Below are 54107 nucleotides of genomic sequence, written 5' to 3'. Positions count from 1 at the left end.
CGGCACCCGGACGACCCGCTGACGCGGCTCGTCCCGGTCGTCAGTCATTCCGGTGGTCGCCGAGGTCGAGGGGCTGCGTGTCGTTCTCCGCGCGCGGGGCCGTCTCCGAGATGCCGAGCACCGTCGCGATCCGGGACGCCACGGTGCGCGGGTCGCTGTAGAGGTCGAACGCGTGCACGCGGACGTAGTGCCAACCGAGGCGGCGGAGCACCTGCGGGCGCAGTCGGAGCGTCTCGCGCAGAGACTCTCCGCGGGACTCCGGATCGGACTCGATCACGACGGCCTTGCCCTTGTGCTGCGCCACGAGCGGGAGGAGACCGCGGTAGTCGACGTCGACGGAAGCGCCGAGACGCCGCAGCTCCCTCGCCAGCGCGAGCGTCAGCGGGTCGGCCAGATCCTCCAGGCGTGCGTCGCGGGCGCGGGCGGCGAGACCGCCGAGGATCGACATGAGCGTGGCCGCGCCGTGCTCGAGACGCCCGTCGTCGAAAGCCGAGGGACGGATGGACGAGACGATCACCATGGAACGCCGGGCCCGGGTCATCCCGACGGTCAGCAGCCGCTCGCCGTCCGGCGTCGACAGGTCGCCGAAGTCGCTGAGGACGCGGCCGTGCTTGGTGAGTCCGAAGCCGAGCGAGAAGATGACGCGGTCGCGGCTCTCGGCGACGGACTCCTCGAGCGTGAGCACGGCGAACGGCTCCGCGGTGTCGCGGGCGACGAAGTCGGCGACGTCGGAGCGGCCGGCGAAGGCGGCCGTCACGGCGGCGCGCACGCGCTCCGCGTGACGGGTGCTGGCGGTGACCACCATGAGCGACTCTGTGGGGCGATGCACGGCGTGCTCGACGACGAGCGTGACGACGCGGGCGACCTCGGCGTCCGGGCTCTCGACGGCGCCCGAGACGGGATCGGGCGTCCCGGTGCCCCCTTCGACGTAATCGACGGTGAGACTGCCGCGACCCAGGTACGATCCCGCCCACGGAAGGGAGACGATCTCGCCACCGTAGAACGCGTCGTTGATGAGCTCCGCGAGATCCTCACCGCCGGCCCGGTAGCTCCGGGTCAGGGTCATCACGGGGAACAGCTCGGACAGCCGCTCGAAGACGGAGACCTCATCGAACGGGACCTCCTCCTCCCAGTCCTCCGCGGGGTCGACCGCGATGCGGAAGGGAGAGGGCCGCTGCGTGACCGGGTCTCCGAAGGCGACGACCTGCCGGGCACGGCGGATCGCCGGGGCCGCCTCAGCGAGGTTGATGGCCGCGGCGTCGACGAGGAGCACGGTGTCGAACTCCACCGCGTCCGGGATCTCCGGGACGAGGTAGGGCGACGAGATCCAGACCGGAGCCAGGACGTCGACGAGGGTCGGCGCGGCGCTGACGACCTCGGCGGCCGTCGTCGCGGACTGCGTCAGAGCCCGGCGCAGGTTCTGCGACTGCTCGGGCTCGTCGACGATGGCGATGCGCCACTGGTTCGCGAGCTGCCAGGCGAGCAGCGGTCCAGCCATCGCCGCGTGGGCCTCGTCGACCAGCCGGAAGTCGCGCTCGAGGCGGTCGACCACGGCAGTGTTCGCTCCGAGCAGCGCCCGGTTGTCCTGCAAGGCGCGCTCGAGGAGGGACTGCCACCAGGCGAACTCGAGCTCGTCCGCGACCCGCGCTTCGGAGACGTGGCGCACCGAGAGCTCGGTCAGCAGCGGCTCCAGGCCGAGGAGAGCGAGCTTGTCACGCAACTGCGCGCGCTCGACGAGGTTCTCGAACACATCGGACTTCGCCGCGAGGCCCGCGAGCATGCGCACGAGTCGGGCGACCGGCAGCGACGACAAGGGCTCGCGGCGGCCGAGAGCGGCGTCCAGCTCGGCCAGTTCCGCTTCGACCCGCTGCCAGGAGGCGAACACGTCGGCGAGACCGAGCGGGATCTCCGGCGCGACGCCCGCGTCGACGTAGCGCTGCCACTGCGTGCGCTGGGTCTGGATGCGCAGCAGCGCCTCGTGCATCTCCGTCACGTGCACGCCGGGGCGGACGTACTCCTTGGCGAGCCGGCGGAGACGGCGACGGTTCGCTCCGGACATGCCGGGCGCATCGCGGCGGGAGCCGTGTGCCTGGATGAGCTCCCCGAGCGGACGCTCGAACACCGTGGGGCTGAACCGGTCCAGGGTGTCGCGGATCCCCTGCAGCAGCTCGAGGTAGTCGCCGAGCTCGTCGATCGTCGAGAACGGCCGCATATGCGTCTGCGCGATGAGCTCATAGCCGCGCTCGAGCAGAGCGGGCACGCTGACGGCATGCAGGCGCCCGGCGAGTTCGTGGGCGGCGCGGGCGGCCTCGGTGCTGCCGAAGGTGACGCCGTACCAGGGCGAATCGTTCGGTCCGACGCGGAACTCGCCGAGCCGTGCGGCCTGCGCCAGTGCGGCGGCCGCCTCGCTGCGATCCTTCGCGAGCCTGCGCAGGGCGTCCACGCTCAGTCGGGCCGTGGTCGACGGCGGGACCGGCAGGGACGCGAGGCGCGTGAGGTGCCTCGTCGCGTCCAGGACGGAGGCGTCGAGGCCGGGGACCGGAACGGTCAGAGCGTCGCGATAGTCGCGGAGCACCGTGCGCAGCCGCACCAGCGCGTCGTCGACCTCGCTCACCTTGGGCGCGGTCGCCTTCTCGTTCCTGCCGATCGCGCGGACGAGGTCGCGGCGCAGGCTCGCCGGGGACACTGCGAGGCTGTCGAGGCCGATGCCGGCGAGCCGATGGCGTACGCCGTCGAGCGTCGACCGGCGGGCCGAGACGACGAGCACCTTCTTGCCGGCGCGGACGAGCTCGCCGAGCGCGTTGATGACGGTCTGCGTGCCTCCGGTGCCGGGCAGCGTCGCCACGGTGAGGGAGTGACCGGCGGTGATGCGTCCCAGCACCGCCTCCTGCTCGGCATCCGCGTCGAGGAGGAGCGTGTCCGAGGCGGGAGCGCGGTCGTCGGGGCCGACGTGGTGCGGAACGGCGCGCGGTGCCGTGACCTGCTCGCGATCGCCGACATGGCCGCCGAGGGCGTTGAGGACCGGGTGGTCGAGGGTGCCGCCGTCCTGGGCCATGGCTCCCGCGACGTCAGCGAACGTGGAGACGACGAGTCGGGGCTCGACGGAGAACGTCTCGATCGATCGGGTCAGACCGCGCAGGCTGTCGATGACCGGCTGCGGCTTGAAGATGCCGCCGTCGTAGGCGAGCGCCGCGAGGGCCGTGGCATCGAGCGACAGCCCGAAGTGCTCGCGGGCGACCCGGACGAGCTCCGGATTCACCTCGAACGCCCCCTGCAGCTTCAACTCGAAGTCGGTGTGATGGCGGCGGATCGCGAGGGGTCGCAGCAGGACGGGGGCGGCGAAGGTGGCCCCGCCGATGCGCCACCGGGCGACACCGACGGCGAGGTGCACGGCTTCGATGCCGCGGACCGTGCGCAGCTCGGTGTTCTTGGCCGTGATCCGCTCGGCGGCCAGCCGCGCGGTACGCAGGCCCACCTCGTCGCGGAAGAGGTTGGACAGGAGCGTCGACTTGCCGGTGATGAACTGCGGCAGGCTCCCCGGGTGCGCCTTGGAGATGTCGATGCCGGATTCCGGCCCGTCGCGGAAGCTGCTCAGCGGCGAAGGACCGCCCAGATCGGCAGCCTCGGCCCGCAGGCGCGTGCGCTCGGCCTCGGCAGCATGGGCGATGCCGACTCCGGTGGACGAGTCGTGCAGGTCACCGAGGGACACAGCGTTGTCCACCGCTGTGTTGTTCGCAGACCTGCTTTCCCGTCGCCACACACTCACACCCTAGGCGCGACGCCGCCGGAGATCGGTATCCCCGGCGGGTTTCCGGTGAAAAACAGCCGGTACGACGCCCGCTCGGACAACTCCTCCCCCGCACGGTCGTGCGCTCACGTTGTCCACGGAACGCGTGACCGGGCCTGTGGCCGGTTCTCTCGTGTGGAACGCGCCGGTCAGGATAAGGGACATGACTTTCCGCTATGACTTCGCTCCGACGCCCTTCGGCGACGCCCTCGCGGTCTTCTCCGACGCGGGCATCGTGCGTTTCGACCTCCTCGAGTCCGCAGACCCGCAGGTCCCCTGGCTGCTCGAGAGCGTCTCGCGGCAGCTCGGTGCCGTCCCGGAGCCCGACCCGGGCGCGGCCGACGAGCTCGTGCCGCTCCTGGACGCGTACTTCGACGGCGAGCCCGTGCGCTTCGACGAGCACGTGAGACTCGACTGGCGTCTCGTGGAGGGTTTTCACCGGGCGGCGCTGCACACCGTGTGCGACATCCCCTGGGGCCAGACCCTGAGCTACGGGGAGGTCGCGGTGCTGGCCGGCCACCCGGGGGCGGCGCGCGCCGTCGGGACGGCATGCCGTCTCACGCCGTTCTCGATCATCGTGCCCGTGCACCGGGTCGTGCGATCCGACGGCTCCGCGGGGCACTACGGCGGCCATCCGGAGCGGAAGCGCTTCCTGCTGGACCTCGAGTCCCGCTGAAGCCCGGTCCTGGGGTGCGGGCCCGGCGAGTAGGCCGCCGGGCCCGCACCCGAGGAGGTCGCGTCAGTGGTCGACGGCCTTCTCCGCGCCGAAGCCGGTGAGTGAGCGCACCTCCATCTCGGCCGCCAGCTCGGGAGACTCGCGCCGCGTGCTGGTGACGGTCCCGAGCCAGCCGAGCGCGAACCCGAGCGGTATGGACACGATGCCCGGGTTGTTCAACGGCCAGACGGCGATGTCGATCCCGGGGATCATCGACGTCGGCGTGCCGGAGAACACGGGCGACAGGATGATGAGGATGATCGCCGAGCCGAGGCCGCCGTACATGCTCCACACCGCGCCCCGCGTCGTGAACCGGCGCCAGAACAGCGAGAAGAGGATCGTCGGCAGGTTGGCCGAGGCCGCCACCGCGAAGGCGAGCGCCACGAGGAAGGCGATGTTCTGCCCCTGTGCCCCGATGCCACCGACGATCGCGAGGATGCCGATGACGATGACCGTCCGGCGAGCGACCCGCACCTCGCCGTTGGGATCAGCTTCGACCGGCTTCCCCGAGGCGTCCTTGCGCCCCTTCTGGATGACGTTCGCGTAGATGTCGTGGGCGAACGACGCCGCCGCCGTGATGGTGAGTCCGGCGACGACCGCGAGGATCGTGGCGAACGCCACCGCGGAGATGAACCCCAGGAGCACCGGACCACCGAGCTTCAACGCCAGCAGCGGGGCGGCCGAGTTCACTCCCCCGGGAGCCGCGGCGATCACATCGGCGCCGACGAGCGCACCGGCTCCGTACCCGAGCACGAGGGTCAGCAGGTAGAACCCGCCGATCAGCCAGATCGCCCAGACCACCGAACGCCGTGCCTCCTTGGCCGTCGGCACGGTGTAGAAGCGCATGAGCACGTGCGGCAGACCCGCGGTGCCGAGCACGAGGGCCATGCCCAGCGACAGGAAGTCCCACGGGTTGGCGCCGTACTGCAGACCTGGTGCCAGCACCGCCTCACCCTTGTCGGAGTTGGCCACCGCGGCTTCCAGGAGGGTGTTCAGGCTGAAGCCGTTGATCGCGAGGACCCAGATCGTCATCGCCAGGGCACCGCCGATAAGGAGCACCGCCTTGACGATCTGCACCCAGGTGGTGCCCTTCATGCCGCCGATGAGCACGTAGACGATCATGAGGATGCCGACGACGGCGATGACGACCGACTGTCCGACGCGCCCGTCGATCCCCAGCAGCAGGGACACGAGACCACCCGCACCCGCCATCTGCGCGAGGAGGTAGAAGAAGCAGACCGCGAGCGTGGTGATCGCCGCCGCCATCCGCACCGGACGCTGCTTCAAGCGGAACGAGAGCACGTCCGCCATCGTGAACTTGCCGGTGTTGCGCATGAGCTCGGCCACGAGCAGCAGCGCGACCAGCCAGGCGACGAGGAATCCGATCGAGTAGAGGAATCCGTCGTACCCGTTGATCGCGATGGCACCGCAGATGCCGAGGAACGACGCGGCGGAGAGGTAGTCGCCGGCGATCGCGAATCCGTTCTGGGGCCCGGTGAAAGAACGACCGGCCGCGTAGTAGTCGGCGGCCGTCTTGTTGTTCCGACTGGCGCGGATCACGATGAACAACGTCACCGCGACGAAGGCGAGGAAGATCGAGATGTTGAACACCGGGTTGATGTCGAGGGCCACATCCTCGGTGGCCGTGCGGATGATGGTCATGCGTCCGCCTGCGCCTTCTCGAGTTCTTCACGGATCTCGGACGCCAGCGGGTCGAGCTTCCTATTCGCGAATGCGACATACGCCATCGTGATGGCGAATGTCGTCACGAACTGACCGAGCCCGAAGAGCAGCCCGACGGTGATATCCCCCCAGACGCGCTGCGCCATGAAATCGCGGGCGAATGCCGCCAGCAGCACGTAGACGAAATACCACACGAGGAAGAACGCGGCGAGGGGGAAGATGAAGGACCGCTGCGTCCGTTTCAACCGCAGGAATCGAGGGGATTGCTCGACGGCGACGTAATCGATCGCACCGTTCTGAGGGGTCGGAACCTGTTCGCTCATGGGGCCTCCTTGCCACATGTCCGCTGCACGCGCGGCTGTCGCCGCCCGAGTGGTAGGGTCGACGCTACGAAACGGGGAACGGTGCCGTCACCCCCGAAAGTAGGTATTCGTGAGCTCTCCGATCACCGTCGAATCCGAGGCGGAGCTCGTCGCCAACGCGGTGCGCGAGCTCGCGCGGCGCACGCGCTTCCCCGTCGCGTTCGGCGGGCTGATCGAAGAGGGCGTCGTGAGCGTCACGAGCATCGTCGGAGCCCGCACGCGTGCTCTCGACGGGCTCCGCGTGCGCCCCGAGCGCGGCCTCGGCGGCCGCGCCATGATGGAGCTGCGCCCGCGGATGACGAGCGACTACGGCTCCTCCCGCCAGATCACCCACGACTACGACGTCTTCGTGCTCGGCGAGGGCCTGCGAACGCTGCTCGCCCTGCCGATCGTCGTCCAGGGCCGCCCCCGCGGCGTGCTCTATGCCGGCGCCTGGGCCGAGGAGAGGATCGGCGGCGTGACGACGGCACCGGCGATGCAGGTCGCCCAATCCGTCGCCGATGAGCTGCGCATCCGAGACGAGGTGCAGCGCCGTCTGCGGGCCGCGTCCCCGTCGCCCGCTGCCGTCGCGCCGGCCCAGCGCGAGGAGCTGCGGGAGAGCTTCGCGGAGCTGCGCAGCATCGCCGCCACCGTCGACGACGCCGGCATCCGCGCGCGGCTGGCGCAGGTCGAGCGGCGACTGCTGGCCCTCGCCGGCGACGACCTCCCGACGACGACCGGTCCCGTTCCCGTCATCCACCTCTCCCCGCGCGAGACCGACGTCCTCGCGTGCGCCGCCCTCGGGTCGACCAATGCGGAGATCGCCGCGCACCTCGGTCTGCGGGAAGGCACCGTCAAGGCTTATCTCGGCACCGCGATGTCGAAATTGGACGCGTCGACGCGGCATGCCGCCGTGACCAAAGCACGTCGCGCGGGTCTGCTTCCCTGAATCGGCATTCTTCCCAGCCCCGTCATACGGCGCCATGAAGGAGCGGCCTTTGTTGTGCGCATTCCCGCCGCCGCGATAAAGTCGCCGTCATGCCGAGACGAATTGTGCACCAGCTGGTCGACGATATCGACGGCACCGTCCTGGAGGTCGGAGAAGGCGAGACCGTGCATTTCTCGCTGAACGGCACCTCCTACGAGATCGATCTGAATTCCGCGCACGCCGAGGAATTGCGCCAGGCCCTCGAGCCGTACATCACGGCAGGGCGTCGGGCGGGATCCGGTGCGTCCACCGGAGGAGGGCGCTCCTCGTCCTCCTCATCGCGGAAGCGGCCCTCACGCAACCCCGAGGTCGCGGCGATCCGCGCCTGGGCGAAGGAGAACGGGTACACCCTCTCGGAGCGGGGACGAGTTCCGGCCCCCATCCTGGACGCGTACCGCGCCGCTCATTGATCCGGTCCCGCCCCACCTCACGGTCGGGCGGGATCTTCGTGTGCGCCCTGCGTGGCCCACGGCTCGTCACGCAGGGTGATCTCCTCCGTCATGTCCTGGAGGAACCGGATCACCACATCGCGCTCCGCCGCCGACAACCGCGCGGCCGCGTAGAAGCGCTTGGCCTGCTGCCGCCCGACCGTCTCCATCGCGGCGTGTCTGGTCTCCGGAGTGATGGTGATCGCGAGAGCTCGTCGGTCGGTGGGATGCGGCGACCGCCGGATGTGCCCGCCCTTCTCCAGCCGATCGAGCAGCTTCGTCGTCGCCGCGGTCGAGACCCCGAGGTGATGGGCGATCCCGCTGGGTGTCGCCACCAGCGACCGATTCGCGCACACGATCAGATAGTGCAGCGCCCGCATGTCGGTTTCGTTCAGCTGCATGTACCGGCGCGACGCCTGCGACAGCCGCTGCTCGGCGTCGCGCAATCCGCCGAGCGCCTCCATGACGCGAGCGATCTGCCGCAGATCCTCCGGCGCGACGCCGGAGCGGTCGATGAGCGTGCTGCGCGGATCGCTGGCCTCGACGTCGTAGATCGCGCCATGAGTCAGGTCGTCCGGCCCCGCGATCGCCGGCGCCTCGGCGACCGGGGTGGTGCGGGGCTCGGAGTGCATGCGATCATGTTACACACCAACAGCTTCATGCTAAGTTGATATTTCGCCAGGTTAGCTAAACGACGAGAGGGCGCCATGGACAACGTCACACTCCTCGCCGAAGACGGGACTGCCGTCGGCATCCTGCCCAAGAGCGAAGTCCACACGACCGACACGCCCCTCCACCTCGCCTTCTCCTGCTACGTGCAGGATCGCGAGGGACGCCTGCTCGTCACCCGTCGCGCCCTCGGCAAGAGCACGTGGCCCGGCGTCTGGACCAACAGCTTCTGCGGGCACCCGCAGCCCGGCGAGGACATGACCGACGCGGTGCGCCGGCGCGGCTCCGACGAACTGGGCATCCAGGTGACCGAGATCCGCCTCGCCCTCCCCGACTACCGCTACCGCGCCGTGGACGCGAGCGGCATCGTGGAGAACGAGATCTGCCCGGTGCACGTCGCCGTGATCGACGGGCAGCCCGCCGCGAATCCCGACGAGGTGGCGGAGTGGGAATGGGTCGACGTGGACGACCTGCTCGCCGCGGTCATCCGCACCCCCTTCGCCTTCAGCCCCTGGCTCGCGGAGCAGCTCCCGCTCCTCCGACGACACGGAGAGGTCTGAGCCATGGCCGTCACCGTGACAGAGGAAGACCTCGGCACCCGCATCGAGGTGGTGCTGCGACGGCGGTTCGCCGAGCGCACGGTCGCCGCCGAGCACTACGGCGCGGAGTTCGCCGCGCTGTGGCACACGGCGGCCGAGCACGCCCTCGGGGGGAAGCTCCTGCGTCCGCGCATGCTCATGGACCTGCTGTCCGCACTCACCACGGCCCCCCTCACGGCGGAGGACACCGCGCGGGCGATCGACGTGGCCGCTCATGTCGAGCTCCTGCACTTCGCGTTCCTCCTGCACGACGACGTGATCGACGGCGACCTCACGCGCCGCCGTCGCCCCAATCTCATCGGCTCTCTCGTCTCCCGTCGCCCCGATGCCGGTGGCGAGGCGGCGCTGCACTGGGGCCGGTCGAGCGCCATCCTCCTCGGAGACCTCCTCCTGTCCAGTGCCGTGCTCGGGTTCGCCCGCGCCGACATCCCCGCCACGCGACGGGAGCGGCTCCTCGCCCTCCTCGAGACCACGGTGTTCGAGACCGTCGCCGGCGAGCACTCGGACGTGGCCCTCAGCGACGGCATCATCGCGGCTGACCTCCGCACCATCCTCGCCACGAGCGCGTCGAAGACGGCCGCCTATTCGTTCGTCCTCCCCCTCCGCGCGGCGGCCATCCTGTCGGGAGCGTCGACGGCAGCCGAGGAGCAGCTGACCGAGATCGGCGGCCACCTCGGCCTCGCCTACCAGCTGCAGGACGACCTGCTGTCCGTGTTCGGGGATCCGGAGACGCACGGCAAGGACCCCTATTCCGACCTCCGCGAGGGCAAGGAGACCGCGATCATCGCCTACGCGCGGATGACAAGCCACTGGCCCAGCATCGAGCTGCGGTTCGGGGCCACCGACCTGAGCGTCGAGGACGCGGCGGAGATGCGCGACCGCCTCCGCGAATGCGGTGCAGAGGGCTTCGTCCGCGGACTCGTGGAGGAGCAGCTCGCCGCCGTCTCGACGGTGCTCGCGGAAGCGGAGGAGGCGGGCACGCTCTCCGCCGACGCGGGACGCGTCGTCCTCGCGCTCGCCGACCGGATCGAGGGCCGCAGCCGATGACCGCGACCCCCGCCGAGCATCGCGACGACGCGGCGCTGCGCCGCTTCAGCCGCACCGCCGAGATCGCGACCTCCGACGTGATCCGCACCTATTCGACATCGTTCGGCCTGGCCACCCGCCTCCTCGGTCGACGCCACCGTCAGCACGTCCGGAACATCTACGCCATGGTGCGCATCGCGGACGAGATCGTCGACGGCGTCGCCGCCGAGGCCGGGCTCGACGCGGGCGCCCAGGCGGCCGCCCTGGACTCGTACATCGCGGAGACCCATCGGTCGATGCGGACCGGCTACAGCAGCGACCTCATCCTGCACGCGTTCGCGCGGACGGCGCGCGAGTGCGGGATCGGCGAGGAGCTGACCCGGCCGTTCTTCGACTCGATGCGCGCCGACATCGCCGGCGACTCCGGCTTCACCGCCTACGACGCCGACGCGCACGCCGCGTACGTCTACGGGTCGGCGGAGGTCGTGGGCCTCATGTGCCTGCGGGTCTTCCTCCGCGACGCCACGCGGACGCCGGCCGAGCTCGAGATCCTCGAGCGCGGGGCTCGGCGGCTGGGAGCCGCATTCCAGAACGTGAACTTCCTCCGCGATCTGGCCGACGACACCGACCGCCTGCAGCGCGGCTACCTCGGCGGCTCAGCTCGTCTCACCGACGCCGACCGCGATGCCTGGGTCGACACCGTCCACCGTCAGCTCGCCGACGCGAGAGCTGCGATCCCGCTGCTTCCGAAGGACGCCCGTGCCGCGGTGCGCAGCGCCCTCGCCCTCTTCGCGGCCCTGACCCGGAAGGTCGCACGGACGCCGGCCGCGGAGCTGTACCGCCGGCGGGTCCGCGTGCCGGATCCGATCAAGGCGCTGCTCGCCGCGCGGGCCGTCGTCGTCACGAGCATGGAGCGGGACCGATGAGCCGCATCGTCATCATCGGCGCGGGCGTGGCCGGCCTGGCCACGGCCGGACTGCTCGCACGCGACGGCCACGACGTCGTGGTGCTGGAGAAGAACGACCGCGTCGGCGGACGGGCGGGCACCATCGAGCGCGACGGCTTCCGATTCGACTCCGGCCCCTCGTGGTACCTGATGCCCGAGGTGTTCGACCACTACTTCGCGATGATGGGCACGAGCACCGAGGAGCAGCTCGACCTGACCCTGCTCGACCCGGGGTACCGCGTCTTCCGCTCCCCCGAGTCCGGCGACGCCCCGGTAACGGTGCCCGCAGGCCGGGACGCCGTCTCGGCGCTGTTCGAGTCGATGGAACCCGGCTCCACCGCCGCGCTCGACACCTACCTCGCCTCCGCCCACGACGCCGGGACGATGGCGAGGAGGTACTTCCTCTACAACCCGTTCACCCGGACCAGGACGCTGGCCGCGCCCGAGGTGGTGCGCGCGCTCCCTCGGCTCTTCTCGCTGCTCGGCACGCGCCTCCAGGCCTTCGCCGCCCGCCGCTTCCGGAACCCGGTGCTGCGCCAGATCCTGGGCTACCCCGCGGTCTTCCTCGGCACCGATCCCCGGACGGCCCCGGCGATGTACCACCTGATGAGCGCGCTCGACCTCGACCAGGGCGTGCTGTATCCGCAGGGCGGCTTCTGGCGCGTCGTCGAGCGGTTGGCGGCGCTGGCCCAGGATGCCGGTGCCCGCATCGTCACCGGCGCGGAGGTCACCGGGATCCGCACCCAGGATGCCGACGGCGCGACCCATGCGACCGGGGTCGGCTGGACGGACCGCGACAGCCACCAGCACGTGGAGGACGCGGACATCGTGGTCTCCGGCGCCGACCTACACCACACGGAGACGGCGCTGCTGCCCCCGACGCTGCAGTCCTATCCGGAGTCCTGGTGGGCGCGGCGCACGAGCGGGCCCGGCGGCGTGCTCGTGATGCTCGGCGTCCGCGGCGCCCTGCCCGAGCTCCCTCATCACTCGCTCTTCTTCACCGACGACTGGGACGCGAACTTCGACGCGATCTTCGGTCGCACCCCTGCCGTCCCCAGCCCGGCGTCCACCTACGTCTGCCGCCCGAGCGCCACCGACGCCGAGGTCGCGCCGGACGGGTACGAGAACCTCTTCGTGCTGGTGCCGGTGCCGGCCGACGTCGATCTCGGGCACGGGGGAAGCGACGGCGCCGGCTCCGCGGCTGTCGAGAAGGCTGCGGACGCCGCGATCGACATGATCGAGACGTGGGCGGGGATCCCCGACTTGCGGGAGCGGATCGTCGTCCGGGAGACCGTGGGGCCGGCCGACTTCCGGGACGACTACCACTCCTGGCGGGGCGGGATGCTCGGGCCCGCGCACATCCTGTCGCAGAGCGCCATGTTCCGCGCGCAGAACGCCTCCCGTCGCGTGCAGGGGCTGTACTACGCCGGAGCGACCACCGCCCCCGGCGTCGGGGTGCCGATGTGCCTCATCAGCGCCGAGATCGTGCTCAAGCGCATCCGGGGCGACCACTCCCCCGGTCCGCTGCCGGAGCCTGCAGCACGCCCGACGAGCGCGGAGCGGGCATGATGGGCGCGATCTATCTGGCCGCCCTGCTCGTCTCCCTCGGCTGCATGCTGCTGCTGGACTGGCGGTTCCGCCTGTTCTTCTGGCGCGACGCCGTGGCGGCGGCCGTCGTCACCGCCGTCGGCCTCGCCTTCTTCCTCGTCTGGGATGTGGCCGGTATCGCGGCGGGGATCTTCTTCCGCGGCGAGGCGGCGATCGCCACGGGCATCGTCCTGGCTCCCGAACTCCCTCTCGAAGAGCCGATCTTCCTCGTCTTCCTCGTCGTGTGCACGATGGTGCTCTACGGCGGCGCCGTGCGCGTCCTGGAGCGCCGCCGCGGCACTTCCGAGGCGGAAGGAGCGGCGCGATGACCTACCTGCAGCTGTCCGCCGTGTTCCTCGCCGTCGCTGCCCTCGCCGCGGTCGCGCTCTGCGTCACCGCGCGGCACACCCCGCGCCTCGGTGCCCTCGCGCTGACGGCCCTCGCCCTCCTCCTGCTGACCGCCGTGTTCGACACCGTGATGATCGCCACCGGACTCTTCCACTACGCGCCCGGCCCGCTCGCCGGCCTGCACATCGGGCTCGCCCCGATCGAGGACTTCGCCTACCCGCTGGCCGGGGTGCTGCTGCTCCCCGCGCTGTGGACCGCCCTCCGCGGGCGCCGCTCGCGAACGCGCGCGGAGGCCCGGACGGAGGAGCAGGCATGACCGATCAGACGTCCCGCACCGGGGGCCTCGGCCGCGACATCGCCCAGATCGTCCTCTCCTCCCGACCGATCAGCTGGATCAACACCGCCTTCCCCTTCGCCGCCGCCTACCTGTTGAGTACCAGGGAGATCGACGCGACGTTCGTGATCGGCACGCTGTACTTCCTCATCCCGTACAACCTCGCCATGTACGGCATCAACGACGTCTTCGACTACGCCTCCGATCTGGCCAACCCCCGCAAGGGCGGGATCGAGGGCGCGCTGCTGTCCCCGCGGATCCACCGCGCGACGCTGTGGGCGGCGGCGGTCACGAACGTGCCGTTCCTCGTCTATCTGTTCGCGGTCGGCACCCCGGCATCCTGGCTGTGGCTCGCCGTCAGCGTCTTTGCGGTCCTCGCCTACTCGGCACCGGTGCTGCGCTTCAAGGAGCGTCCCTTCCTGGACTCCGTGACCTCGAGCACCCACTTCGTCAGTCCCGCCCTCGTCGGCCTCTCCCTCGCCGGAGCCCCGGTCACGACGACCACCGTCCTCGTCCTCGTCGCCTTCTTCCTCTGGGGCATGGCCGCCCATGCCTTCGGCGCCGTGCAGGACATCGGGCCCGATCGCGAGGGCGGCATCTCGTCCATCGCGACCGTGATCGGCGCCAGGGCCACCGTCCGGCTCTCCCTCGTGCTCTGGACGATCGCCGGCGCCGCGATGCTGCTGACCCCCTGGCCCGGACCTCTCGCCGCCGTGCTGGCGCTGCCCTACATCGTCAACGCCGCGCCGTGGTGGAACGTCACCGACGAGACCTCGGCCGGCACGAACCGCGCCTGGCGCCGGTTCATCGCGCTGAACTACATCGCCGGCTTCCTCGCCACGATGATCCTCATCCTCGCCTGGGTCTCCTGACTCGGCGCCTCCCCGCCCGCCCGCCCGAAAGGACCCCCGATGTCCCGCCCCGCCCCCGCACCGACGCCGCCGACCCGCGCGCGCACCCGACGCCACTCCTGGCTGCGGGTGTTCCTGCCCGTCGCCCTCATCCTGGTGTGGCTGGCGGGCGCGTCCTTCGGCGGTCCGCTGTTCGGGAAGGTCGACGAGGTGTCGTCGAACGACCAGACCACCTACCTCCCGGAGTCCGCGGACGCCACGACCGTGCAGCAGCTCCTCGGCGAGTTCACCGACAGCGACGCCATCCCGGCCATCGCGATCTTCACCTCCGACGAGGAGCTGACGCCGTCAGAGCTCGAGGCGATCTCGGACGCGGTGGCCGACGCGCCCGACGTGGAGGGCGTCGCGGACGACGTCTCCCCGGCGCTTCCGTCCGAGGACGGCCGAGCCGTGCAGGCCTTCATCCCGATCGACGGCGACGCCGAGCTCAGCGATGCCACCACCGCTCTCGGCGACGAGCTGCGCGCCGCGGTGCCGGACGGCATCACGGTCTCCATCACCGGTCCTGCGGGCTTCACGGCCGACCTCGCCGCCGGCTTCGCCGGCATCGACGGCCTCCTCCTCGGCGTCGCCCTGCTCGCCGTGCTCGTGATCCTCGTCCTCGTCTACCGCTCGTTCCTGCTGCCGCTCGTCGTGCTCTCCACGAGCCTGTTCGGCCTGTGCGTCGCGCTGCTCGTCGTGTGGTGGCTGGCGAAGTGGGAGATCCTGCTGCTCAGCGGGCAGACCCAGGGCATCCTCTTCATCCTCGTGATCGGCGCCGCCACCGACTACGCACTGCTGTTCGTCGCGCGGTTCCGGGAGGAACTGCGGGTCGCACAGGACAAGGGCGTCGCCCTCCTCGCCGCGTGGAAGGGGTCGGTCGAGCCGATCGTCGCGTCCGGGGGCACCGTGATCGCGGGACTCCTGTGCCTCCTGCTCAGCGACCTGAAGTCGAACAGCACCCTCGGCCCGGTCGCGGCGATCGGCATCGTGTTCGCGATGCTGTCCGCGCTCACGCTCCTGCCCTCGCTGCTGCTGCTGTTCGGGCGCGCGGTCTTCTGGCCGCGGCGTCCTCGCTTCGAGCCCGAGGTCGTGGCAGAGGAGCACGGCATGCGCACCACCGGGCTGTGGGCGCGACTGTCCGGCCTCATCAAGAAGCGTCCGCGTGTGATCTGGATCGCGACCACCCTCGTCCTCCTCGCGGGCGCGGCAGGGGTCACCCAGCTGGACGCGCAGGGTGTCCCGCAGTCCGATCTCGTCCTCGGGGCCTCGGAGGCGCGCGACGGCCAGGTCGCGCTCGGCGAGCACTTCCCCGGCGGCTCGGGGAGCCCGGTCTCCGTGATCGTGGACGAGGACCGCCTGCAGGACGCCGCCGACGTGCTCCTCGCGAACGACGGGATCGACGGGGTGACCGTCACCGCGTCCGATTCCCCGAGCGGGTCCGCTCCGGTGACGGCGGACGGGATCACGGCCGTCGGCCCTCCGGGGACCCCCGCTCCGGAGCCCACGACGGTCGACGGTCAGGTGCTCCTACAGGGGACCCTGACGGACGCCGCCGACTCCGCTGCGGCCGCCTCCACCGTGCGCGAGCTGCGCGGAGAGCTCGACGACCTCGGAGCCGTGGTGGGCGGGGTGACGGCCACGTCGATCGACACGAACGACGCGTCCATCCACGACCGCAACCTCATCATCCCGGTGATCCTCGTCGTGATCATGATCATCCTCATGCTGCTGCTGCGCTCGATCCTCGCGCCGGTGCTGCTGATCCTCACGACGGTGCTGTCCTTCGGCACGGCCATGGGCGTCTCGGCGCTCGTGTTCAACGGCGTCTTCGACTTCCCCGGCGCCGACCCCGCCGTCCCGCTCTACGGCTTCGTCTTCCTCGTCGCCCTGGGCATCGACTACAACATCTTCCTCATGACGCGGGTGCGGGAGGAGTCGAAGCAGCACGGGACGAGGGAGGGCATCCTCCGCGGACTCTCCATCACCGGCGGCGTCATCACCTCCGCGGGCCTGGTCCTGGCGGCGACCTTCGCGGCGCTGTCGGTGATCCCGATCCTCTTCCTCGTGCAGCTCGCGTTCATCGTCGCGTTCGGAGTGCTGCTGGACACCTTCGTGGTGCGCTCGCTGCTCGTCCCCGCGCTGGCCTACGACATCGGCAAGGCCATCTGGTGGCCGTCGAAGCTGTGGCGGCGCGGCCGGCCCTGACGCGTGCGGAAGCGGGAGTGCCCTCGACAGGATTCGAACCTGCGACCTGCCCTTTAGGAGAGGGCTGCTCTATCCTGCTGAGCTACGAGGGCGCGCAGCCCAGTCTACGGGACCACGGCTGCGCGCCCTCGCGCCGTCCGTCAGGCGGCGAGGGCGAGGTAGGGCTCCCAGCGAGGATCGCTGCGCTCCACCCCTCGTACCGTCCACGCCGTGCCGTGCGGGGGGCGCGGCGTGAACCGCAGCTGCCACCGCATCTCCTGCGGGGTGCGGTTGCTCTTGAGGTTGTTGCAGCGCAGGCAGCACGCGACGAGGTTCTCCCAGGAGTCCGCGCCGCCGCGCGAGCGCGGGAGGACGTGGTCGATCGTCGCGGCCGCCTTGCCGCAGTACCCGCAGCGATGACCATCGCGTCGCAGCACGCCGCGGCGGGTCACCGGGACGCGCCGGCTCGTGGGGACGCGCACGTAGCGGGAGAGGATGATCACCGCCGGGCGGTCGTAGACGCCGTGGGTGCCCCAGACGGGGTCGTCCTCGACGCGCTCGATGACCGTCGCCTTGTCGTTCATGACCAGGACGAGGGCTCTCTTGAAGGACACGATCGCCAGCGGCTCGTATCCGGCATTCAGGACCAGTGTGCGCATTCGTCATCCTCTCGATCCGCCGGGACGGCTTCCCGGCACTCTCGACTCACACGACGTCGTGCAGGAGGAAGAGCGTTCGCAGGGACGAGAAAAGGCGCCGTCTAGAGACGGCGCCTTTCGCGCGCGGCAGCACCGCGGCATTCCTGCGGGCAATGCCGAAGGACGTGACGACCGAGAGCGTCCATGGTTCGGATGCTCGGTGTACGCTCCATCAGCCTCTCCCGCCTGTATGACGACGGGTTCAGGCTAACCCATCCCACGCAGCCTGCGGCGAAACGGGAGATGAATGACTGAGAACGTGTCCGGCTCAGCCGGCGTTGACGGAGAGCCAGGACATCGGCTCGACGAGGCCGCCGTTGATCCAGACCTCGAAGTGGAGGTGGTTCGCGGTCGAGCGTCCGGTGCTGCCGACGTAGCCGATCAGCTGACCGGCCGCGACCGTCTGGCCGGCCTGCACCTGGCGCGAGCCGTAGAGCATGTGCCCGTATGTGGTCTGCACGCGCTGGCCGCCCACGACGCTGTCGAGCATGACCGCGACGCCGTAGCCGCCGATGCTCTCGGCGGAGGCGCGCACGACGCCCGAGGCGGCCGCGTAGATCGGCGTGCCGGCCGGAGCGAGCATGTCGGCGCCGTTGTGCCCGCCGCCCACGGTGCGACTGACATTCCAGGAGCCGAGGGGCAGCGGGTAGCGGACCTCGCCCGAACCGGGGGCCACGAGAGCGTAGCCGGCCGTGTTGAAGTTCCCGGAGGAGCGCGTGGAGGCGGCCGCGGCGGCGGCAGCGGCACGGGCGGCTGCGGCAGCGGCCTCTTCCGCCTTCTTCTTCTCGATCTCCTCGGGCGTGGTGGCGCTGAAGGCGCCGCGCACGAGCGGAGCGGCCGTGGCCTCCGAGGCGACGACCAGCGACTGCGCGTCGACGGCGGCGAGCTGCTGAACGGTCTGCGCGGTGGCATCCGTCGGCTTCGACGCCGCGTAGGCGGGGAGCGCGACGGCGGCGACGAGGGCGCCGACGGCACCGAAGATCGCCACCGACCGGAGAGGGGCTGCGATCTTCCGAACGCCGACCCGGGCGCCGGAGCGTCGGGCGGGTACTCGGTCTTCAGATGTCTTCGCGGTCGGTTCGATGTCTGCGGCCAAAACGTGGTCCTCCTGAGCCCTCGCACCTCGGGTGGCGCTGGCTCGTCGACACTCTCTGCCCCAGGGCAGGGATGCACTGCTCGGGTTCGAGCGCATCCCTCTCGGGAAGACGACGAGCCGGAAGGCGGATCTTCGCGGTTCGCCCCCAGCGGGCTTCTTCGCTGAGGACCTGACCGAGGTTACCGGAAGATAACGATCATGTCACCCTGGGAAACTGACAATCCTCGGTGAGCCGATCAGGCGGGCTCGCCGACGAGGAAGATGTGCGAGGCGAGCTCGACGGGGAGCTCCAGGCCCTCCTCCTTGCCGTCCATCTGGATGAGCACATAGCCCTCGTTGAAGCGGAAGTCTCCGCGCGCACCCGGGACGACGCCCGCGTCGCGCAGCTGCTCCAGGAGTTCGGGGTCGACCTGGGCCGGCTCGGCGAGACGGCGGACCGTCCCCTCGACCGGCTCTCCCGCGGCGTTCAGCCGCTGCACGAGGCCGATGACGCCCTCGTCGAAAGTGCGGGCGGGGAGGTCGCCGAGCTGGTCGAGGCCCGGGATCGGGTTGCCGTACGGCGACTCGGTCGGGTGACCGAGGAGCTCGACGAGACGGCGCTCGACCTGCTCGCTCATCACGTGCTCCCAGCGACAGGCCTCCTCGTGCACGAACGCCCAGTCCAGCCCGATCACGTCGGACAGCAGCCGCTCGGCGAGGCGGTGCTTGCGCATGACGTCGACGGCCTTGCGGCGGCCGGTGTCGGTGAGCTCGAGCGTGCGGTCTTCGGACACCACGACGAGGCCGTCGCGCTCCATGCGTCCGACGGTCTGCGAGACGGTGGGACCGGAGTGGCCGAGGCGCTCCGAGATGCGCGCCCGCAGCGGCACGATGTTCTCCTCCTCGAGCTCGAGGATGGTGCGGAGATACATCTCCGTGGTGTCGATCAGATCCGTCATGTGGCCCTCCGAAAGTTCTTAGGCAAGCCTACATTCCTCCGGCGACATCGGACGGGGCGCAGGCGGGAGGAACGGCGGCGCGATCCCCCTAGAATCTAGCCATGGCGATCGAGATTCCCCGTGACCTCCTGCCCACTGACGGCCGCTTCGGCTGCGGCCCCTCGAAGGTGCGCGGTGCGCAGCTCGAGTCGCTCGTCACGACGGGTGCCTCGATCCTGGGTACCTCGCATCGCCAGGCGCCCGTGAAGAACCTCGTCGGCAGCGTCCGCGAGCAGCTCGCCGCGCTCTTCCGCCTGCCCGAGGGCTACGAGATCATCCTGGGCAACGGCGGGTCGACCGCGTTCTGGGACGCCGCCGCCTTCGGCCTCATCGAGCGTCGCAGCCAGAACCTCGTGTTCGGCGAGTTCGGAGGCAAGTTCGCCAAGGCCGCCGCCGCTCCCTGGCTGGAGGCTCCCGACGTCCGCTCCGCCGAGCCCGGGTCGCGCAGCGCCGCCGAGCTCGTCGAGGGTGTGGACGTGTACGCCTGGCCGCACAACGAGACCTCCACCGGCGTGGCCGCGCCGATCGAGCGCGTCCACGCGGACGGGGCGCTCACGGTGATCGACGCGACGAGCGCCGCAGGCGGCATCGACCTCGACATGGCGCAGGCCGACGTCTACTACTTCGCCCCGCAGAAGAACCTCGGCTCCGACGGCGGGCTCTGGTTCGCCGCGGTCTCCCCCGCCGCGATCGACCGCATCGAGCGGATCGCCGCCTCGGGGCGGTACATCCCGGAGTTCCTGAGCCTGAAGCAGGCGGTGGACAACTCCCGGCTCAACCAGACCCTAAACACCCCCGCCCTCACGACGCTGCTGCTCCTGGACGACCAGCTGCGGTGGATCCTCGACAACGGTGGACTCGGCTGGGCCGCGGCACGCACGGCCGAATCCTCCTCGGTGCTGTACGACTGGGCCGAGGCCTCCGCCGTGGCGACGCCCTTCGTCAGCGATTCGGCGCACCGCTCGCCCGTCGTCGCGACCATCGACTTCGACGACAGCGTCGACGCCGCGGCGATCGCGAAGGGGCTGCGCGCGAACGGCATCGTCGACACCGAGCCGTACCGCAAGCTCGGCCGCAACCAGCTGCGGGTGGCGACCTTCGTCTCGATCGAGCCGGACGACGTGCGTCAGCTCATCCGTGCCATCGACTTCGTGCAGGAGAACCTCGGCGGCTGACCGCCTGGTTCACTCCTCTTCGTCGCCGACGTCCGCATCGCGGGCGTCGGCGTCGTCGTCCTCGGGGTCCTCTGCCTCGTCGTCCTCGGCGTCGTTATCCTCGGCTTCGTCGTCCTCGTCGGACGCGTCGTCCTCCGAGTCGTCGAGCTCATCGATGTCCACCCCGTCGAGGTCGCCGGCGTGGAGGATGTCGGAGCCGTCCTCGTCGAGCTCGTCATCGTCGATGCCGTCGTCGTCGAGCTCGCCGTCGGCATCCTCGTCGTCCGTGTCGGCCTCGTCGTCTCCGCCGGCTGCGGCCGCCTCGGCCAGCTCGGCCTGGTGCGCGCGGTACTCGGCGAGGCGCTCGGCCCACGGCACCCATTCCGGAGCGAGCAGCGCACCGTCGCCGGGGAGCAGCTCGACCTCGAGGACGGTGGGCTCCTCGCCGTCGACGCGGGCGACCGTCACGGTCCAATACCAGCCCGGGTAGCCGGGGAGCCGGTTCTCGAAGCGGAGGGAGACGGACCCGTCCTCCTCCGGGATGTAGCCGGCGGCCGGCCCGATCGTGGCGGCAGGAGTGATCTCGCGCAGGGCGGAGAGCGCGAGGTCGTGCGCCTCGACGAGACGCGCGTCGGCGTCAGGCTTCGAGGTCATCGGCGACCTTGCGCAGGACGGCCGCGATCTTGCGACCGTGGCTGGAGGAGGGATAGCGGCCGCGGCGCAGATCGCCGCCGATGCCGTCGAGGAGCTTCACGAGATCCTCGATGATGATGGCCATGTCGTCGGCGGGCTTGCGCTTCGCCTTCGCCAGGCTGGGCGGCGCCTCGAGCACGCGCACGGACAGCGCCTGGAGGCCGCGCTTGCCGTCGGCCACGCCGAACTCCACGCGCGCACCCGCCTTCACCGCGGTGCCGGCGGGCATCGCGGAGGCGTGCAGGAAGACGTCCTGGCCGTCATCGCTGGCGATGAAGCCGAAACCCTTGTCTTCGTCGTAGAACCTGACCTTGCCGGTGGGCATGGGAGAACCTCGCTGGGGTCGAATGCAGAACGGGACGCGCTCGTGCGCGTGCCCCCAGCCTACCGGTCACGGACGGAACGGAGCCGCTTCCCGGCGTGCGAGTAGGCTGGGGCGGATGAGTACGCAGAGCCGGGGACCGGAGGTCCCCATCCGTCGGATCGACCGCATCCTGGCGTTCACCGCGCTCGGCATCGCTGCGGCGGCGGTGATCTGCTTCTTCGTCATCATCATCGGCACGGCGCTGGGCATGGACCGGGCGGCCTTCGGCGAGGGACTGTGGCCCGTGATCGCCGCGATCCCCTACTGGGGTCTGCCGCTCGCGTTCGTCATGATCATCGTGCTGCTGGTGATGAGCTTCGTGCGGAAGGGCCGCGCAGAGTCGCGTCGGTGAGGCCGCCCCGATGAGCACGCACGCACGCCCGCTGGCCGATCACCTGGCTGCGGCGAGCGATGACGAGCTGACGGTGCTCCTGAGCGCACGGGGCGTCCGCCCGGATGCCGGATGGCAGGACTTCTTCGACGCCGCGGAGGCGCTGCTGGAGCCGTCCTCGATCGCCCGCGTGCTGCCAGCTCTGACCGCCGCCGAGGCCACGACGCTTCTCGATGCCGCCTCCGGGAGCGTCGTCGGCGCCGAGCGGGAGCGCCTGGTCGCCCTCGCCCTCCTCCGCCCCGACGGCACTCCTCACCCGCCGGTGGCCGAGGCGGTCGCCGGGAAGACCCGCCCCGCCGTGCCGGACGACACGCCGGCGCCGGCCTCCTCGGAGTCCGTGGCCGCACACGCCGCCGAACGCGCCTTCACCACCGTCGGCGCGGTGGCCGACATCCTCCTCCTCGCCAGGGATCAGCCCGTCGCGCTGCTCATGGGCGGCGCCGTGAGCGCGGGGCAGAAGCGCCAGCTCGCCGACGCCGGCCTCCCCGTCGAGAGCGTCGATCCCCTGGTGTCCCTCGCCGTCCGCGCCGGGCTCGCGACGCCGAGCGACCGACTGCTGCGCACGACGCCCGCCGCAGAGGAGTGGTTGCGCTCTCCTGCGATCGCACGCTGGAGCGTGCTGGCCACGGCCTTCCGCGACGCACTGCCCCGCGGTGTGCGCGCGGAGTCGGGGGGGTGGCTCCCGCTCACGCAGTGGCACCGTGCCCACCCCTGGGACCCGGCCTGGCCGGAAGACGCGGCGCGGCAGCTCGAAGGCGCCCGGCTCCTCGGTCTCGTCGCGGAGGACGGCTCCGAGCCCGCCTGGTCCGAGGCCCTGCGACGCGGCGCGGCGGCCGACCCCTCCGCCCTCGCGGCGCTCCTGCCCGCGGAGGTGGACCGGATCTTCCTCCAGAACGACCTCACCGCGATCGCCCCGGGTCCTCTGCAGCCCGCGCTGGACGTGCGCCTGCGGACCATGGCCCGCCGCGAGTCGGCCTCCCAGGCCTCGTCGTACCGGTTCACCGCGGAGTCGGTGGCGCACGCCTTCGCCGCGGGAGAGGATGAGTCCTCGATCCTGGAGTTCCTCGGCGGCCTCTCGCTCACGGGCATCCCTCAGCCCCTCGGCTACCTCGTCGCGCAGACCGGCCAGCGCCACGGACTGGTGCGGGTCTCCGTGGACGACGAGACGGGGCGCACGCGGGTGGAGAGCACGGACGCGCACCTCCTCGAGGCCATGGCGGTCGACCAGTCGCTCCGCCCTCTCGGACTCACCGCGCACGTCGGCTCGCTGACCACCAAGGTCGGGCAGGACACGGTGTACTGGGCGCTGACGGATGCGCGGTATCCGGCGACCCTCGTCGATCGCGACGGGACCGTCGCGGTGCGCACGCGCCATCCGGCCGCCGTTCCCGACTACGCTCCCGCCCCCGACTACGGACCGCTGATCGCCCGGCTGCGCGAGCACCAGGGCCCCGACGCGGACGCCGCGTGGCTGGACAGGGAGCTGGAGGCGGCGGTGCGCGTGAAGGCCGTGCTGCGGGTGACGGTCGGCATGCCGGACGGATCCACCAGGGACCTCCTCCTCGAAGCCACCGGGATCGGCGGCGGTCGGCTGCGCGGCAGGGACAGGGCGGCCGATGTCGAGCGCACCCTGCCGGTGTCGAGCATCCGCGCCGCGACCGTCGTCCCGACATAGGCCCTGTGCGGCCAGGGGCCGGTAGACTGGTCAGCTATGTCTGATGGCCCCCTGATCGTCCAGAGCGACCGCACCGTGCTCCTCGAGGTCGCCCACGCCGACGCCGAGAGCGCCCGTCACGAGCTCGCGATCTTCGCCGAGCTGGAGCGCGCGCCCGAGCACATTCACACCTACCGCATCACGCGGCTCGGTCTGTGGAACGCCCGCGCGGCCGGGCACACCGCCGACGACATGCTGGAGACGCTCGACCGCTGGTCGCGCTTCCCGGTTCCGCCCTCCGTCGCGGTCGACCTGCGCGAGACGGTCAACCGGTACGGGCGCCTGGTCATCGAGCGCGACGACGAGGGCGTGCTCATCCTGCGTTCGACCGACCCCGCTGTGCTGGCCCAGGTCGCGAACAACAAGCGCATCCAGCCGCTGCTCATCGGGCACCCCACGCCGGAGACCTTCGTCGTCGACGCGTGGGCCCGCGGCCAGATCAAGCAGGAGCTGCTGAAGATCGGCTGGCCGGCCGAAGACCTGGCCGGCTACACCCCCGGCACGCCCCACGAGATCGAGCTGGCCGAGGACGGCTGGGCCATCCGCCCGTACCAGCAGGACGCGGTCGACGCCTTCTCCAGGGACGGCTCCGGCGTGGTGGTCCTCCCCTGCGGGGCGGGAAAGACCATCGTCGGCGCGGGGGCCATGGCCGCCACGAAGACCACGACGCTCATCCTCGTGACGAACACCGTGTCCGCACGGCAGTGGCGGGACGAGCTGCTCAAGCGCACCAGCCTCACGCCCGAGGAGATCGGCGAATACTCCGGGCAGGCCAAGGAGGTCAAGCCGGTCACGATCGCGACGTACCAGATCCTCACGGCGAAGCGGAAGGGCGAGTACGCGCACCTCGCGCTCCTCGACGCCCTGGACTGGGGCCTCATCGTGTACGACGAGGTGCACCTGCTGCCCGCCCCGGTGTTCAAGCTCACCGCCGACCTGCAGGCGCGGCGCCGGATCGGCCTCACCGCGACCCTGGTCCGCGAGGACGGCCGTGAGGGCGACGTGTTCAGCCTCATCGGCCCCAAGCGCTTCGACGCCCCCTGGAAGCAGATCGAGGCGCAGGGGTTCATCTCCCCCGCCGCCTGCTTCGAGGTGCGGGTCGACCTCCCCCCGGCGGACCGCCTGGAGTACGCGGCGGCGACCGACGACGAGCGCTACCGGCTCGCGGCCTCCGCACCGGCGAAGATCGATGCGGTGCGCGAGCTGATCGCGGCCCACCAGGGCGAGCAGATCCTCGTCATCGGCCAGTACCTCGACCAGCTCGACGCGCTCTCGCAGGCGCTCGACGCCCCGCAGATCACCGGGTCCACCCCGGTCGAGGAACGCGAGGAGCTGTACCGGGCGTTCCGCGAGGGCGACATCTCGCTGCTCGTGGTGTCGAAGGTCGCGAACTTCTCCATCGACCTCCCCGAGGCGTCGGTGGCCATCCAGGTGTCCGGCTCGTTCGGCTCCCGGCAGGAGGAGGCCCAGCGGCTCGGGCGGCTGCTCCGTCCCAAGCAGTCCGGCCACACCGCGAGCTTCTACACGCTCGTGGCCCGCGACACGGTCGACCAGGACTACGCGCAGAACCGGCAGCGGTTCCTCGCGGAGCAGGGGTACAGCTACACGATCATGGACGCCGAAGCGATCGCCGCCTGAACAGGGGCGCGGCGCTCAGCCGTGCATCCTCGCCGGGAGGAGATGCGTCCCGCGGGCGACGGCCGACGCGGTCCGGGTGATCCCTCTCCGGCGCGCCCAGCGGTCCGCGACGACGGCGAAGACGAGCATCGCCGCGGCCGAGCCCAGGAGATCCACCGGCGACCCCGAGGTGGCGTTCGCGTCGACCACGGCGACGGAGCCGAGCAGGAAGATCATCAGGTTGTTCACGATGTGCAGCGCGATCGCCGCCTCCAGCCCGCCCGTCCGCCACGTGAGCCAGGCGGCGACGACGGCGAAGAGGCCGACGCTCGCCGCACCCCACACGTCGTAGCCGTGCCCCAGCACGAACAGCGGCACCGGCAGCAGGATCGCGAAGGCGGGGTGCCGGAGCCAGGTCCCGACGAGCTGCATGAGATAGCCGCGGAAGACGTACTCCTCCGCGGCGGCCTGGAATGGGATCAGCACGAGCAGGAGCACCACCATGAGCAGGAGCCCGGGGTGGGAGAAGTCCGGTGTCACCGCATCGCCGAGGGCCGCCGACCAGCCGAGCACCACGGCGAAGTAGACGACGAACACCGCGAACGCCAGCCCGAGGGTCCGGCCGAGCCAGTCCATCCGCAGCCGCCCGGTGACCGACGACAGGAGCCCGACGCCTCGCCCTTGAACGACCCGCGAGGCCAGGAGCAGGGCGGGGATCATGAGGATGAGCGGGAGCACGAGCGCCACGAGGAGCCACGGACGGTCGAGCTGGAAGTACGCGGTGGTCCGGAACAGCATCTGCAGCTCGGCGCCCCACCCGGGCACCAGGGCCGACACGATCACGAGCGGCACGATGACGAGCACGAGGATCGCGAGGTAGAACGCGATGCCGAGGAGTCCGGTGAGCAGCGGCTTCCACCACCGGGGGCGCGGGCGGAGGAGCGCTAGACGGTGGTACTCGAGCCCGCGCTCAGCGACCTCGGGGGACGGCGCGGACGGGATGACGGGGGCGGCGGTGGCGTCCTCGATCGAACTCATACCTTGATCCTCCCCCGGGCCGCCTGTGCGGCACATCCACCCGCCGACGGATCGACCGCATCCACGCCGTTCCGCAGGATAATCAGCCCGCGCATTGCCGAAGTCACCATAATGGGGTCATGACTGCTGCGCGCATCCTGGTCGTCGACGACGAGCCCAACATCCGCGACCTGCTCTCCACGGGTCTCAGCTTCGCCGGGTTCCAGGTGAAGACGGTGGCCAACGGCGCCGCCACGATCTCCGCCGTCCTCGAGGAGGAGCCGGACCTCATCATCCTCGACGTCATGCTCCCCGACATGAACGGGTTCAGCGTGACCAAGCGCCTCCGCGGCGCCGGATTCACCGCCCCCATCCTCTTCCTCACGGCCAAGGACGGCACGGAGGACAAGATCGAGGGCCTGAACGCCGGCGGCGACGACTACGTCACCAAGCCGTTCAGCCTGGACGAGATCGTCGCCAGGGCCCAGGCCATCCTCCGCCGCACGATGCAGGCCGACGAGGAGTCGATCATCCGCGCCGGCGAGCTCTCCATGGACCAGGACACGCACGACGTGCACGTCGGCAAGGAGCCAATCGACCTGAGCCCGACCGAGTTCAAGCTCCTCCGTTACCTCATGCTGAACCCGAACCGGGTGCTGTCGAAGGCGCAGATCCTCGACCACGTCTGGGAGTATGACTTCAACGGCGACGCCGGCATCGTCGAGAGCTACATCTCGTACCTGCGTCGCAAGATCGATCCGCACACGGAGGAGTCGCTGATCCAGACGAAGCGCGGCTTCGGGTACATGCTCAAGGTGGGCAAGACGGTCTGAGACCGTCGAGCCCGCACCCGCCGTCCCCGGACGGCATCGCCGCCGCACGAGGGAGGACCGCATGGCGCACAAGCCGGATGCGGTCACCGCCTGGTGGCGGCGCATCAGCCTCCGTGCCAAGGTCACCGGCGTCACGGTCGCCGTGCTCGCCCTCGGTCTCCTCGTCGCCGGGATCGGGACGGTGCCGCTGCTGCGGAACGCCCTGGTGGAGAACATCAACGCGCAGCTTCCGGCACTGGTGACCAGCGACCTCGTCGACCGGTACTTCGACACCACGACCATCGACGGCGTCACCACGTACACCCCGCGGGACGAGAAGCCCCGGGACTTCTCCTTCGCGATCTACGATGCGGAGGGCGCCCTGCGTGCGACGGCCCCCAGCGCCTCCGGTCGTGCCCCGGTCTTCCCCGCGGAGTACACCCTGTCGGACGCCCAGGCGAACGAGGATCAGGTGCTCGCCCTCGAGGACACGGACGGCCGGGTCTACCACGCCGCCGCGGCCGTCGTGCAGCAGGAGGGCGACCCGCTGAGCATCCAGATGGTGGCGCTCCCCCTCGCCGAGGCCGACCGCATCATCAGCCAGTACTTCGGGATCTACATCACCATCGCCCTCATCACGATCCTCGTCGCGGCACTGCTCACCCGCGGCCTCGTGACGCTGACGTTCCGTCGGCTCGGGCAGGTCGAGCAGACCGCCATGTCGATCGCCGCCGGCGACTTCCGACAGCGGCTCACCGACCTGGAGCCGACCACCGAGGTCGGGCGCCTGAACGCGGCCATCAACACGATGCTCGACCGGGTGGATCGCTCCCTGGCTCAGCGCGATCGCACCGTGCAGCACATGCGGCGCTTCATCGGCGACGCCAGCCACGAGCTGCGCACTCCGCTCGTCAGCGTCCGCGGCTATGCCGAGCTGTATCGCATGGGCGCGATCAAGGGCGAGGAGGATACCGCCAGGGCGATGGAGCGCATCGAGAAGGAGGCGATCCGCATGGGCGTCCTCGTGGAGGACCTGCTCGCGCTCGCCCGACTCGACGAGGAGCGCGAGCCGCAGATCGTCCCGCTCGACCTCCGCCCCATCGCACGCGATGCCGCCCTCGACGTGCGGGCCGCAGCTCCGGGCCGCACGATCTCCGTGATCGACCGCACGCTCGAGAACGTCCCGACCACACCCATCCGCACCCCGGTGGTGCCGATCGCCCCGGAGCCCGCGCCGAAGCCGCGCCCCCGCGCCACCCTGTCGCGCCTTCGTCGCCGCGCGCGGCCGCAGGACCAGCCGCCGGCCATCGACTTCACCGAGGTGGCCGACATCCCGGTGCGGACACCGCCGATCGTGCTCGGCGAGGAGAACAAGGTCCGTCAGGTCGTCACGAACCTCCTCGGCAACGCCCGCCGCTTCTCCCCCGAGGACAGCCCGATCGAGATCGTCGTGGACTCCGACCGCGCGGCGGGCACCGCGAGCATCTCGATCGTTGACCACGGCGAGGGGGTCCCGCCGCAGATCCGGGAGCAGATCTTCGAGCGGTTCTGGCGAGCCGACACCTCCCGCGCGCGGGAGACCGGCGGCTCCGGCCTGGGATTGGCGATCGTCGCCTCCATCCTCAAGGCGCTCAACGGCGACATCGCGGTGTCGGAGAGCCCGGGAGGCGGCGCCACCTTCACCGTCACGCTCCCGCTCGCGCCCGCGCGCTCAACCCCGGAGCATCTCCTCGAGGACACGCAGCCCCTGGACCGGCTCGACGACCTCCCGTAGGCATCCGCTCCTGCACAGATCTCTCGCGGACCGCCCCTTCTCGCGGCTTCCGGACCGGACGCGGTCTTGCCTCTCCGGCGGCGCTGCAGCCCCCGTACCGTCGGAGCTTCCTCGAAGGGAGATCCCATGACCGTCTTCACCGTCGACACCGACGCCGTCCACGCGGCGGAGGCCGCAACCCGCGCGACCATCGAGCGCCTGCGCGCCGAGTCCGCCACCCTCATGTCCCAGCTCCGACAGCTGCAGAGCGTGTGGGTCGGCACGGCCTCGGCCGCCTTCCAGAGCTGCGCCGAGGAGTGGCAGGGCGCCCAGCAGCACGTCGAGCTCGTCCTGGACGGGATCGGCACCTCGCTCGGCGCCGTGGCCACCCAGTACGCCGAAGCGGATCAGTACTCGGCGAGCCTCTTCCGCTGAGGGACGCAGAAAGCCCCCGGCCGGAGCCGGGGGCTTTCCGTGTGAGACCTGGGTCCCTGAACCTCTCAGCGGATCAGAAGTCCATGCCGCCCGTGGGGTCACCCGCGGGAGCCGCAGCCTTCTCGGGCTTGTCGGCGACGACGGCCTCGGTCGTGAGGAACAGGCCGGCGATCGACGCGGCGTTCTGCAGCGCGGAACGCGTGACCTTCGCCGGGTCGATGATGCCCTGTGCGAACATGTCGCCGTACTCGCCGCTGGCGGCGTTCAGGCCCTGGCCCGCGGGGAGCTCGGACACCTTGTTGGCGACGACGCCCGGCTCGAGACCGGCGTTCAGCGCGATCTGCTTCAGCGGAGCCTCGATCGCGACGCGCACGATGTTCGCGCCGGTCGCCTCGTCGCCCTCGAGCGAGAGAGCGTCGAGCGCCTTCGTGCCCGACTGGATGAGCGCGACGCCACCACCGGGGACGATACCCTCCTCGACGGCGGCCTTCGCGTTGCGGACGGCGTCCTCGATGCGGTGCTTGCGCTCCTTGAGCTCGACCTCGGTCGCAGCGCCAGCCTTGATGACGGCCACGCCACCGGCGAGCTTCGCCAGGCGCTCCTGCAGCTTCTCGCGGTCGTAATCGCTGTCGGTGTTCTCGATCTCGCGACGGATCTGCGTGACGCGACCCTCGATCTGGTCGGCCTCGCCGGCACCCTCGACGATCGTGGTCTCGTCCTTGGTGACGATGACCTTGCGCGCACGGCCGAGCAGGTCGAGCGTGGCGTTCTCGAGCTTCAGGCCCACCTCTTCGGTGATGACCTGGCCGCCCGTGAGGATCGCGATGTCCTGCAGCTGCGCCTTGCGACGGTCACCGAAGCCGGGGGCCTTGACGGCGACCGACTTGAAGATGCCCTTGAGCTTGTTCAGCACGAGCGTCGCGAGAGCCTCGCCCTCGACGTCCTCGGCGATGATGACGAGCTCCTTGCCGTCCTGGATCACCTTGTCGACGATCGGCAGGAGGTCCTTGATGTTGGAGATCTTCTGGTTCGCGATGAGGATGTACGGGTCCTCGAAGACGGCTTCCTGGCGCTCCGGGTCCGTGACGAAGTACGGGTTCAGGTAGCCCTTGTCGAAGCGCATGCCCTCGGTGAGCTCGAGCTCGGTGCCGAAGGTCTGCGACTCCTCGACGGTGACGACACCCTCCTTGCCGACCTTGTCGATGGCCTCGGCGATGAGCTCGCCGATCGCGGGGTCGGCGGCGGAGATGGAGGCGGTCGCGGCGATCTGCTCCTTGGAGTCGATCTCCTTCGCGGTGCTCAGCAGCTCCTCGGTGATCGCGGCGACGGCCTTCTCGATGCCGCGCTTGAGGGAGATGGGGTCGGCTCCAGCCGCGACGTTGCGCAGACCCTCGCGGACCAGGGCCTGAGCGAGGACCGTGGCGGTCGTCGTGCCGTCACCGGCGACGTCGTCGGTCTTCTTGGCGACCTCCTTGACGAGCTCCGCGCCGATCTTCTCGTACGGGTCGTCCAGCTCGATCTCCTTGGCGATGGAGACACCGTCGTTCGTGATCGTGGGGGCGCCCCACTTCTTCTCGAGCACGACGTTGCGACCACGCGGGCCGAGGGTCACCTTGACCGCGTCGGCGAGGATGTTGAGGCCACGCTCGAGGCCGCGGCGGGCCTCCTCATCGAAGGCGATGATCTTTGCCATGAGTTTTGTCGTCCCTCCTGGACGTAGACGGTGGGTTTAGCACTCAGAGTGAGAGAGTGCTAACGCCATTCTGGCACTCGACACCATCGAGTGCAAGCCGTGCGATCTGCGTGGGGAGACGTCCGTCAGGGGGCCGGAGTCTCGGGGACCGACGCGGAACGGTCGAGACCGATCACGACCGTGAGCTGCTTCTGGCCGTCCTCGGTCTGGCCGGCGTAGTAATCGCTCTGCTGCACCTCCGCACCGCCGATGACGCCGGCGAGGCCCTGCGCGGCCTCCTCGTCCTCGGCGGTGACGTAGTACACGGTCGTCGTCTCGAAATCATCGCTCGCGCTGTCGCTCGCGAGCACGGTCTCCGCCGCCCACCCCGCGTTGATGAGGGTGTCGCGCATCTGGTCGTCGAGCCCGTTGTCCGGGGTCGCGTTGAGGATCAGCACCGAGTACGTCGGGTCGATCACCCCTGTCTGCTCCGGCGTGGGGGCCGCGGACGGGGCGGCCTCCGGGAAGAGGTCGATGCGTCCCATGACGGTCAGGGCGCCGAAGATGCCGGCGATGATGAGCACGAGGGCAGCGACGAACGACCACAGGAGCACGACCCAGCCGTTCATTCCCGGGGCTTCGGCGCGGTGCGCTCCTACGCGTCCGGTGGAACGGGGGACCTCGTCGAAACGGTCACGGGGGGGCTTGGACACCCCTCGATGCTAGCGGCACGTCCCTGGCAAACCGTTCCGCGACCGGCCCGATCCCCGCGGTCGCGTCCGCTCAGCCGGTGAAGCCGGGGATTCGCGCGGCCCGTCTGGCGCCGCGGGCGTCCCGAAGCCGGCGCAGCCTGCGCACGAGCATCGGGTCGAACTCGAGCGCGGCCTCGGAGTCGATCAGCCGCCCGAGCAGCTGGTAGTAGCGCGCCGCACTCATGCCGAGCCTGCTGCGGATGACCTCCTCCTTCATGCCGCCATGGCGGGGCCAGGCGGCCTCCAGGGCGAGGATCGCGCGATCGCGCTCCGTGAGGGGGTCTGCGGACATGCCCTCAGATTAGGTCGTCGGACGACGATCCCTCGCGCGCCACTCCCACCACGCGCCGAGCGGATCCGCGGCGGCGCGCACGCGGCCATCGTGCGCGACGACGAAGCCCGGCCAGGTCTCCGCGTCGACCGGTGGTTCCCACACGTCGAGGAGGCCGGGTGGGTCGATCGTGACCCAGTGCGCCGGCAGTCCCGCGATCGTCGCGACGAGGTCCGTCCGCTCCGCCCGCGGGATGTGCACCAGCACCCCCGGGGTCGTGATGACCAGAGTGGCGTCCGCCGGAGCCGACGCCGCCAGATCGTCCAGGTGGGCGGCCGCGTCGCCGGCGACGAGGAGCGGAGGGTCGGCGGCGACGATGTCGAGCGCGGCGGTGATGCGCTGCTCCCTCCCCTCCTCCCCCGGCCACACGAGCGCGCGGAGCCAGCGCCGGTCGTCGGCGGCCGCCGCGTCCAGCGGGGCGAGGTCGATGCCCGCGCGCCACACGACCTCGGGCAGGCGCAGCGGCGGAAGGTCTCCGGACACGGTGCTCTCCAGCAGCACCGCCGAGGGGCCGTCGAGCGGATCGAGGGCGCGGCGGACGCGTCCGTCTCCGTCGGTGAAGCGGAACGAGTAGCGATCCGGGTAGAGGCACAGGCCCGCCGCGGCGCCGATCTCCAGCAGTGCGATCGGCCCGTCGATCTCGGAGAGCACGGGCAGCAGGGCGGCGGTCCGCAGAGGTTCGTTGGTCTGCAGGGCGCGCCGGGTGCACTCGCCGACGAGCCGGTCGGCCTGCGCGAGGACGAACTCACGCCACTCCCGGTACGGTCCGTGACCGGCGCCGAGCAGGCGGGACACGGCGAAGACGAGGGGTGGCTGACGTCGGGTCGGCGGGATCCGTCGCAGAAGCTCCCTGATCTCCGGGTCGGCGGCGACCCCGGCCGCCCACTCCGCGTACAGCGCGCTGCGCCCAGGAGCCTCCGTCGCCGCGAATCGGGCATAGCGCTCCTGCACGGCGTCGGTCATGCGTCCATTCTGACGCGAAGCGCCACCGACGCCCTCGCACGAGGGAGAATGGAGAGGACTCAGGAGGACACGATGCCCTACAGCGTGAACAAGACCGAAGACGAGTGGCGCGACGAGCTCGGCGAAGAGCAGTACGCCGTGCTGCGCCAGGCGGCGACCGAGCGCGCCTGGACGGGTGAGCTGCTCGACGAGGAGCGCGCCGGCCTCTACACCTGCGGCGCCTGCGGCGCCGAGCTGTTCAAGAGCGGCACCAAGTTCGACTCGGGCTGCGGCTGGCCGAGCTTCTACGAGTCGGTCCGGCCGGATGCGGTCGAGCTGCTCGAGGACGACAGCCTCGGCATGGTGCGCACGGAGGTCCGCTGCGCGACCTGCGGTTCGCACCTCGGCCACGTCTTCCCGGACGGCTTCGGCACCCCCACCGGTGACCGCTACTGCATGAACTCGATCGCGCTGAACTTCACGCCCGACGAGTCGTGAGCGCCCTCGACGCCGTCCGCGCACGGCAGTCCTGGTCGAAGGTCGGCGACACCGCCCCGGGGCGCGAGGAGCTGGTGACGCTCGTCGGTGCCGCCGGCCGCGTCGCCGACCATTCCTCGCTGCGCCCCTGGCGTCTGATCGAGCTGCGCGGCGCGGACCGCGAGGCCCTCGGTGCCGCGATCGCCGAGGCTCAGGGCGACGCGGAGCCGTCGACGAAGCCGCTGCGGGCCCCGCTTTTGATCGCGGTGGTCGCGAGCTACCGTCCGAGCGAGAAAGTGCCGCGCTGGGAGCAGGAGGCGGTGGCCTCCGGCGTCGCGCATGTGCTGAGCCTGCTGCTCGATGAGGCGGGGTGGGGCGTCATCTGGCGCACCGGACACTACACGCGCTCGGAGCCCGTGGCGCGCATGCACGGGCTGGGGCCCGACGAGGAGCTCCTCGGCTGGCTCTACGTCGGCGCGAAGCCCGAGGGCAAGAGCCCCGGCCGGCGTAAGACGGTCGACGCCCGCGCGCTTCTCACCCGGCCGCCGAAGCTCTCTCCGGAGGAGCGGGCGGCAGCCGAGGCGGCGGCGCAGGAGGCCGAGAGGAAGAAGGCCGAGAAGGCCGAGAAGAAGGCCCGCAAGAAGGCGAAGAAGAAGGCGAAGAGGAAGGCCGCGAAGGCCGCGAAGAAGAGCCGCTCCTAGAGCCGGCGTCGACGCCAGGGCACCGCGACCAGCACCGAGCCCACCGCCACGATGACCATCGCAATCACCTGCCACAGCGCCGGTCCCGCCTGCGCCGGCCAGAGCAGGTCGATCACGACGGACGTCACGAGCTGCCCGAGCACCGATCCCAGCCCCATGAGCAGCACGCCCGTGTGCGCGACGATGAAGGCGCCGAGCAGGATGTAGCCCGCACCGAGGAAGCCGCCGAGGTAGAGCCAGGGCTCGGTCGGCAGCGCGGCCGGCCACCCCCGCACGGCGACGCTGGTGCCGGCGGCGACCGCCAGGACCAAGGTTCCCGCGATGAAGCTCATCAGGGTGGCGGCGATCGGCGACTGCACGCGCTGGGCCAGCCGACCATTCGTCGCGGCCTGCCAGGCGATGCCGACACCGGCGGCGAAGGGCAGCAGCAGCATCCACAGCGGGGCGGTCGCCAGCACATCGCCCGAGAGGGAGATCCCCACCGCGGCGAGCGCGAGCACGCCGCCCATCACCCGGCCGGGGGTCACGGCCACGACGCCCGCCGGTCCGAAGCCGATGCGGTCGAGGACGAGGCCGTGCAGGGTCTGCCCTGCCACGACACCCACCGTGAAGAGGGAGACGCCGAGGATGCCCGCCGTCAGCCCCTGGGTGGAGACGGTGAGAGCGCCGCAGGCTCCGCCGAGGAGCATCCAGAACGGGATGCTCCGGTCGCGGATGCCGCGGCCGAGGCGCGCAGCACCACGACGCGCTGAAGGCAGGAAGGAGATGACGACGGCGAGAGCCACGAGCCCCACCGCGAAGGACAGGAAGCCGGCGACGATGCCGTTGTCGACACGCACGCCCAGGACCCCGTTGATGCCCGCCTGGATCGCGGTCATGACCCCGATCGCGACGGCTCCCCCGAGCGCCAGAGGGGCGGGGAGGCGGCGGGCGGGAGTCACCTCTCGACACTATCGGAGCCTCCACGGGCACCTGTCCTCCACGGCGCCGTCCTCCCGGAGGACGATCGCACCGCACCGGGGAATCGTCCTCCGGGAGGACGCGCCGCGCCCCGGCGGTCCGTAGCGTGGGGACCATGATCACCGCAGAAGGCCTCACCAAGAGATTCGGGGACAAGACCGCCGTCGACGGCGTGTCCTTCACCGTGCAGCCGGGGACCGTCACCGGCTTCCTCGGACCGAACGGCGCAGGGAAGTCGACGACCATGCGCATGATCGTCGGGCTGGACCGTCCGTCGGCCGGCCGGGCGACCGTCGCCGGCCAGGAGTATCGCAAGCTCCGGGCGCCCCTCACCGAGGTCGGCGTGCTCCTCGATGCCAAAGCCGTGCACACCGGTCGGACCGCGCGGGATCACCTCCGCGCGATGGCCGCCACGCACGGCATCCCGACGTCGCGCGTCGACGAGGTCATCGAGCTCGCCGGCATCGGCGCGGTCGCCCGCAAGCGCGCGGGGAAGTTCTCCCTCGGCATGGGGCAGCGCCTCGGGATCGCCTCCGCACTGCTCGGTGACCCGCACACCCTCATCCTCGACGAGCCGGTCAACGGCCTCGACCCGGAGGGCGTCCGCTGGGTGCGGCAGTTCGTCCGGCATGCCGCCTCCGAGGGCCGGACGGTCTTGCTGTCCAGTCACCTCATGAGCGAGATGGCGCAGACCGCGGACCACGTCATCGTGATGGGACGGGGCAAGGTCCTCGCCGACGCTCCGCTGGCCGAGCTGGTGCGCTCCTGGACGACAAACCGCGTGCGCGTGCGGACACCCCGCCCCACCGACCTCGTGGCCGCGGTGGGCGGTCCGGACGTGGAGATCGTCAGCGCCGCTCCCGATCTGCTCGACATCGCGGGGCTCCCGGCAGCCCGCATCGGCGACCTCGCCGCGGAGCGCGGGATCCCGCTGCACGAACTCACCCCGACCACCGGATCCCTGGAAGAGGCCTACCTCGCCCTCACCGGCGACGCCGTCGAGTACCGCACGAAGGAGCTCTCATGACCGCCGCCCCCGCCGTGACGACCCCGGCCCTCACGCCCCCCGCCGTCGACTCGGGTCGGCGCCTCACCTTCGCACGCGCTGTGCGCGGCGAGGCGATCAAGCTCATCACCCTCCGGTCCACGTGGTGGTCCATCGCGATCGCCGCCGTGCTCACGATCGGCATCGCCGTCCTCATCGCCCAGGCGATCGATGCCCCCGGGTTCGACCCGATCCAGGCGGTTGTCATGCCGATCCAGTTCACGATGCTGCTCGCCGGCATCATCGGAGCGATCTCGGTCACCGGCGAGTACTCCACGGGCATGATCCGCTCGACGCTGACCGCCGACCCGATCCGCGGGTCCGTGCTGCTGGCGAAGTCGCTCGTGCTCGCGGGCTTCCTCTTCCTGTCGTCGCTGGTCATCTTCGGCGTCGCCGCGGTCGCCGTGTCCGCCGTGGTCGCGGGACGGGAGCAGGGCATCGACTGGTCGGACCCCGCGGCCTCCGTCCTGCCGATCGTGGTCGCCTCCCTCGCCATGGCCGTCTTCGCGCTGATCGGCGTGGCCTTCGGCTTCATCCTGCGCTCGGGTGCCGGAGCGATCGCGGCGACGGTCGGTCTGCTGTTCGTCCTGCCGATCGTCGCGAGCTTCTTCGCGATGGCGGGAGAGGCCTGGGCCTGGGTGATCGACGCCTCCGCCTACCTGCCCGTCGCCGCCGCGCAGAGCGCGATCCTGCCCGGTGACACGGCGACGCTGGATGCGCCGGTCGCCTTCCTCACCCTCGGCTGCTGGGTGGTCGGCGGTCTGCTGGCCGCGTGGGCCGTCCTCCGCACGCGGGACGCGTAGGAGACCGGGTGCCGGCGAAGCGACGCGGAACGGACACGGTCCGGGAGGACGAGGGGCTGCGGCTCCCTCGTCCTCCCGGCGTGTTCCGGCGTTTCTGGGCGCGCCATCCCGTCCTCGCCGACGTCCTGCTCACCCTGCTCTGCATCGTCCTCACGATCACACCCGCCGCGCGCATCGACGATGACGACCGCGGCCCCGTCGGGCTCGTGCTCGCCGCCCTGCTGCCGCTCTGCGTGGTCGCCGCCTCCGCCACCCTGCTCTGGCGCCGACGGAAGCCGTGGCTCCCGGCGATCGCGGCGATCCTGCTCGACGTCTTCCTCCTGTTCACCGCGCTTCCTGGGAGCAGCCCGCTGCTGCTGTTCGCCGGCTACTCCCTCGCCGTCTACCGTTCCACCCGTGCCGCGTGGACCGCTTTCGGCATCGGCGTCGCCGCCAGCGCCTCGGGAGCCGGGCTTCTCCTCTGGGCCGGCGTCTTCACACTCCAAGAGGCGGTCAACGCCCTGCTCGGCACGGTCGTGCTCGGCCTGATCGGCACCCTGATCGGCGCGAACGTCGGCAACCGGAAGCGCTACCTGGACGCCGTCATCGACCGCTCCCGGCAGCTCCTCGTGGAGCGCGACCAGCAGGCGCAGCTCGCCGCTGCGGCGGAGCGGGCGCGGATCGCACGCGAGATGCACGACATCGTGTCGCACTCCCTGACCGTGGTCGTGGCGCTGTCCGAGGGAGCGGCCGCCACTCCGGACCGCGAACAGGCGCGCGCGGCTGCCACCTCTGCGGCGGACACCGCCCGCAGCGCGCTCACCCAGATGCGGGCGATGCTCGGGGTGCTTCGGGACGACGACGCCCCGCTCCTCCTCGCGCCGGTCTCGCCCGCATCCCCGCAGGAGACCGTCGCGGCCGCGCAGCGGACCGGGTATCCGGTGACACTCGCCACCACCGGCCACGCGGACATCTCGTCCGACGTCGCCCACGCGCTCGGCCGGATCGTGCAGGAGGGGCTGACGAACGCGATGCGGCACGCGCCGACCGCGACCGCCGCATCCGTGCGACTCGAGTACATGCCCGCGTCCGTGGTCGTCGAGATCGTCAACGACGGCGTCGCGGGCTCTCCGGGCGAGGGAGGCTTCGGTCTCCGGGGTCTCCAGGAACGCGCCTCCCACGTCCACGGCACACTGGAGTCGCGGCCGGACGGTGCGGGCCGATGGATCCTTCGCGCCGTGCTGCCGACAGAGGAGGAGAACAGATGACATCACCCATCCGCGTGCTCCTGGTCGACGACCAGGAGCTGATCCGCCTGGGGTTCCGCATGGTCCTCGAGGCGGAACCCGACATCGTCGTCATCGGGGAGGCCGCCGACGGGAGGGCGGCGATCGCTCAGAGCGCCGCACTCGCCCCCGACCTCGTGCTCATGGACATCCGGATGCCGGAGCTCGACGGGATCGCGGCGACGACGGCCATCGTCGGCGCGCATCCCGAGACGAAGGTGCTCGTCCTCACGACCTTCGATCTGGACGAGTACGCCTTCGGCGCGATCCGGGCCGGTGCCAGCGGGTTCCTCCTGAAAGACGCCCAGCGCCAGGAGATGCTCTCCGCCGTCCGTGCCGTCCATCGTGGAGACGCCGCGCTGGCGCCCCGGGTGACCCGCGTGCTGTTGGAGCACGTCGGCTCGCAGCTCGGAACCAGTCCTCTCGATGAGGTCGACGACGCCGGATACCGCTCCCTGACCGAACGCGAGCGCGAGGTGTTCGTCGCGATCGGCCAGGGGCTCACGAACGCCGAGATCGCGGCGTCGCTCTACGTCGGCGAGTCCACGGTGAAGACGCACGTCGGGCGGATCCTGGCGAAGCTCCGGGCGCGGGACCGGATCCATGCCGTGATCCTCGCGCACCGGCTCGGCCTCGTCGGTCGGTGAGAGCGGGTCAGCCCTGCGGCGGCGTCCAGGCCGACGCGCGGTTCAGGCGCTCGACCTCCTCGGTCGACAGCTCCAGCCGCGCACCGGCGAGCAGATCCGGCACCTGATCCACCGTCCGGGCACTCGCGATGGGCGCGACCACGGTCGGCTGCGCACGCAGCCAGGCCAGGGCCGTCGCGGCGACCGAGGCGCCGTGCGCTCCGCCGATCTCGTCCAGCGCGTCGATGATCCGAAGTCCAGCCTCGGTGGCGTACTTCGCAGCGCCGGCGGCCCGCGGAGACCCCTCTCCCCCGGCGTCCGTCGAGCGGTACTTGCCGGTGAGGAAGCCGCTCGCCAGCGCGTAGTACGGCACGAGGCTCAGCCCGAACTCCTCGGCGACGGGGATGATGGTGTCCTCGACGTCGTTACGGTGCACGAGGTTGTAGTGCGGCTGGACGGCGACCGGTCGCGCGACGCCGAGGCGATCCGCGATGTCGATCCACTGCCGAATGCGGTCGGCGGTGTAGTTCGACACCGCCACGTGCCGCACGAGCCCGTCCGTGACGAGGGCGCCGAACGCCTCGACCGTCTCCTCCAGCGGCACGGACTCGTCGTCGAAGTGGGCGTAGTAGAGGTCGATCTCGTCGACGCCGAGACGAGCGAGCGACGCCTCCGCCGCGCGGCGCACGTTCCCCGCCGAGAGACCGCGGAAGGCGGGGTGCTGGCTGACCTTGGTCGCGACGACGACGCCCTGGGGCTTCCGCGCCGCGAGCCACGCTCCGATGATCGTCTCGCTCTCGCCGCCCTCGTTGCCGGGCACCCACGCACTGTAGGAGTCCGCCGTATCGATGAAGTCGCCACCCCCGTCGACGAAGGCGTCAAGGACGGCGAAGGAGGCGTCGCGGTCGGCCGTCCAGCCGAACACGTTGCCGCCGAGGGCGAGGGGGAAGACGTCGAGGTCACTGGAGCCGATGCGGGTCATGTCCGAGACAACCGCGACGAGCGGCGCGAACATTCCCGCGGTGACGCGAAAAGATGCGCAGGTGGCCGGGGCGGGGTGCCGACCACCTGCACCCCAGTAACATAACACCCTCCGAAGTTCTACGCGAGACAGCGGCTGTCGAGAGTGAGCCTCCGAGGCGGAACATCGTGAGTTGAGCACCTGCCAGCTAGTGGCGACCCGTGTCTATCCCGTGTCGCGCTTCGAAGTCTCGGATGTCCCCGCAGCGCGCGCCTCACCGTGAGCACGTACGCGATCGCCAACGCCCCGCTCACCGCACCGACGGCCACACGCATCACATCGAGCGCGCGCGCGTCCGTCAGAACACCGGAGCTCAGCCACCAGACGGCGCTCACCGTCCAGAACACGGCGAGCACGATCGCCCAGGTCTTCCGTCGCTGCAGTGCGAGCCGCTGCTGGATCAGCGATGGGCCGGACTCGTCCGCGGGTTCGCTCATGCGCAGAGCCTAGCGCTGGGCCCGTGGGTGCCGGTGAAGTGGGTCGCACTCCTCGCCGAGATGCGCACAAGGCCCGCATTCCCCGCGTTTCGCGGGAGATGCGGGCCTTCCGGGGTGGAGCCGACTACGGGACTCGAACCCGTAACCCCCGTTTGAAGAGTCACCTGTACATTGCTGTACTTTCCTGCACCTTCCGTGCCATTCCGCGGAATGGGTACGCCCCGGTACACGCAAGTACGCGATCAAAACCACGACTAAACCATGGATCTCAGAGCGGAGCGGCAGCGTCTCCGCGGCGTCGTATACTCGACTCCTCGGCCGGAGGAAGGACACCCGGCCATGCCCACTCGAGGCCTCTCCCCCACGGTGAAGCTCAGCATCGCCCTCGACGCGATCTGCTCCCGCAACCGCTACACCACCAACCCAGCACCAGTGATCTCCGAGCTCCGCGCGACCGCCGGCGACCGCGCCGACGTGCTCGCCGAAGCCGTCGGCACCTGGGTCGGCTACTTCGAGGACGAGCACACCGCGACGCTCTGCGCGGCGCTGCGCGCACTCCCCAGCCTGGAGCCCTGGATCATGGTCGGGAAGCACCGCCGGTCCTTGCCCGCCCCGCACACTCCCGAGGTCCTCGGGCACGGATCGGCGGCTGCTCTTACGCTGTTCGTGACCACGGACCCCGCGGTGCTTGACTCGCCCTAGCCTCTGTCGTTGGAGGTGAACTCGTCGAGGACGAGCTCGCCGCGTGCGTTGAGTCGTTCCATCATGGCGCTCACTCGAACGGGGTCGATCTTCGTGGGATGCTCGTCATCAAACTCGATCACCATGGGGATCGAGGGGTGCATCCAGGTCGACAGTCGCCCGGGCCGCTTCAATCCCGAAGGCCAGGTCATCATGAAGCTCTCCTGGCGGCGCAGCTTCGTCGCGATGACAATCTTCAAGTGCGCCAAGAGCGCGTCCTCAACCTCGATCGGAGGCCGCGAACTGTTGTACTCGAGCTTTCCCATACAGAAAAGATAAGCCCTCAGCTGGGACACCGAATTCCACCCGGTCTGGCAACGGTCGGCACGCGAGAGGCCCCCGCCGAGCGCGGATGCTCAACGGGGGCCAGAGGGCAGGAAAGCGGCGGGTTAGGTCGCGGCGCCAGCGGCGCCGGAGACGAGCTCCATCGGACCGTCAGTGACCTCGTCGGTGAGCGAGATTCCACCGGACGAACTCGCTTCGATCATCAGCGCCTGCAGCCACTTGGCATTGAGGTCCGGCGTCTCAACGTCATCAAAGATGAAGCGCAGCGGGATCGACGGGTGCAGCCAGATCGTGGACCGTCCGGGGGCGTCGCCGTCGGGGTGCCGCCAGGAAAGCGTGAAGCTCTCATTGCGGCGCAGCTTCGTCGAGATCGCGACCTTGAGGTGCGCGAGGGCGCGATCCTCGATGTGGATCTCGCTACCGCTGCCGTATTGGATAGTTCCCATTCGATGAACATACCCCACCCAGGTAGTTTTTCCACGCCGGGTGATTATCCACGGTCCGTTGGTCAAGAACGATCCCGGAGTGTGGCAATCTTGGAGTCGCGAAGAGCGGCCAACGGGCCCGCTCACAAGCACTTGACTTAGGAATGGGGACCGTGGGCCGCTTCATCTACGAAGGTGACCAGAAGATCGACATCGACGATCGCGCCCTCGCCCATATCCAGCTCGTCATCACCACCAAGCTCCGCCGTGGCGAGCCATTCGGATTCACCTGGAAACAGGACGCCAGCGTTGGCGGTGGCCGCACCACGGTCTGGATCCACCCCGGCAGCAACCTGATCTTTAAGTACTCCCAGGGGCGCCAGCCCGCAGTAAGCAGGGCATGGGTGGACGCTCTCGCCTTCACCGCGAACTCCCCCACAGGCTTGTATCTTGTTCCGGAGCCGGCCGCCGGGAAGCAACTCGACCCGTCGACCGGAGCTGCAGAAGTCAGCTAAGGGACGTGGCTCTAAGCAAACCTCCAGGAGCGTACTAATCAATGCGACTACGTTCTCTGATTGTGAGCTCGTCCCCCCGAGCTTGCAGAGGTCACCACAAGGCGACGTGCTGGGGCCGTGAGCGCGGGGGCGCGCTCGACCGCCAACGGCTGACCTCGCCCGGTCCTTCACCTCGGGGGAGGCAAGAGACCGGGTCTTCTTTGGGAAGACGACCGGAGACTGCGCAGCCCCCATGGTCAACCATGGGGGCTGTCATCATGAGCTGACGGGAGCAACCCGGGGAGCGGCACCGCAGATAGCCGCCTGCCCCAGTCTCACTCGGTGGAGCCGTCCCTGAGGACCCCGCACGATACTCCTATCACCCCGCGAGCATCAACCCCCAAGGGCCCCCCTTCCCCGCCCGGCGTAGGGTCTATTTTATGAGTTCGCGGAACCAAGACTCCCTACGCACCCGCGTCGCGATCGACGGCCACGACTTCTACCTGACTTCGGGTTCCGATCTGACCGACGTGATGTCTCGCATCCAGAACATCGCCCGCACGGAACCCGGCTTCCTCACACTCGCCACGACCACCGGGATCGCAAGCGTGCTCATCAGTGCCAGCACTCGCGTGATCATCCAGCAGGAACCGGACTACACGCACTCAGGCGCCATCGAAACCATCCAGTCCTACGATCCCGAGTGGGACCTATAGCTGGTCTGGCCCCGCCGCTCCACATCGCCGCTGACCCCACTGTCTCTCGACGCTCCTTGGCCTGCTTGTGTGGGCTAGGGTCGTCACGTGAAGAAGCGCTGGATCGCAGCGGCGGCAGGGGCCGCGCTCGTCGTCGCCGGCGCCGCCGTGTACGTCATTCGAGAGGACCGGATCGCCGCCGCAGAGTGCGACCTCGTCGCGTCCCTCGACGCCGCCACCGCCGCCCCGATCGGAACTGGCGAGTCGGTCACGATCATCGGCGACTCCTACACCCAGGGCTTCGGCTTGGATGACCCCCGCACCTCCTGGGTCTCCTATCTCCCAGACAGGCGCGCTACCGTCTCCGCGTCATCGGGCGCCGGTTTCACCCGCGACGGCCTGTGCGACAGCCCATCCCTCTCCGAACTAACCGAATCCGCGAGTGGTCCGCTGATCCTGCAGGGCGGACTGAACGATGTCGGCGGCGACATGAAAGCCCTCGAGCGGACCATCGACGATCTCCTGAGCGGGAATGACGTGCTCGTCCTCGTGGGACCGACGCGAGCCCCTGCATTCGACGCCGACGAGATCGCCGACGTAGTCGAAGTGCTGAGCGAGGCGGCGAAAGAGCACGGCGTCCCATATCTCGACGCCACCGAGTGGGACCTCCCCTTCTCGGACGGCATCCACCTGACAGCGGACGGTCATGCGGAGTTTGGCGGTCACGTCGCATCGTCCCTTTGATCGCCCAACGACGAAACCCCCACCCTGACCCGAGGGTCAAGGTGGGGGTTTCGTCAGGCGAGGCCGAGAGCGGTGAGGTTGTAGACCGCGAGCTCACCGATGCGGAATGTCGCGGACGCGTTCGAATCGACGTCGATCATGCAGGCGATCTGCACCGGGCCGGTCGTGCCCTCCGGGACCGTGAACTCCTCCGCGACGATGCCGATCGTTCCCGGCGTGTGCATGTTCTCGGTCACTCGCCGGTTGGGATCAGCGGCGCCGAAGAAGTTCGCGTCGAGGCGGAAGCCCTTGAATGTGCTCACTCCAGCCGCCGCAGTGCACTTCACCTTGCAGGTGAACAGCAGTCGGTCTCCGACCACCCAGGTATCCGGGATCACGTTCTGCAAGAACTGTCGAAACCCCGTGGGGTTTGCGACGCTGATCTGCCAGGCCTTCCCGCCTTGGAAGTCGGTGTCGTTCACGAGGGTCTCGGTGATCCCGCCCGATGCTCCCGCATACAGCCAGTGGTCGGGCACGCTGGGCGATCCGTCCTCGTTCGTCAGGAGGAGCCCGTTGAGGACGAGGTTGTGCGGGTCGTTGTTGGTCAGCGGCCGCAGCGTATCGCTGAGGACGAGCCTGGGCAGCAGTCGGGACTGAACGAATGTCGCGATCGCCTGGTGGCCTGCCTCGGCGATGTGGATCCCGTCGCCCGAGTCGAATCCCGCCCTGAACTGTCCGGTCGCGGGGTCGACGAGGATCGCGTATGTGTCCACGAGGTGGCACGCATTGACGCGAGCGAACTCCCGAAGCCACGCGTTCCACGTGGTGATGGTCGCGGCCTTCGACGTGTCAGCCCGGGGCGGGATGGTGAAGAGCGCGACAGCAGCTCCTGCGCGCTTCAGGATCGCGACGATCTCCGCCACGTCCGCCTTGTAGTCCGCGAAGCTCCGCTCCTGAGTGACGTCGTTCGTCCCGACCCACACGGACACGAAGCTCGGCTCGAACGCGAGCACATCGGTCTCGATTCGCGCCAGCATGTCCGCAGCGTTGTTACCCACGATGCCCGCGTTGTACAGAGCGGAGACCTGCTGCATGGACAGGAACCCGGTTCGATCGACCCAACCCTGATACGGGGCGCCGTTGCCGAGCCGGCTCGTCAGCGAATCTCCGAACGCAACCCAGCGCGTCCCGTCCGCAGCCGGTGTGAGAGCCCCGAGGCCGGTGTACCGATTGTCGAGTGCCGTTCGAGTGTCCGTGCCCGGAGTGCCGACGTAGGTCGCCACGGCCTCGTCGTTCTCGACCGCGTTCACCCCGGGAAGCCCCCGCCGAAGGCCGAAGGTGATGCGACGGCCCTGGTCGGGCCCGGTCATCTCGACGAACGGAGGGTCGGTCGGGGGGACGTCGACGGCGGAGACCTCGACGATTCGGGCGGCAGGTCCGCGGAGGTTCGTCAGCGTGGTGATGTCAGCCATTAGGCCACCGTCCTCAGCTCCCCGATGCGGGGGTCGTCGAGGGGCATCTGCTGCCCCGTCGCGGGTGAGTAGAGCCAGAACCCCTTGTAGCCGGGGGGAGGCGGGTCGAGTGAAACGAGCACGGTCGTCGGCGAGATCGGCACCCCGGGCAGACCGGTGATGGGACCGACGTACTCAGCGGGAACGAGGATGCGGAGGTCGAGGAGGTCAAAGTGCGTCGGCACTCCCCCGGCGTTCAGGTGCGTGATGTGCACCGTGTACCAGACCGCCGGCACGACACCGTCGGTCGGGGCGAGGGTGACCGTTCCGGAGTCGCCGGCGAGCATCGCCTCGACCGGTGTCGACGAGAACAGGCGGCCGTCGGCGACACCGGGGCCCGATGGCACGAACGTCACGGTCGGAAACAGCGGCGCCAGCGATGCCAGACCGAAGTCCGACAGCGTGAACGTGATCGTAGCCATCAGGCCCTCCCTTGGTCAGCGCAGGCCACGGCGCCCGGAAGCGTCGTCCGTGCCGGTATCCGCGCCGTCCTGCATGGCGCGCCACTGACGGCGAGTCAGGCCGGTCGCGTTCCCGTCGATCTGAGCGACGACCGCTCCCGCGGGCGCCGAACCCGCGCCGATCCTGCGGAGCCACTCGTCGACGGCGGGGATCGCCATCACGCGGGCGATGGCCGCGCTGATCGCGGCGAGCGTCGCGACCGCGGCCGTCGCCCAGGCGATCACCGGCCCGGGCACGACGTCGGCGACCGCGTCGATGATCTGCGGGGCGACGACGACGGTCGTCGCGAGGACGGCCGCCGCAGCGATGAAGACCTGCACCGCGGTGCGGATCGCTCGCTGCAGCGGGAACCAGATCTTGCTCATGAAGTGCCTCCTGGATTCTGCCGGCGCTTGCCGGCGGTCGTTTCGATCGCGTCCCACTGGTCGCGCTCGCTCTTGCGGATCTGACCGATCTCCTCGCGGATGCCGAGGATGTCCCGCGCTTGGAAGTTCTGGGTCTGCTCGACGCCGTAGAGCCGCGAATCGGTGGCCTTGACGATGCGCTTGATCTCGTCGATGTCGTCGCGCAGGATCGTCGAGGAGTGGGAGTTCACGACGTGCTCGGCGGTCTGTGAGGTGTTCTTCCCGACCGCGTTGAGCTTGGGGATGATGACCGCGCCGAGGCTCCCCAGGAGAGCGATGAGCGCGAGCATCACCTGATTCGGGTCGATCTCCCGACCTGACCGCAATGATGCGATCAGGGCCACGACCACGACGGCCGCGGCCGCCGCAACTCCGACGCTCGCGACGAGCCACCACCCCCAGCCGATCTTGTTGGAGTGCTCGGCGTGATGGGCACTCCCAGCCTGAGGGAGCGGTTCGGTCATCAGCCGTCCTGTTCGATCCGGGTGGCGGTCTTGAGGACGTCCTCGAGGGTCTTCTGCGACGCGGACTGCTGACCGCGGATCGCGACGCCCTCGGCCTGCAGGCGCGACCAGCTCCGCCCGTCACTGCCGAACGCGACCCCTCGCATGCAGGCGTCAACCGCGTCCCACGGAATCTTGTTGATGACAAGCTCGACCGTCAGCGCACCGTTGTCGACCGGAAGTTCCTTGCCTCGCGGACCGTAGTGGTCGCGCAGGTACGGCAGCCAGCCGGGCTCCCCGACGTAGGAGATGGACTCGTCACCGATGACGAAGTAGTGGATGTTGTTCCAGGCGATGAGTTTCTTGTCCGGGCCGGGCATGTCGTCTTCCTCCAGAGGTTGAGCGGTGTTGCCAGCGACCATCGCGGGCTTCCCGTAGTTCTTGTCGCGTGAGCGGATCCATTCGAAGTGGTGGTTCTCGCCAGGCACATGCAGCCGGTTTCGGATGAAGCCGTTCTCGGCGAGGATCTCCACGATGCGCGGGATGCGCCAGTCATCCGAGTCCAGGGCCAGCCCGCTCACATGGAACGACTCGCTGGGGTGCACTGCCTTGCTGTGCCCCGGGTGGGGGCCCTTGCCTGCGGCGTACTTGCCCCAGTTGACGAACATCAGCATCTGGTCGGACCACGACCTGAATGTCGAGTTGACGTCAATGTCGCGGTCGAACTCGGCGCGCACTTGCGCCTCCGCCCGGCGGAACGCCGCTGCGGCGTCGGGAACGAACTGCACGCCCGGCCGGACCGTTTCGATTACCAGGCCGCCCATCACGTCTCCTTCGCGTCGTCGGCTGGGAACTCCTCCTCGAGGAGGAAGTCGCCGCCGAAGCGTTCGGCCTTCACCAGCCAGGACGCGCGTCCCCCAGGCGGGCCGGTGACGGTGAACGCGCCCTCATCGATGTCGGTCCAGTCCGCGGCGAAGCCGCGACCTGTGACGGATACCCACCGGCCGTCCGGCTTGGCCAGGGCTTCGAAGTACTCCGGAAGCTCAACGCGGCACGTGCCGCTGTCGTCGAGGGTGATGTCGCCCCAGTACTCGATCCCCGACACCGGAGACTCTGTGGAGCCATGCCGTAGCCAGTGGCCGGGCTTCGTGGGGTGCGGCATGCGGAAGTTCTTCGCACCCATCACGTCCAACTCGGCGGCAATGATCTTGCCGAAAGCGAGGATGCTGCTCGCAGACAGCTGTCCGACCACGCGGACGGACGGTCCGTCACCTTCGAGATAGATCGTGCCGCTCGAGCGGATAGTGCCACCGTTCGCGCCGTCAATCTGCAGAGTTCCGACCTGCACGGCTCCGCCCCCGGATGGGGTGATCGTGACGGCTCCTGCCCGGATCCTCCCGCGCCCGATGGTGAGGTCACTGTTCAGCGTCGCCTGCCCGTTGACGGCAAGAGATGCGCCGATTGTGCAGGTACCGCCGATAGTCGTGTTGCCGACGAGCTGCGCCGTCTCGGTGACTCGGAGAGTGCCCTCGATGGTGGACCCGCCGCGCAGCCAGGACGGCCCCGTCCAGTCGAAAGAACCGGAGCCCTCAAGGCGGCCGGTGACCCGCTGAGTCCCGGCAACGTCCGCCGTACCGACGACGCGAAGCGACCCACCCGAGTCGATCAGCAGCTGGCCGCCGATGAACCGCATACGCCCGTTCGTGATGGAGGACTTCTCGAGCTGCGCCCCGGACTCCAAGCGAGCCACGCGGCGCACGAGTTTCTCGATCCATCCCCATGCTTCATTGAGGTCACGCGCCACCTTGCACCTCCGTTCGAATATCTGCGCCCCAGCCGCCAGAGGCGGCGATCACGCGCAGCGAATGCACCCCGTTCGGGTAAACGGGATGGCCCGCGGACTGCAGCTTCCATCCGCGGCCCGGGACGGCAAGCGTGGGCGGGTAATCGTCCGAGCTGGTGAACTTTTCGACCGTCCACTGCACCGTCGGGTTCTTCGCCTCCGAGAACCAGGCGTTCGTCGCGGCCTGCAGCCGGTCGCCCGCCAGATCCGGGAACTGCATCTTCACGTCGCGGATCGGGATCGTGAACGGCGGACCTCCCGCATACCGGACCTCCTGGTCCTGGCCGGTGCCCTCGCCGATGCCCTGACCACCGGTAAGCTGCTCGGCCCCGTTCACGCGGTAGCGGATCCCACTGAGCGGCGAGTCCTCCGCCTGCAGGTGGAACGAGCTCGATCCGAGAGTCACGCGCGGTTCGACGATCGTCTGGAATCTGAGCTGTCTGGCTGCCGTCAGGTACGGACGGAAGTAGATCTCGACGCCCTCAGACTCGATCTGCACGAGCAAGTCTTCGATCGTGAACTTCTTCCAGAACTCCCACGTCTGGGAGAACCCGCCGACCGCTTCGCCGGGCAGATCGATCGGATAGTGCCATTCGGGTGACCAGACCATGAAGCGGTTGATGATCGCGCGGACCGCGCCTCGGTGATCGCGGTTACCGACGGACAGGGTGCCGGCCGGACCGTACTCGCTCAGACCGTAGGTCATGCGCCACTTCGTCTCGTTGCGCACGAGTTCCGGGCCGGTCACCGTGACGATGCTCGTGTCACCGCTGTAGTCCCAGTCCTCGACCTTCCATGCCCCGAGCACCTCAGTGCCCCACCGGAGCGCGAGTAGACGGGCGTTCGGGCGGAACAGCGACGCGATCCGCGCACCATCGAGCGGCGCCTCATCCTCACCAACGAGGAAGCCCCACGAGCACTCCCCCGTGTTCGACAGGTTCGTCGACCAGGAAGCGCCATCCGCGAGAGGGAACACCTGTCTGACCTCGTTGCCGGTGATCGCGTCATGCACCCACAACTCGAGTGGCATCAGACCTCCTAGACGAACGTGTCGGTGATCCGCACCCTTCCGGGGACGGACAGCGTATGCACCAAGGGAGCCCCCGGCGGCACGGTCCAGAGGTTCCCGCGACCGACGTCGAGCATCTCGACGCCGTTGCGGAACACGCGGCCGCGGCGCAGGTCTACGGTGTGCGTGCCGCCGGCGGTCGCGCCCGCAACCGTGAACGTGCCGCCCGGCGAGGTGATCGAGTACCCGGCGGGAGCGTTCGGGATCTCAATCACCGGGTACGCGGGAAAGTTCCCGCGATGGAAGACGGGGATGCTCGTCGCCACGGCAGCCGGGTTCCGAGGGGCGAGGGTGTCGCCCGGTAGGACGTTGGTGTCGCCGTAGCGGCGGGGGTCCGCGAACACGAGCTGCACCTGGAACTCGGCACGCAGCAGGCGTCCGCTGTATCCGAGGTCTTCCGACTCCGCGAGGGTCGTTCTGCACATGGCGGACAGCGTGCGGCCGCGGTTCTCAACCGTCGCTTGCTCGCGTCCGCGACCGAGCATCCCTGTCACCTGGTCCTGCAGGTGCGTGAGCTCCGGCTCGGTGGGGGCCAGCGCCCACCCATCGATCGTGACGACCCGTGAGCCGAGGTACACGGGGGTATCGTGCTCGCCGTGCTCCACAGCTCGCGCCAGCGCCTCCCTGCGGGTCGAGGAGATGCCTTCCCACCCCTGGAAGCCTTCTGGCTTCACGTATAGGCCCATCGGGCGTGACAGGTCCCGGGGGTGGCCGAGGATCTCACGACCAGCGATCCTGATGACGAGCACCCGACCACCCCCTTCCCTGTTCACGCACGGGCTCGCCGTGCGGCCGACGACATCCGCTGCCCAGCCATCTCCACCGCTTCCTCAGGAGGAAGGTGCTGGAAGTGGTTGTTCTGGACGAACGACGCACCACCCTCACCCGCGGCGAGAGGATTCCCACTCGGGCGCGGAGTCGACGTCGCGATCGTCTCCGACGCCGCGTCGACCGTCACGCGGGCACGGACGGACGCGGAGGACGCGATCCCGGCAAGGGCATCGCCGAAGTTCCCCGCCTCGCCTGCGGCGCCATCGGTGAACTGTTCCATCGTCGCGGCGCCGGACTGCTTCAGACGTCGCCACCCGGCCGCCGACAACGGCCCGCGCTTCGCTGGCGAATGCGGGAAGAAGTCGGTGATCGTCTCGACGATGTCGCCGACGGCGCTCCCGAGGGAGTCGACCATGCTGAAGAAGCCGTCGATGATGCCCTGGATGATCTGCGCGCCCAGGCCGAGCCAGTCGACCCCGGCGAGACCGTTCCAGATCGCCTCGATGATCTGCGGCAGCATCTCGACGATCTGCGGGATCGCTTCGATCAGGCCGGTGATGATCGACACGACGAGCTGGATGCCCGCCTCGATCAGCTGCGGGAGCATCGTCACCAGTCCGGCGATGAGCTGCAGCACCAGGGTGATTGCGGCCTGGATGAGCATCGGGAGCGCTTCGATCAGCCCGGTGATCAGCGAGAGCAGCAGTTGGATGCCCCCTTGGATGATCATCGGGAGGTTCTCGATGATCGCGGTGAGCAGCCCGGTGATGAGCTGCAGCGCCGCTTGGAGCAGCATCGGCAGAGCCGACATGATCCCCTGCACTAGCGACAGCAGCAGGGTGATGCCGCCTTGGATGATCATCGGCAGAGCCGCGACGATCGCGGTGAGTAGCCCGGTGACGAGCTGCACGGCGCCTTGGACCAGGACCGGCAGTGCGCTGATCAGACCCTCGACGAGCGCGCCGACGATGCTCACCGCCCCGTCGATGATCGCCGGGAGGTTCGACACGACGGCGTCGATCAGGCCGCTCACGAGCGCGGTGGCGCCCTGGACGAGCAGGGGCACGGCCTGCACGATTCCGGCGATCAGCGACTGGACGATCGACGCGGCCGCGGTGAGCAGCTGCGGGATCGCGCCGATGATGCCGGACGCGATGTCGGGCACGACGGCGACGACCTGGTCGATCAGGTCCGGCAGAGCGGCGACGATCTGGTCGACGATCCCGGTGATCCCGGACGCCAGCCCGGCGAAGGCTCCCCCGGACAGGGCGAGACCGGCAAGGCCAGCGGCGACGATCCCGAGCGGGCCGCCGAGCGCGGCCAGCGGCCCGGTGAGCCCGCCGAGCATTGAACCGACCAGCGGCAGCCGAGACAGCACCCCGGCGAGCCCGCCGGCGCCGAGGGCCGCGAACGCGGCCCCGAGCGGGGCGATTACGCCGGTGAGGTTCGCGAGTCCGAAGTCGGCGAGGGACGCGCCCTCCCCGATGCGGTTGAACAGGTTCGTGACCCAGTCCATCGCCGGACCTACGACGCGCACCAGCACGTCGCCGAACGCCTTGGCCCGCTCCTCGATGGGACCGAGCGCGGACGTCGCGGCGGCGATCAGCGGACCGATCTTGGCGTAGACCCCCTCGAGTGCGTTCGCACCGATACGGCCCATCGCCGCCATGAAGTTCTTCGCCGCGCCCGGGACGGTCTTACCCATCTCGGCCGCAACCGTGCCGGCTGCGGCTTCGGCGGCCTTCGAGAACGTCTCGAAGTCGACCTTGCCCTCGGAGGCCATCTTGAAGACCTCGCCCGCGGTGACCCCCATCTGGTCGGCGAGTGCCTGATAGATCGGGATGCCGCGGTCGGCGAGCTGGCTGATGACGTCGTTCTGGACGCCGTTGGCCTGCGTGGCGGCCCGGTTGAAGATGGAGCCCATCTCCTCCATCGAGATCCCTGCCGCGGAGGCGTTGTTCGCGATGGTCTTGAGGTGGGTCTGCAGCTGCTGGCCGGGCTTGATGTTCGCCGCGACCGCGGAGGCGGCGACGGTCGCCGCCTCGCCGAGCCCGAAGCTCGTTCCTCGGACAGACGCGAGAGCGTCGCCCATGATGGTCTTCACGTCCGAGGCGGAGTTGCCGAGGCCGGTCAGCTTCGCGCGAGCGGTATCGATCGCCGTGAGGCGGCTGAAGCCCTTGGTGAACGCGACTCCGATGCCGACGGCGGCCGCGCCGACCGCTCCTGTCGCGGCGGACTGAATTCCCCGCCCGAGCGCCTGTCCGGCGGCGGAGGCCGCACGGCCGGCGGCGGAGACGACGCCGGAGAACGCCGATGCGGCAGCGGAGCCGAGCCGGGCCAGTCCCGACCCGAAGCCACTGACCAGTCGGCGGGCCGCTGGCCCACCGACTGCACCGATCTTCTCGAACGCGCCCCGCACCTGCGAGGTGACCGGGCTCATCCACGACGCCACCCGGGAGCCGAGCTTCACGAACGGCGACGCGAGCACGGTCGCCTGCGCGGCCATGTATCCGGCGACGGGGCCGAACGCGCCGCGGACCGTGGAGCCGACCGCGCGCATGCCCTTGGACAGCCCGGCGGCGAGGCGGCCGCCGACCTGCGTGGCGAGGGAAGCGAACGCCCGCGACGCCTGCACGGCGCTGTTCTTCGCGATCGCGCCCAGGCGGGTGAGCCCTGTGAGGTCGGACGTCGCCCGGAGGATGCCGCCGATGGATCCGGCGAGGCCGGTGAAGGCGGAGCGCGCCGCGTTCGCGTCGGCCCAGCCAGAGCGGAAGTTCTGCCCCATCTGCTTCAGCCCGAGCCCCGACCGCGTGGTGGTGTCGGCGAGCTGGGCGGCAGCATTGCGGGCGACGGTCTGAGCGGCGGCGAGCCTGCTCGATGCGGCGGTCACGGCGTCGGTGGCGGCAGCGTGGGTGCGGCGCACCGCGGCCAGGCGCTCCTCCGCGGCGACAGCCTGGGAGGAGCCGGCGCCGGACTTCGCGATCGCTTCCTGCAGCCGCACCTCGGCGACGCGCACGCGACCGGCCTCGTCCTGCTGCTTGATGCGCGCCTTCGACAGCGAAGCGGACGCCGCGGCGACCTCCGCGTTCAGCTTGCGCAGCGCGTCCGCGCCCAGCCCTGCCGTCGACGTGTTCAGCGCCGACTTCAGGTCGCGGCCGAGCGCGCGACCGGTCGCGGTGCCGGCGCCCTTGAACCCGCCCTCGAAGGTCTTCGCCCCGGCCGCGCCGGCCGCCCGGGTCTCCTTGGACACGCGCGACTTGAACCCGGTCATCACCGGGAAGATCGAGACGTGACCGGAACCGACCTCGGAGGACATCGGCACCTCCTCGGGTCAGGATGCGAACACCAGGCCCGCTTCCATCTCGGCCTGCGCTTCGGCGATCTCCGCGGCGTCCGCGGTCGTGGTGCTGCGCCGCGGGTCAGGGAGAACCCACGGTGCGAGCTTTTTCGCTGCCTTCGGGCCGAGCTCGGAGAGCAGCGAGAGAAGCTGGCGGGTGGTGGCCGGATACGACCAGCCCGCCAGCTTCGCACCCAGGTGGGTGCCGGGGTCGGCGGCGGCCTCTTCGAGGAGGTCTCGCGCTTCGCCCCAGGTGAGCCCGTCGCCCAGGTCGGAGATTCCTACACCGAACGTCTCGCGCAGCGTGCGCGTAACGCTCCCTCGGTGTTCTCGGACGACCCGGGCGACGGCGATCATTCCGGGAAGGCCGCCTGCTGGACGCGCTGCAGCACCCGGAAGTACTTCTCGGCGAGGATCGCGCCCTCGACCATGTCCCGCTTGCCGAGGTCCTTGGCGATCGCGTCGCCGCCGATCTCGGTGAGGATGGCCTTGAACTGGTCGACCGGGGTCGAGTGGTCCGCCTGCAGCCGGTCGATGAAGTCGAGGCTGAGCGTGAGCGGCACCTCGATGATGGTGCCGTCGCCGAGGCGGCCGATGAACCGCTTCTCCACGATGATGTACTG

At 70.0% G+C, this 54107-nt stretch carries 58 protein-coding genes, 1 tRNA gene and 1 pseudogene (1 of these 60 running past the window's edge); 28 read left to right on the top strand and 32 right to left on the bottom strand.

Translation table 11 applies throughout. The features are described from left to right. Both CJ226_RS09440 and CJ226_RS09435 read right to left on the bottom strand, forming a co-directional pair. Window positions 1-48 carry the start of a hypothetical protein gene (locus CJ226_RS09440; protein ID WP_102209010.1) on the bottom strand. The gene continues 150 nt to the left of window position 1, outside the view, so the window shows 48 of its 198 coding nt (coding positions 1-48); its start codon is at window positions 46-48; its stop codon lies off the left edge, out of view. Next, complete coding sequence (locus CJ226_RS09435) at window positions 41-3721, bottom strand: AAA family ATPase (protein WP_231868257.1); 3681 nt, start codon at window positions 3719-3721, stop codon at window positions 41-43. Before CJ226_RS09435 ends, CJ226_RS09440 begins: the two co-directional genes overlap by 8 nt. A gap of 229 nt (window positions 3722-3950) precedes the next feature. Here CJ226_RS09435 and CJ226_RS09430 point away from each other — a divergent pair, with 229 nt between their 5' ends. Further along, a complete protein-coding gene (locus tag CJ226_RS09430; RefSeq protein ID WP_062636357.1) occupies window positions 3951-4463 on the top strand; it encodes a methylated-DNA--[protein]-cysteine S-methyltransferase in 513 nt (170 codons plus the stop codon). 63 nt (window positions 4464-4526) lie between these two features. Here CJ226_RS09430 and CJ226_RS09425 read toward each other — a convergent pair whose 3' ends face one another. Further along, window positions 4527-6164, bottom strand: a complete 1638-nt coding sequence (locus tag CJ226_RS09425; RefSeq protein WP_102209008.1) for a cation acetate symporter — start codon at window positions 6162-6164, stop codon at window positions 4527-4529. Further along, the gene (locus CJ226_RS09420; RefSeq protein ID WP_060921784.1) at window positions 6161-6508 is read right to left on the bottom strand and encodes a DUF485 domain-containing protein; all 348 of its coding nucleotides are present in this window, start codon (window positions 6506-6508) and stop codon (window positions 6161-6163) included. Before CJ226_RS09420 ends, CJ226_RS09425 begins: the two co-directional genes overlap by 4 nt. 109 nt (window positions 6509-6617) lie before the next feature. On the opposite strand from CJ226_RS09420, the gene CJ226_RS09415 reads away from it, so the two are divergent. Continuing rightward, the gene (locus CJ226_RS09415) at window positions 6618-7475 is read left to right on the top strand and encodes a LuxR C-terminal-related transcriptional regulator (RefSeq protein WP_062636353.1); all 858 of its coding nucleotides are present in this window, start codon (window positions 6618-6620) and stop codon (window positions 7473-7475) included. Window positions 7476-7564: 89 nt separating this feature from the next. Next, window positions 7565-7924: an Lsr2 family protein gene (locus CJ226_RS09410; RefSeq protein ID WP_102209007.1), complete on the top strand. Its 360-nt coding sequence runs from the start codon at window positions 7565-7567 to the stop codon at window positions 7922-7924. Between the two features lie 17 nt (window positions 7925-7941). Here CJ226_RS09410 and CJ226_RS09405 read toward each other — a convergent pair whose 3' ends face one another. After that, complete coding sequence (locus tag CJ226_RS09405; protein ID WP_102209006.1) at window positions 7942-8574, bottom strand: MarR family winged helix-turn-helix transcriptional regulator; 633 nt, start codon at window positions 8572-8574, stop codon at window positions 7942-7944. A 75-nt stretch (window positions 8575-8649) separates the two neighbouring features. Here CJ226_RS09405 and idi point away from each other — a divergent pair, with 75 nt between their 5' ends. The 8 genes from idi to CJ226_RS09365 are packed head-to-tail and all read left to right on the top strand — an operon-like array spanning window position 8650 to window position 16549. After that, the gene (idi, locus tag CJ226_RS09400) at window positions 8650-9171 is read left to right on the top strand and encodes an isopentenyl-diphosphate Delta-isomerase (protein WP_102209005.1); all 522 of its coding nucleotides are present in this window, start codon (window positions 8650-8652) and stop codon (window positions 9169-9171) included. 3 nt (window positions 9172-9174) lie between these two features. Further along, a complete protein-coding gene (locus CJ226_RS09395; protein WP_102209004.1) occupies window positions 9175-10257 on the top strand; it encodes a polyprenyl synthetase family protein in 1083 nt (360 codons plus the stop codon). Further along, a complete protein-coding gene (locus CJ226_RS09390; RefSeq protein WP_102209003.1) occupies window positions 10254-11162 on the top strand; it encodes a squalene/phytoene synthase family protein in 909 nt (302 codons plus the stop codon). The genes CJ226_RS09395 and CJ226_RS09390 overlap by 4 nt, the downstream gene beginning before the upstream one ends. After that, window positions 11159-12751: a phytoene desaturase family protein gene (gene crtI / locus CJ226_RS09385; RefSeq protein ID WP_102209002.1), complete on the top strand. Its 1593-nt coding sequence runs from the start codon at window positions 11159-11161 to the stop codon at window positions 12749-12751. Before CJ226_RS09390 ends, crtI begins: the two co-directional genes overlap by 4 nt. After that, the gene (locus tag CJ226_RS09380; RefSeq protein WP_025105542.1) at window positions 12751-13098 is read left to right on the top strand and encodes a lycopene cyclase domain-containing protein; all 348 of its coding nucleotides are present in this window, start codon (window positions 12751-12753) and stop codon (window positions 13096-13098) included. Before crtI ends, CJ226_RS09380 begins: the two co-directional genes overlap by 1 nt. After that, entirely contained in the window at window positions 13095-13433 is a 339-nt protein-coding gene (locus CJ226_RS09375) for a lycopene cyclase domain-containing protein (RefSeq protein ID WP_102209001.1), read from the top strand. Before CJ226_RS09380 ends, CJ226_RS09375 begins: the two co-directional genes overlap by 4 nt. Beyond that, on the top strand, window positions 13430-14323 hold the full coding sequence (locus CJ226_RS09370; RefSeq protein ID WP_102209000.1) for a prenyltransferase: 894 nt from the start codon (window positions 13430-13432) through the stop codon (window positions 14321-14323). Before CJ226_RS09375 ends, CJ226_RS09370 begins: the two co-directional genes overlap by 4 nt. A 39-nt stretch (window positions 14324-14362) precedes the next feature. Beyond that, window positions 14363-16549, top strand: coding sequence for an MMPL family transporter (locus CJ226_RS09365; protein WP_102208999.1), 2187 nt, complete (start codon window positions 14363-14365; stop codon window positions 16547-16549). Window positions 16550-16567: 18 nt separating this feature from the next. On the opposite strand, the gene CJ226_RS09360 is transcribed toward CJ226_RS09365, so the two are convergent. From CJ226_RS09360 to CJ226_RS09345, 4 genes are all read right to left on the bottom strand, one after another. Next, a tRNA-Arg gene (locus tag CJ226_RS09360) sits at window positions 16568-16641 on the bottom strand. A gap of 48 nt (window positions 16642-16689) precedes the next feature. Then, entirely contained in the window at window positions 16690-17187 is a 498-nt protein-coding gene (locus tag CJ226_RS09355) for an HNH endonuclease (protein ID WP_025105538.1), read from the bottom strand. A 307-nt stretch (window positions 17188-17494) separates the two neighbouring features. Next, on the bottom strand, window positions 17495-18214 hold the full coding sequence (locus tag CJ226_RS09350) for a M23 family metallopeptidase (RefSeq protein ID WP_257996606.1): 720 nt from the start codon (window positions 18212-18214) through the stop codon (window positions 17495-17497). Between the two features lie 344 nt (window positions 18215-18558). Then, the gene (locus tag CJ226_RS09345; protein ID WP_062636334.1) at window positions 18559-19260 is read right to left on the bottom strand and encodes a metal-dependent transcriptional regulator; all 702 of its coding nucleotides are present in this window, start codon (window positions 19258-19260) and stop codon (window positions 18559-18561) included. Window positions 19261-19361: 101 nt separating this feature from the next. Here CJ226_RS09345 and serC point away from each other — a divergent pair, with 101 nt between their 5' ends. Then, window positions 19362-20474, top strand: coding sequence for a phosphoserine transaminase (serC, locus tag CJ226_RS09340; RefSeq protein ID WP_102208997.1), 1113 nt, complete (start codon window positions 19362-19364; stop codon window positions 20472-20474). A gap of 9 nt (window positions 20475-20483) precedes the next feature. Here the strand turns inward: serC and CJ226_RS09335 are convergent, their stop codons facing one another. Both CJ226_RS09335 and CJ226_RS09330 read right to left on the bottom strand, forming a co-directional pair. Beyond that, a complete protein-coding gene (locus tag CJ226_RS09335; protein ID WP_102208996.1) occupies window positions 20484-21107 on the bottom strand; it encodes a DUF3027 domain-containing protein in 624 nt (207 codons plus the stop codon). Next, window positions 21091-21471, bottom strand: a complete 381-nt coding sequence (locus tag CJ226_RS09330) for a cold-shock protein (RefSeq protein WP_025105533.1) — start codon at window positions 21469-21471, stop codon at window positions 21091-21093. The genes CJ226_RS09335 and CJ226_RS09330 overlap by 17 nt, the downstream gene beginning before the upstream one ends. Window positions 21472-21586: 115 nt before the next feature. Between CJ226_RS09330 and CJ226_RS09325 the strand changes: the two genes are divergently transcribed. Genes CJ226_RS09325 through CJ226_RS09315 form a run of 3 tightly spaced genes read left to right on the top strand, consistent with a single transcriptional unit; the run spans window position 21587 to window position 25253 of the window. After that, window positions 21587-21862 carry a hypothetical protein gene (locus CJ226_RS09325; protein WP_025105532.1) on the top strand — a complete coding sequence of 92 codons (276 nt, stop codon included), beginning with the start codon at window positions 21587-21589 and terminating at the stop codon, window positions 21860-21862. Window positions 21863-21872: 10 nt separating this feature from the next. Continuing rightward, complete coding sequence (locus CJ226_RS09320) at window positions 21873-23576, top strand: helicase-associated domain-containing protein (protein ID WP_102208995.1); 1704 nt, start codon at window positions 21873-21875, stop codon at window positions 23574-23576. A gap of 36 nt (window positions 23577-23612) precedes the next feature. Next, window positions 23613-25253: a DNA repair helicase XPB gene (locus CJ226_RS09315; RefSeq protein ID WP_102208994.1), complete on the top strand. Its 1641-nt coding sequence runs from the start codon at window positions 23613-23615 to the stop codon at window positions 25251-25253. A gap of 15 nt (window positions 25254-25268) precedes the next feature. On the opposite strand, the gene CJ226_RS09310 is transcribed toward CJ226_RS09315, so the two are convergent. After that, window positions 25269-26270, bottom strand: coding sequence for a CPBP family intramembrane glutamic endopeptidase (locus CJ226_RS09310; RefSeq protein WP_146008236.1), 1002 nt, complete (start codon window positions 26268-26270; stop codon window positions 25269-25271). A gap of 119 nt (window positions 26271-26389) precedes the next feature. On the opposite strand from CJ226_RS09310, the gene CJ226_RS09305 reads away from it, so the two are divergent. From CJ226_RS09305 to CJ226_RS09295, 3 genes are all read left to right on the top strand, one after another. Then, window positions 26390-27082 (top strand): response regulator transcription factor, encoded by a 693-nt coding sequence (locus CJ226_RS09305; protein ID WP_025105529.1) that lies wholly within the window; start codon window positions 26390-26392, stop codon window positions 27080-27082. A gap of 61 nt (window positions 27083-27143) precedes the next feature. Beyond that, window positions 27144-28835: a cell wall metabolism sensor histidine kinase WalK gene (locus CJ226_RS09300; RefSeq protein WP_102208992.1), complete on the top strand. Its 1692-nt coding sequence runs from the start codon at window positions 27144-27146 to the stop codon at window positions 28833-28835. 126 nt (window positions 28836-28961) lie between these two features. Beyond that, window positions 28962-29249, top strand: a complete 288-nt coding sequence (locus CJ226_RS09295; protein ID WP_102208991.1) for a WXG100 family type VII secretion target — start codon at window positions 28962-28964, stop codon at window positions 29247-29249. A 73-nt stretch (window positions 29250-29322) separates the two neighbouring features. Here the strand turns inward: CJ226_RS09295 and groL are convergent, their stop codons facing one another. The 4 genes from groL to CJ226_RS09275 all read right to left on the bottom strand — a co-directional run bounded on the left by groL (window position 29323) and on the right by CJ226_RS09275 (window position 32967). After that, window positions 29323-30942, bottom strand: coding sequence for a chaperonin GroEL (gene groL / locus CJ226_RS09290; RefSeq protein WP_062636321.1), 1620 nt, complete (start codon window positions 30940-30942; stop codon window positions 29323-29325). A 125-nt stretch (window positions 30943-31067) separates the two neighbouring features. Further along, window positions 31068-31634 (bottom strand): LytR C-terminal domain-containing protein, encoded by a 567-nt coding sequence (locus tag CJ226_RS09285; protein WP_231868255.1) that lies wholly within the window; start codon window positions 31632-31634, stop codon window positions 31068-31070. Window positions 31635-31704: 70 nt separating this feature from the next. Then, window positions 31705-31965 (bottom strand): DUF3263 domain-containing protein, encoded by a 261-nt coding sequence (locus tag CJ226_RS09280; protein WP_062636317.1) that lies wholly within the window; start codon window positions 31963-31965, stop codon window positions 31705-31707. A gap of 9 nt (window positions 31966-31974) precedes the next feature. Further along, on the bottom strand, window positions 31975-32967 hold the full coding sequence (locus tag CJ226_RS09275) for a DUF2332 domain-containing protein (protein WP_102208990.1): 993 nt from the start codon (window positions 32965-32967) through the stop codon (window positions 31975-31977). Between the two features lie 72 nt (window positions 32968-33039). Here CJ226_RS09275 and msrB point away from each other — a divergent pair, with 72 nt between their 5' ends. Beyond that, window positions 33040-33444 carry a peptide-methionine (R)-S-oxide reductase MsrB gene (gene msrB / locus CJ226_RS09270; protein ID WP_025105523.1) on the top strand — a complete coding sequence of 135 codons (405 nt, stop codon included), beginning with the start codon at window positions 33040-33042 and terminating at the stop codon, window positions 33442-33444. Continuing rightward, window positions 33441-34043, top strand: a pseudogene (locus CJ226_RS09265) (nitroreductase family protein); the annotation flags it as partial. The gene msrB and the pseudogene CJ226_RS09265, both read left to right, overlap by 4 nt. Window positions 34044-34120: 77 nt before the next feature. Here the strand turns inward: CJ226_RS09265 and CJ226_RS09260 are convergent. After that, the gene (locus CJ226_RS09260) at window positions 34121-35035 is read right to left on the bottom strand and encodes a DMT family transporter (protein WP_102209137.1); all 915 of its coding nucleotides are present in this window, start codon (window positions 35033-35035) and stop codon (window positions 34121-34123) included. A gap of 164 nt (window positions 35036-35199) precedes the next feature. Between CJ226_RS09260 and CJ226_RS09255 the strand changes: the two genes are divergently transcribed. From CJ226_RS09255 to CJ226_RS09240, 4 genes are read left to right on the top strand one after another with little or no spacing between them, the layout of a single operon-like run. Beyond that, on the top strand, window positions 35200-36111 hold the full coding sequence (locus tag CJ226_RS09255; protein ID WP_025105520.1) for an ABC transporter ATP-binding protein: 912 nt from the start codon (window positions 35200-35202) through the stop codon (window positions 36109-36111). After that, complete coding sequence (locus tag CJ226_RS09250; protein ID WP_062636313.1) at window positions 36108-36932, top strand: integral membrane transport protein; 825 nt, start codon at window positions 36108-36110, stop codon at window positions 36930-36932. Before CJ226_RS09255 ends, CJ226_RS09250 begins: the two co-directional genes overlap by 4 nt. An 8-nt stretch (window positions 36933-36940) precedes the next feature. Next, entirely contained in the window at window positions 36941-38179 is a 1239-nt protein-coding gene (locus tag CJ226_RS09245; protein ID WP_257996605.1) for a sensor histidine kinase, read from the top strand. Beyond that, on the top strand, window positions 38176-38844 hold the full coding sequence (locus tag CJ226_RS09240; RefSeq protein ID WP_102208988.1) for a response regulator transcription factor: 669 nt from the start codon (window positions 38176-38178) through the stop codon (window positions 38842-38844). Before CJ226_RS09245 ends, CJ226_RS09240 begins: the two co-directional genes overlap by 4 nt. 7 nt (window positions 38845-38851) lie before the next feature. Here the strand turns inward: CJ226_RS09240 and CJ226_RS09235 are convergent, their stop codons facing one another. Both CJ226_RS09235 and CJ226_RS17845 read right to left on the bottom strand, forming a co-directional pair. Then, window positions 38852-39805: an aldo/keto reductase gene (locus CJ226_RS09235; protein ID WP_102209135.1), complete on the bottom strand. Its 954-nt coding sequence runs from the start codon at window positions 39803-39805 to the stop codon at window positions 38852-38854. A 119-nt stretch (window positions 39806-39924) separates the two neighbouring features. Then, on the bottom strand, window positions 39925-40281 hold the full coding sequence (locus CJ226_RS17845) for a hypothetical protein (RefSeq protein ID WP_146008235.1): 357 nt from the start codon (window positions 40279-40281) through the stop codon (window positions 39925-39927). A 339-nt stretch (window positions 40282-40620) separates the two neighbouring features. Between CJ226_RS17845 and CJ226_RS09225 the strand changes: the two genes are divergently transcribed. Beyond that, window positions 40621-40983 carry a hypothetical protein gene (locus CJ226_RS09225; RefSeq protein WP_102208986.1) on the top strand — a complete coding sequence of 121 codons (363 nt, stop codon included), beginning with the start codon at window positions 40621-40623 and terminating at the stop codon, window positions 40981-40983. On the opposite strand, the gene CJ226_RS09220 is transcribed toward CJ226_RS09225, so the two are convergent. Next, the gene (locus CJ226_RS09220) at window positions 40980-41288 is read right to left on the bottom strand and encodes a hypothetical protein (protein ID WP_102209134.1); all 309 of its coding nucleotides are present in this window, start codon (window positions 41286-41288) and stop codon (window positions 40980-40982) included. The two genes, CJ226_RS09225 and CJ226_RS09220, sit on opposite strands and share 4 nt — an antisense overlap. 123 nt (window positions 41289-41411) lie before the next feature. After that, complete coding sequence (locus CJ226_RS09215) at window positions 41412-41753, bottom strand: hypothetical protein (RefSeq protein ID WP_102208985.1); 342 nt, start codon at window positions 41751-41753, stop codon at window positions 41412-41414. 143 nt (window positions 41754-41896) lie between these two features. On the opposite strand from CJ226_RS09215, the gene CJ226_RS09210 reads away from it, so the two are divergent. From CJ226_RS09210 to CJ226_RS09200, 3 genes are all read left to right on the top strand, one after another. Next, window positions 41897-42247 carry an ATP-dependent DNA ligase gene (locus tag CJ226_RS09210; RefSeq protein ID WP_374754528.1) on the top strand — a complete coding sequence of 117 codons (351 nt, stop codon included), beginning with the start codon at window positions 41897-41899 and terminating at the stop codon, window positions 42245-42247. Between the two features lie 419 nt (window positions 42248-42666). Continuing rightward, on the top strand, window positions 42667-42942 hold the full coding sequence (locus tag CJ226_RS09205) for a hypothetical protein (protein WP_102208983.1): 276 nt from the start codon (window positions 42667-42669) through the stop codon (window positions 42940-42942). 87 nt (window positions 42943-43029) lie between these two features. Further along, complete coding sequence (locus tag CJ226_RS09200) at window positions 43030-43665, top strand: SGNH/GDSL hydrolase family protein (RefSeq protein ID WP_102208982.1); 636 nt, start codon at window positions 43030-43032, stop codon at window positions 43663-43665. Window positions 43666-43718: 53 nt separating this feature from the next. Here the strand turns inward: CJ226_RS09200 and CJ226_RS09195 are convergent, their stop codons facing one another. From CJ226_RS09195 to CJ226_RS09145, 11 genes are all read right to left on the bottom strand, one after another. Then, window positions 43719-45116: a GDSL-type esterase/lipase family protein gene (locus CJ226_RS09195; RefSeq protein ID WP_102208981.1), complete on the bottom strand. Its 1398-nt coding sequence runs from the start codon at window positions 45114-45116 to the stop codon at window positions 43719-43721. Next, window positions 45116-45577, bottom strand: a complete 462-nt coding sequence (locus CJ226_RS09190) for a hypothetical protein (RefSeq protein WP_102208980.1) — start codon at window positions 45575-45577, stop codon at window positions 45116-45118. The genes CJ226_RS09195 and CJ226_RS09190 overlap by 1 nt, the downstream gene beginning before the upstream one ends. A 15-nt stretch (window positions 45578-45592) precedes the next feature. Continuing rightward, on the bottom strand, window positions 45593-45982 hold the full coding sequence (locus CJ226_RS09185; RefSeq protein WP_102208979.1) for a hypothetical protein: 390 nt from the start codon (window positions 45980-45982) through the stop codon (window positions 45593-45595). Beyond that, window positions 45979-46485: a hypothetical protein gene (locus tag CJ226_RS09180; protein ID WP_102208978.1), complete on the bottom strand. Its 507-nt coding sequence runs from the start codon at window positions 46483-46485 to the stop codon at window positions 45979-45981. Before CJ226_RS09180 ends, CJ226_RS09185 begins: the two co-directional genes overlap by 4 nt. Further along, window positions 46485-47288 carry a hypothetical protein gene (locus CJ226_RS18300; protein WP_219719886.1) on the bottom strand — a complete coding sequence of 268 codons (804 nt, stop codon included), beginning with the start codon at window positions 47286-47288 and terminating at the stop codon, window positions 46485-46487. The genes CJ226_RS09180 and CJ226_RS18300 overlap by 1 nt, the downstream gene beginning before the upstream one ends. Then, the gene (locus CJ226_RS09170) at window positions 47288-48214 is read right to left on the bottom strand and encodes a hypothetical protein (RefSeq protein ID WP_146008234.1); all 927 of its coding nucleotides are present in this window, start codon (window positions 48212-48214) and stop codon (window positions 47288-47290) included. The genes CJ226_RS18300 and CJ226_RS09170 overlap by 1 nt, the downstream gene beginning before the upstream one ends. Window positions 48215-48257: 43 nt before the next feature. After that, a complete protein-coding gene (locus CJ226_RS09165; protein WP_146008233.1) occupies window positions 48258-49055 on the bottom strand; it encodes a hypothetical protein in 798 nt (265 codons plus the stop codon). Window positions 49056-49345: 290 nt separating this feature from the next. Continuing rightward, window positions 49346-50050, bottom strand: coding sequence for a hypothetical protein (locus CJ226_RS09160; RefSeq protein WP_146008232.1), 705 nt, complete (start codon window positions 50048-50050; stop codon window positions 49346-49348). A 95-nt stretch (window positions 50051-50145) separates the two neighbouring features. Beyond that, window positions 50146-53463 carry a tape measure protein gene (locus tag CJ226_RS09155; RefSeq protein WP_102208974.1) on the bottom strand — a complete coding sequence of 1106 codons (3318 nt, stop codon included), beginning with the start codon at window positions 53461-53463 and terminating at the stop codon, window positions 50146-50148. Window positions 53464-53478: 15 nt separating this feature from the next. Continuing rightward, on the bottom strand, window positions 53479-53841 hold the full coding sequence (locus CJ226_RS09150; RefSeq protein ID WP_102208973.1) for a hypothetical protein: 363 nt from the start codon (window positions 53839-53841) through the stop codon (window positions 53479-53481). Next, on the bottom strand, window positions 53838-54107 hold a 270-nt coding region (locus CJ226_RS09145; RefSeq protein WP_102208972.1), incomplete at its 5' end, for a hypothetical protein. The genes CJ226_RS09150 and CJ226_RS09145, both read right to left, overlap by 4 nt.

Source organism: Microbacterium sp. UMB0228, assembly GCF_002871415.1.
GTDB lineage: Bacteria > Actinomycetota > Actinomycetes > Actinomycetales > Microbacteriaceae > Microbacterium.
The sequence above is the reverse complement of the archived record's forward strand: the minus strand, read 5'-3'. Positions and strand labels throughout refer to the sequence as shown.

Coding starts and splice junctions, on each gene's coding strand:
- CJ226_RS09190 (WP_102208980.1), bottom strand. CDS start 45,577: ATGGCTACGATCACGTTCACGCTGTCGGACTTCGGTCTGGCATCGCTG.
- CJ226_RS09195 (WP_102208981.1), bottom strand. CDS start 45,116: ATGGCTGACATCACCACGCTGACGAACCTCCGCGGACCTGCCGCCCGA.
- CJ226_RS09180 (WP_102208978.1), bottom strand. CDS start 46,485: ATGACCGAACCGCTCCCTCAGGCTGGGAGTGCCCATCACGCCGAGCAC.
- CJ226_RS09205 (WP_102208983.1), top strand. CDS start 42,667: ATGAGTTCGCGGAACCAAGACTCCCTACGCACCCGCGTCGCGATCGAC.
- CJ226_RS09300 (WP_102208992.1), top strand. CDS start 27,144: ATGGCGCACAAGCCGGATGCGGTCACCGCCTGGTGGCGGCGCATCAGC.
- idi (WP_102209005.1), top strand. CDS start 8,650: ATGGACAACGTCACACTCCTCGCCGAAGACGGGACTGCCGTCGGCATC.
- groL (WP_062636321.1), bottom strand. CDS start 30,942: ATGGCAAAGATCATCGCCTTCGATGAGGAGGCCCGCCGCGGCCTCGAG.
- CJ226_RS09355 (WP_025105538.1), bottom strand. CDS start 17,187: ATGCGCACACTGGTCCTGAATGCCGGATACGAGCCGCTGGCGATCGTG.
- CJ226_RS09365 (WP_102208999.1), top strand. CDS start 14,363: ATGTCCCGCCCCGCCCCCGCACCGACGCCGCCGACCCGCGCGCGCACC.
- CJ226_RS17845 (WP_146008235.1), bottom strand. CDS start 40,281: ATGAGCGAACCCGCGGACGAGTCCGGCCCATCGCTGATCCAGCAGCGG.
- CJ226_RS09275 (WP_102208990.1), bottom strand. CDS start 32,967: ATGACCGACGCCGTGCAGGAGCGCTATGCCCGATTCGCGGCGACGGAG.
- CJ226_RS09225 (WP_102208986.1), top strand. CDS start 40,621: ATGCCCACTCGAGGCCTCTCCCCCACGGTGAAGCTCAGCATCGCCCTC.
- CJ226_RS09255 (WP_025105520.1), top strand. CDS start 35,200: ATGATCACCGCAGAAGGCCTCACCAAGAGATTCGGGGACAAGACCGCC.
- CJ226_RS09380 (WP_025105542.1), top strand. CDS start 12,751: ATGGGCGCGATCTATCTGGCCGCCCTGCTCGTCTCCCTCGGCTGCATG.
- CJ226_RS09305 (WP_025105529.1), top strand. CDS start 26,390: ATGACTGCTGCGCGCATCCTGGTCGTCGACGACGAGCCCAACATCCGC.
- CJ226_RS09185 (WP_102208979.1), bottom strand. CDS start 45,982: ATGAGCAAGATCTGGTTCCCGCTGCAGCGAGCGATCCGCACCGCGGTG.
- CJ226_RS09345 (WP_062636334.1), bottom strand. CDS start 19,260: ATGACGGATCTGATCGACACCACGGAGATGTATCTCCGCACCATCCTC.
- CJ226_RS09390 (WP_102209003.1), top strand. CDS start 10,254: ATGACCGCGACCCCCGCCGAGCATCGCGACGACGCGGCGCTGCGCCGC.
- CJ226_RS09425 (WP_102209008.1), bottom strand. CDS start 6,164: ATGACCATCATCCGCACGGCCACCGAGGATGTGGCCCTCGACATCAAC.
- msrB (WP_025105523.1), top strand. CDS start 33,040: ATGCCCTACAGCGTGAACAAGACCGAAGACGAGTGGCGCGACGAGCTC.
- CJ226_RS09330 (WP_025105533.1), bottom strand. CDS start 21,471: ATGCCCACCGGCAAGGTCAGGTTCTACGACGAAGACAAGGGTTTCGGC.
- CJ226_RS09320 (WP_102208995.1), top strand. CDS start 21,873: ATGAGCACGCACGCACGCCCGCTGGCCGATCACCTGGCTGCGGCGAGC.
- serC (WP_102208997.1), top strand. CDS start 19,362: ATGGCGATCGAGATTCCCCGTGACCTCCTGCCCACTGACGGCCGCTTC.
- CJ226_RS09335 (WP_102208996.1), bottom strand. CDS start 21,107: ATGACCTCGAAGCCTGACGCCGACGCGCGTCTCGTCGAGGCGCACGAC.
- CJ226_RS09295 (WP_102208991.1), top strand. CDS start 28,962: ATGACCGTCTTCACCGTCGACACCGACGCCGTCCACGCGGCGGAGGCC.
- CJ226_RS09150 (WP_102208973.1), bottom strand. CDS start 53,841: ATGATCGCCGTCGCCCGGGTCGTCCGAGAACACCGAGGGAGCGTTACG.
- CJ226_RS09430 (WP_062636357.1), top strand. CDS start 3,951: ATGACTTTCCGCTATGACTTCGCTCCGACGCCCTTCGGCGACGCCCTC.
- CJ226_RS09235 (WP_102209135.1), bottom strand. CDS start 39,805: ATGACCCGCATCGGCTCCAGTGACCTCGACGTCTTCCCCCTCGCCCTC.
- CJ226_RS09405 (WP_102209006.1), bottom strand. CDS start 8,574: ATGCACTCCGAGCCCCGCACCACCCCGGTCGCCGAGGCGCCGGCGATC.
- CJ226_RS09420 (WP_060921784.1), bottom strand. CDS start 6,508: ATGAGCGAACAGGTTCCGACCCCTCAGAACGGTGCGATCGATTACGTC.
- CJ226_RS09210 (WP_374754528.1), top strand. CDS start 41,897: ATGGGGACCGTGGGCCGCTTCATCTACGAAGGTGACCAGAAGATCGAC.
- CJ226_RS09215 (WP_102208985.1), bottom strand. CDS start 41,753: ATGGGAACTATCCAATACGGCAGCGGTAGCGAGATCCACATCGAGGAT.
- CJ226_RS09240 (WP_102208988.1), top strand. CDS start 38,176: ATGACATCACCCATCCGCGTGCTCCTGGTCGACGACCAGGAGCTGATC.
- CJ226_RS09410 (WP_102209007.1), top strand. CDS start 7,565: ATGCCGAGACGAATTGTGCACCAGCTGGTCGACGATATCGACGGCACC.
- CJ226_RS09375 (WP_102209001.1), top strand. CDS start 13,095: ATGACCTACCTGCAGCTGTCCGCCGTGTTCCTCGCCGTCGCTGCCCTC.
- CJ226_RS18300 (WP_219719886.1), bottom strand. CDS start 47,288: ATGGGCGGCCTGGTAATCGAAACGGTCCGGCCGGGCGTGCAGTTCGTT.
- CJ226_RS09310 (WP_146008236.1), bottom strand. CDS start 26,270: ATGAGTTCGATCGAGGACGCCACCGCCGCCCCCGTCATCCCGTCCGCG.
- CJ226_RS09315 (WP_102208994.1), top strand. CDS start 23,613: ATGTCTGATGGCCCCCTGATCGTCCAGAGCGACCGCACCGTGCTCCTC.
- CJ226_RS09155 (WP_102208974.1), bottom strand. CDS start 53,463: ATGTCCTCCGAGGTCGGTTCCGGTCACGTCTCGATCTTCCCGGTGATG.
- crtI (WP_102209002.1), top strand. CDS start 11,159: ATGAGCCGCATCGTCATCATCGGCGCGGGCGTGGCCGGCCTGGCCACG.
- CJ226_RS09395 (WP_102209004.1), top strand. CDS start 9,175: ATGGCCGTCACCGTGACAGAGGAAGACCTCGGCACCCGCATCGAGGTG.
- CJ226_RS09220 (WP_102209134.1), bottom strand. CDS start 41,288: ATGGGAAAGCTCGAGTACAACAGTTCGCGGCCTCCGATCGAGGTTGAG.
- CJ226_RS09325 (WP_025105532.1), top strand. CDS start 21,587: ATGAGTACGCAGAGCCGGGGACCGGAGGTCCCCATCCGTCGGATCGAC.
- CJ226_RS09280 (WP_062636317.1), bottom strand. CDS start 31,965: ATGTCCGCAGACCCCCTCACGGAGCGCGATCGCGCGATCCTCGCCCTG.
- CJ226_RS09250 (WP_062636313.1), top strand. CDS start 36,108: ATGACCGCCGCCCCCGCCGTGACGACCCCGGCCCTCACGCCCCCCGCC.
- CJ226_RS09370 (WP_102209000.1), top strand. CDS start 13,430: ATGACCGATCAGACGTCCCGCACCGGGGGCCTCGGCCGCGACATCGCC.